Annotated in this window: 53 protein-coding genes (2 of these 53 only partly in view); 23 read left to right on the top strand and 30 right to left on the bottom strand. The window is 66.3% G+C overall.

Annotated elements, in window-relative coordinates; genetic code table 11:
• From ACQR0U_RS11055 to ACQR0U_RS11080, 6 genes are all read left to right on the top strand, one after another.
• Positions 1-334 carry the 3' portion of a M16 family metallopeptidase gene (locus tag ACQR0U_RS11055; protein ID WP_316187668.1) on the top strand. The gene continues 1,046 nt to the left of window position 1, outside the view, so only the last 334 of its 1,380 coding nucleotides appear in the window; the start codon falls outside the window, past its left edge; it ends in the stop codon at positions 332-334.
• A 1,179-nt stretch (positions 335-1,513) separates the two neighbouring features.
• Positions 1,514-1,933 carry an alternative ribosome rescue aminoacyl-tRNA hydrolase ArfB gene (gene arfB / locus ACQR0U_RS11060; RefSeq protein WP_315716703.1) on the top strand — a complete coding sequence of 140 codons (420 nt, stop codon included), beginning with the start codon at positions 1,514-1,516 and terminating at the stop codon, positions 1,931-1,933.
• A 221-nt stretch (positions 1,934-2,154) separates the two neighbouring features.
• Complete coding sequence (locus ACQR0U_RS11065; protein WP_315716717.1) at positions 2,155-2,472, top strand: c-type cytochrome; 318 nt, start codon at positions 2,155-2,157, stop codon at positions 2,470-2,472.
• A gap of 1 nt (position 2,473) precedes the next feature.
• Complete coding sequence (locus ACQR0U_RS11070; protein ID WP_315716702.1) at positions 2,474-2,869, top strand: VOC family protein; 396 nt, start codon at positions 2,474-2,476, stop codon at positions 2,867-2,869.
• Between the two features lie 49 nt (positions 2,870-2,918).
• Positions 2,919-3,467, top strand: a complete 549-nt coding sequence (locus tag ACQR0U_RS11075) for a gluconate 2-dehydrogenase subunit 3 family protein (RefSeq protein ID WP_315716701.1) — start codon at positions 2,919-2,921, stop codon at positions 3,465-3,467.
• 36 nt (positions 3,468-3,503) lie between these two features.
• Positions 3,504-5,072: a GMC family oxidoreductase gene (locus tag ACQR0U_RS11080; protein ID WP_315716700.1), complete on the top strand. Its 1,569-nt coding sequence runs from the start codon at positions 3,504-3,506 to the stop codon at positions 5,070-5,072.
• A 190-nt stretch (positions 5,073-5,262) separates the two neighbouring features.
• Here ACQR0U_RS11080 and ACQR0U_RS11085 read toward each other — a convergent pair whose 3' ends face one another.
• Positions 5,263-5,574: a ribbon-helix-helix domain-containing protein gene (locus tag ACQR0U_RS11085; RefSeq protein ID WP_434843204.1), complete on the bottom strand. Its 312-nt coding sequence runs from the start codon at positions 5,572-5,574 to the stop codon at positions 5,263-5,265.
• 197 nt (positions 5,575-5,771) lie between these two features.
• Between ACQR0U_RS11085 and mutL the strand changes: the two genes are divergently transcribed.
• Positions 5,772-7,625, top strand: coding sequence for a DNA mismatch repair endonuclease MutL (mutL, locus tag ACQR0U_RS11090; RefSeq protein WP_434843205.1), 1,854 nt, complete (start codon positions 5,772-5,774; stop codon positions 7,623-7,625).
• A gap of 35 nt (positions 7,626-7,660) precedes the next feature.
• Here the strand turns inward: mutL and rsmD are convergent, their stop codons facing one another.
• Positions 7,661-8,215 (bottom strand): 16S rRNA (guanine(966)-N(2))-methyltransferase RsmD, encoded by a 555-nt coding sequence (gene rsmD, locus ACQR0U_RS11095; RefSeq protein ID WP_315716697.1) that lies wholly within the window; start codon positions 8,213-8,215, stop codon positions 7,661-7,663.
• A 9-nt stretch (positions 8,216-8,224) separates the two neighbouring features.
• Entirely contained in the window at positions 8,225-10,405 is a 2,181-nt protein-coding gene (locus ACQR0U_RS11100) for a pseudouridine synthase (RefSeq protein WP_434843206.1), read from the bottom strand.
• A gap of 131 nt (positions 10,406-10,536) precedes the next feature.
• Between ACQR0U_RS11100 and ACQR0U_RS11105 the strand changes: the two genes are divergently transcribed.
• Positions 10,537-10,983, top strand: a complete 447-nt coding sequence (locus tag ACQR0U_RS11105; protein ID WP_434843207.1) for a nucleoside deaminase — start codon at positions 10,537-10,539, stop codon at positions 10,981-10,983.
• Positions 10,984-11,004: 21 nt separating this feature from the next.
• Here ACQR0U_RS11105 and ACQR0U_RS11110 read toward each other — a convergent pair whose 3' ends face one another.
• The 8 genes from ACQR0U_RS11110 to ACQR0U_RS11145 form a co-directional block, all read right to left on the bottom strand.
• Positions 11,005-12,297, bottom strand: coding sequence for a cytochrome P450 (locus ACQR0U_RS11110; protein ID WP_434843208.1), 1,293 nt, complete (start codon positions 12,295-12,297; stop codon positions 11,005-11,007).
• Entirely contained in the window at positions 12,297-13,016 is a 720-nt protein-coding gene (locus ACQR0U_RS11115) for a class I SAM-dependent methyltransferase (RefSeq protein WP_316171663.1), read from the bottom strand. The genes ACQR0U_RS11110 and ACQR0U_RS11115 overlap by 1 nt, the downstream gene beginning before the upstream one ends.
• A complete protein-coding gene (locus ACQR0U_RS11120; RefSeq protein WP_315716692.1) occupies positions 13,013-13,507 on the bottom strand; it encodes a hypothetical protein in 495 nt (164 codons plus the stop codon). The genes ACQR0U_RS11115 and ACQR0U_RS11120 overlap by 4 nt, the downstream gene beginning before the upstream one ends.
• A gap of 50 nt (positions 13,508-13,557) precedes the next feature.
• Positions 13,558-16,788, bottom strand: coding sequence for an AAA family ATPase (locus ACQR0U_RS11125; RefSeq protein ID WP_316226944.1), 3,231 nt, complete (start codon positions 16,786-16,788; stop codon positions 13,558-13,560).
• Between the two features lie 116 nt (positions 16,789-16,904).
• The gene (gene purD, locus ACQR0U_RS11130; RefSeq protein WP_434843209.1) at positions 16,905-18,188 is read right to left on the bottom strand and encodes a phosphoribosylamine--glycine ligase; all 1,284 of its coding nucleotides are present in this window, start codon (positions 18,186-18,188) and stop codon (positions 16,905-16,907) included.
• Between the two features lie 69 nt (positions 18,189-18,257).
• A complete protein-coding gene (locus tag ACQR0U_RS11135) occupies positions 18,258-18,572 on the bottom strand; it encodes a transcriptional regulator (protein ID WP_315716689.1) in 315 nt (104 codons plus the stop codon).
• 4 nt (positions 18,573-18,576) lie between these two features.
• Positions 18,577-19,125: a hypothetical protein gene (locus ACQR0U_RS11140; protein ID WP_434843210.1), complete on the bottom strand. Its 549-nt coding sequence runs from the start codon at positions 19,123-19,125 to the stop codon at positions 18,577-18,579.
• Between the two features lie 13 nt (positions 19,126-19,138).
• Entirely contained in the window at positions 19,139-20,065 is a 927-nt protein-coding gene (locus tag ACQR0U_RS11145) for an alpha/beta hydrolase (protein WP_434840711.1), read from the bottom strand.
• 194 nt (positions 20,066-20,259) lie between these two features.
• On the opposite strand from ACQR0U_RS11145, the gene xseA reads away from it, so the two are divergent.
• Positions 20,260-21,876, top strand: coding sequence for an exodeoxyribonuclease VII large subunit (gene xseA / locus ACQR0U_RS11150; RefSeq protein ID WP_434843211.1), 1,617 nt, complete (start codon positions 20,260-20,262; stop codon positions 21,874-21,876).
• A gap of 7 nt (positions 21,877-21,883) precedes the next feature.
• Here the strand turns inward: xseA and ACQR0U_RS11155 are convergent, their stop codons facing one another.
• Positions 21,884-22,714, bottom strand: a complete 831-nt coding sequence (locus ACQR0U_RS11155; protein ID WP_315716686.1) for a dienelactone hydrolase family protein — start codon at positions 22,712-22,714, stop codon at positions 21,884-21,886.
• Positions 22,715-22,915: 201 nt separating this feature from the next.
• On the opposite strand from ACQR0U_RS11155, the gene ACQR0U_RS11160 reads away from it, so the two are divergent.
• Positions 22,916-23,143 carry a DUF2093 domain-containing protein gene (locus tag ACQR0U_RS11160; protein ID WP_315716685.1) on the top strand — a complete coding sequence of 76 codons (228 nt, stop codon included), beginning with the start codon at positions 22,916-22,918 and terminating at the stop codon, positions 23,141-23,143.
• Here the strand turns inward: ACQR0U_RS11160 and lpxK are convergent.
• Genes lpxK through ACQR0U_RS11190 form a run of 6 tightly spaced genes read right to left on the bottom strand, consistent with a single transcriptional unit; the run spans position 23,113 to position 28,680 of the window.
• Positions 23,113-24,138 (bottom strand): tetraacyldisaccharide 4'-kinase, encoded by a 1,026-nt coding sequence (lpxK, locus tag ACQR0U_RS11165; protein WP_434843212.1) that lies wholly within the window; start codon positions 24,136-24,138, stop codon positions 23,113-23,115. The genes ACQR0U_RS11160 and lpxK overlap by 31 nt on opposite strands.
• Positions 24,131-25,495 (bottom strand): 3-deoxy-D-manno-octulosonic acid transferase, encoded by a 1,365-nt coding sequence (locus ACQR0U_RS11170; protein WP_410051907.1) that lies wholly within the window; start codon positions 25,493-25,495, stop codon positions 24,131-24,133. Before ACQR0U_RS11170 ends, lpxK begins: the two co-directional genes overlap by 8 nt.
• The gene (locus tag ACQR0U_RS11175) at positions 25,431-26,171 is read right to left on the bottom strand and encodes a lysophospholipid acyltransferase family protein (protein WP_316168032.1); all 741 of its coding nucleotides are present in this window, start codon (positions 26,169-26,171) and stop codon (positions 25,431-25,433) included. Before ACQR0U_RS11175 ends, ACQR0U_RS11170 begins: the two co-directional genes overlap by 65 nt.
• 17 nt (positions 26,172-26,188) lie before the next feature.
• The gene (locus tag ACQR0U_RS11180) at positions 26,189-26,428 is read right to left on the bottom strand and encodes a DUF4170 domain-containing protein (RefSeq protein WP_009031572.1); all 240 of its coding nucleotides are present in this window, start codon (positions 26,426-26,428) and stop codon (positions 26,189-26,191) included.
• Positions 26,429-26,486: 58 nt separating this feature from the next.
• Entirely contained in the window at positions 26,487-27,290 is an 804-nt protein-coding gene (locus ACQR0U_RS11185) for a 3'(2'),5'-bisphosphate nucleotidase CysQ (protein WP_315753464.1), read from the bottom strand.
• A 1-nt stretch (position 27,291) separates the two neighbouring features.
• Entirely contained in the window at positions 27,292-28,680 is a 1,389-nt protein-coding gene (locus ACQR0U_RS11190) for a TldD/PmbA family protein (protein ID WP_409998678.1), read from the bottom strand.
• Positions 28,681-28,964: 284 nt separating this feature from the next.
• Here ACQR0U_RS11190 and ACQR0U_RS11195 point away from each other — a divergent pair, with 284 nt between their 5' ends.
• Positions 28,965-29,489, top strand: a complete 525-nt coding sequence (locus ACQR0U_RS11195; RefSeq protein WP_315825394.1) for a DUF6101 family protein — start codon at positions 28,965-28,967, stop codon at positions 29,487-29,489.
• On the opposite strand, the gene ubiA is transcribed toward ACQR0U_RS11195, so the two are convergent.
• The 3 genes from ubiA to ACQR0U_RS11210 all read right to left on the bottom strand — a co-directional run bounded on the left by ubiA (position 29,490) and on the right by ACQR0U_RS11210 (position 31,797).
• Positions 29,490-30,422, bottom strand: coding sequence for a 4-hydroxybenzoate octaprenyltransferase (gene ubiA / locus ACQR0U_RS11200; protein ID WP_315825395.1), 933 nt, complete (start codon positions 30,420-30,422; stop codon positions 29,490-29,492).
• Positions 30,419-31,096, bottom strand: coding sequence for a hypothetical protein (locus tag ACQR0U_RS11205; RefSeq protein WP_409998679.1), 678 nt, complete (start codon positions 31,094-31,096; stop codon positions 30,419-30,421). Before ACQR0U_RS11205 ends, ubiA begins: the two co-directional genes overlap by 4 nt.
• A 266-nt stretch (positions 31,097-31,362) precedes the next feature.
• Positions 31,363-31,797 carry a hypothetical protein gene (locus tag ACQR0U_RS11210; RefSeq protein ID WP_315716677.1) on the bottom strand — a complete coding sequence of 145 codons (435 nt, stop codon included), beginning with the start codon at positions 31,795-31,797 and terminating at the stop codon, positions 31,363-31,365.
• Positions 31,798-32,005: 208 nt separating this feature from the next.
• Between ACQR0U_RS11210 and ACQR0U_RS11215 the strand changes: the two genes are divergently transcribed.
• From ACQR0U_RS11215 to ACQR0U_RS11240, 6 genes are all read left to right on the top strand, one after another.
• Positions 32,006-32,758: a 16S rRNA (uracil(1498)-N(3))-methyltransferase gene (locus ACQR0U_RS11215; RefSeq protein ID WP_315825396.1), complete on the top strand. Its 753-nt coding sequence runs from the start codon at positions 32,006-32,008 to the stop codon at positions 32,756-32,758.
• 119 nt (positions 32,759-32,877) lie between these two features.
• Positions 32,878-34,038, top strand: coding sequence for an ATP phosphoribosyltransferase regulatory subunit (locus ACQR0U_RS11220; RefSeq protein WP_434843213.1), 1,161 nt, complete (start codon positions 32,878-32,880; stop codon positions 34,036-34,038).
• Positions 34,035-35,012 carry an ATP phosphoribosyltransferase gene (gene hisG / locus ACQR0U_RS11225; RefSeq protein WP_316168036.1) on the top strand — a complete coding sequence of 326 codons (978 nt, stop codon included), beginning with the start codon at positions 34,035-34,037 and terminating at the stop codon, positions 35,010-35,012. The genes ACQR0U_RS11220 and hisG overlap by 4 nt, the downstream gene beginning before the upstream one ends.
• Before the next feature lie 70 nt (positions 35,013-35,082).
• A complete protein-coding gene (locus tag ACQR0U_RS11230) occupies positions 35,083-36,126 on the top strand; it encodes a glycosyltransferase family 2 protein (protein ID WP_315716673.1) in 1,044 nt (347 codons plus the stop codon).
• The gene (locus ACQR0U_RS11235; protein ID WP_316174938.1) at positions 36,123-36,965 is read left to right on the top strand and encodes a ChbG/HpnK family deacetylase; all 843 of its coding nucleotides are present in this window, start codon (positions 36,123-36,125) and stop codon (positions 36,963-36,965) included. Before ACQR0U_RS11230 ends, ACQR0U_RS11235 begins: the two co-directional genes overlap by 4 nt.
• A gap of 211 nt (positions 36,966-37,176) precedes the next feature.
• Entirely contained in the window at positions 37,177-37,980 is an 804-nt protein-coding gene (locus ACQR0U_RS11240) for a DUF2076 domain-containing protein (protein WP_315716671.1), read from the top strand.
• A gap of 88 nt (positions 37,981-38,068) precedes the next feature.
• Here ACQR0U_RS11240 and ACQR0U_RS11245 read toward each other — a convergent pair whose 3' ends face one another.
• Positions 38,069-38,860, bottom strand: coding sequence for a L,D-transpeptidase (locus ACQR0U_RS11245; RefSeq protein ID WP_315825398.1), 792 nt, complete (start codon positions 38,858-38,860; stop codon positions 38,069-38,071).
• 307 nt (positions 38,861-39,167) lie between these two features.
• Here ACQR0U_RS11245 and ACQR0U_RS11250 point away from each other — a divergent pair, with 307 nt between their 5' ends.
• Entirely contained in the window at positions 39,168-39,947 is a 780-nt protein-coding gene (locus tag ACQR0U_RS11250; protein ID WP_315716668.1) for a protein phosphatase CheZ, read from the top strand.
• Positions 39,948-40,059: 112 nt separating this feature from the next.
• Here the strand turns inward: ACQR0U_RS11250 and ACQR0U_RS11255 are convergent, their stop codons facing one another.
• Entirely contained in the window at positions 40,060-40,569 is a 510-nt protein-coding gene (locus ACQR0U_RS11255; RefSeq protein WP_315716667.1) for a hypothetical protein, read from the bottom strand.
• A 330-nt stretch (positions 40,570-40,899) separates the two neighbouring features.
• Here ACQR0U_RS11255 and groES point away from each other — a divergent pair, with 330 nt between their 5' ends.
• From groES to ACQR0U_RS11270, 3 genes are all read left to right on the top strand, one after another.
• On the top strand, positions 40,900-41,196 hold the full coding sequence (groES, locus tag ACQR0U_RS11260) for a co-chaperone GroES (RefSeq protein ID WP_008961387.1): 297 nt from the start codon (positions 40,900-40,902) through the stop codon (positions 41,194-41,196).
• 121 nt (positions 41,197-41,317) lie between these two features.
• Positions 41,318-42,961, top strand: a complete 1,644-nt coding sequence (gene groL / locus ACQR0U_RS11265; RefSeq protein WP_315716666.1) for a chaperonin GroEL — start codon at positions 41,318-41,320, stop codon at positions 42,959-42,961.
• A 140-nt stretch (positions 42,962-43,101) separates the two neighbouring features.
• Positions 43,102-44,292 (top strand): hypothetical protein, encoded by a 1,191-nt coding sequence (locus tag ACQR0U_RS11270; RefSeq protein ID WP_434843215.1) that lies wholly within the window; start codon positions 43,102-43,104, stop codon positions 44,290-44,292.
• Between the two features lie 337 nt (positions 44,293-44,629).
• Here ACQR0U_RS11270 and ACQR0U_RS11275 read toward each other — a convergent pair whose 3' ends face one another.
• Positions 44,630-45,037, bottom strand: a complete 408-nt coding sequence (locus ACQR0U_RS11275) for an META domain-containing protein (RefSeq protein WP_409977975.1) — start codon at positions 45,035-45,037, stop codon at positions 44,630-44,632.
• 150 nt (positions 45,038-45,187) lie between these two features.
• The gene (locus tag ACQR0U_RS11280; RefSeq protein ID WP_434843216.1) at positions 45,188-46,852 is read right to left on the bottom strand and encodes an L-lactate permease; all 1,665 of its coding nucleotides are present in this window, start codon (positions 46,850-46,852) and stop codon (positions 45,188-45,190) included.
• 322 nt (positions 46,853-47,174) lie between these two features.
• Here ACQR0U_RS11280 and ACQR0U_RS11285 point away from each other — a divergent pair, with 322 nt between their 5' ends.
• A complete protein-coding gene (locus ACQR0U_RS11285) occupies positions 47,175-48,935 on the top strand; it encodes an ABC transporter ATP-binding protein/permease (RefSeq protein WP_434843217.1) in 1,761 nt (586 codons plus the stop codon).
• A gap of 85 nt (positions 48,936-49,020) precedes the next feature.
• Here the strand turns inward: ACQR0U_RS11285 and ACQR0U_RS11290 are convergent, their stop codons facing one another.
• The 4 genes from ACQR0U_RS11290 to ACQR0U_RS11305 all read right to left on the bottom strand — a co-directional run bounded on the left by ACQR0U_RS11290 (position 49,021) and on the right by ACQR0U_RS11305 (position 53,593).
• Positions 49,021-50,016, bottom strand: a complete 996-nt coding sequence (locus tag ACQR0U_RS11290) for a TorF family putative porin (RefSeq protein WP_315716661.1) — start codon at positions 50,014-50,016, stop codon at positions 49,021-49,023.
• Between the two features lie 488 nt (positions 50,017-50,504).
• On the bottom strand, positions 50,505-50,960 hold the full coding sequence (locus ACQR0U_RS11295; RefSeq protein WP_434843218.1) for a hypothetical protein: 456 nt from the start codon (positions 50,958-50,960) through the stop codon (positions 50,505-50,507).
• A 75-nt stretch (positions 50,961-51,035) separates the two neighbouring features.
• Positions 51,036-52,358 carry a glycolate oxidase subunit GlcF gene (gene glcF / locus ACQR0U_RS11300; protein ID WP_315825404.1) on the bottom strand — a complete coding sequence of 441 codons (1,323 nt, stop codon included), beginning with the start codon at positions 52,356-52,358 and terminating at the stop codon, positions 51,036-51,038.
• On the bottom strand, positions 52,355-53,593 hold the full coding sequence (locus ACQR0U_RS11305) for an FAD-binding protein (RefSeq protein WP_434843219.1): 1,239 nt from the start codon (positions 53,591-53,593) through the stop codon (positions 52,355-52,357). Before ACQR0U_RS11305 ends, glcF begins: the two co-directional genes overlap by 4 nt.
• Positions 53,594-54,180: 587 nt before the next feature.
• Here ACQR0U_RS11305 and ACQR0U_RS11310 point away from each other — a divergent pair.
• The gene (locus tag ACQR0U_RS11310; RefSeq protein WP_434843220.1) at positions 54,181-54,519 is read left to right on the top strand and encodes a putative quinol monooxygenase; all 339 of its coding nucleotides are present in this window, start codon (positions 54,181-54,183) and stop codon (positions 54,517-54,519) included.
• A 1,100-nt stretch (positions 54,520-55,619) separates the two neighbouring features.
• Here the strand turns inward: ACQR0U_RS11310 and ACQR0U_RS11315 are convergent.
• On the bottom strand, positions 55,620-56,149 hold the 3' portion of the coding sequence (locus ACQR0U_RS11315; protein WP_434843221.1) for a hypothetical protein. It continues 196 nt past the right edge of the window; only the last 530 of its 726 coding nucleotides appear in the window; the start codon falls outside the window, past its right edge; its stop codon occupies positions 55,620-55,622.

Consider the following 56,149-nt stretch of genomic DNA (forward strand, 5'->3'; position numbering starts at 1 on the left):
CGAGCAGGAGATCCGCCGCATGGCCGAGGAAGGCCCGACCCAGCAGGAGCTCGACGAGGCCAAGTCCTACATCAACGGCTCGCAGATGCTGGCGCTCGACACCTCCTCCAAGCTGGCGCAGGCGATGCTGCAATATCAGCTCGACAAGATGCCGATCGACTACATCGAGAAGCGCAGCGAGATCGTCAACGCCGTCACCCTGGACGACGCGAAGAAGGCGGCGAAGCAGCTCTGGAGCCAGGGCCTGCTCACGGCCGTCGTCGGCCGCACCCCGCAGGCCGCCGCCGAACCGTCCCAGGCGCCGGCCACGGCCCCGGTGACCAAGACGAACTGAGCGGGGCGCGGAGCTTCTCTCCTACGAGCACGTTGTTAGTTGCTCGGCATGCCCGGGCTTGTCCCGGGCATCTACGTCGTTCCGAGGACGCTGGGCCACGTGGATGGCCGGGCCTTCGCTGCGCCGAAGCGGCTTCGGCCGCGCAGGCGGGACAAGCCCGGCCATGACGAACGATCGTGGCCAACCACCGCTGGCGCCACAAAAACAGTGTCGTCCCGGCCTTGAGCCGGGACCCATACCCCCAGGGCGATGTTTGAGGCAGCTTGGTCATTGGCATCTGCCGCCCCACCTCGGCTGCGGCGAATGGGTCCCGAGTCGGCGCCGTCAGCCAGGCTTCGCGTCGCTGACGGCTTGCCCGGGAGGAGCGCGGGAGGACCGCGCGATGACTTCCGATAAAAATAATATTCTTGCTATTTTTCGGAATTCATGATTTGATCCGCCCATCCCGTCTCACTGCGGAGGGGCGTTGCGCGCGATCGTCACGACACGCGAGGCGGGGAGCGGTGGCCGCGAGAGATCGCAGCGTCTTCTCACGAGGACGCGGACGAACGATGTCTTGCGGACGTGAAGTCGCAGCGTCCTGATACCCCGATGCTGGTATCACGCGCTGATGCGCAAGCATCATGCGCAATGGTGGCCAACACGCCCGGCGCACCAGGGAGACTGCGTATAAGCGTGAAGCCCATCGCGCGGGGAATGCCGGGATGCCTCGGCTGAACCTGTGGTACCTGCCGCCTGCATTTTTTTCGCAGGCGGGCCATGGGTGCGGCCAGCGCCCGGCATTCCCCGCGCCCTCTGCATGCTCGCGAGGGACGAACTGATCGCAGACCTCGGGCATCAGATGCCGCGAGAACGCGCTGACATGTCGTCACCTGCGGCCGCTGTTTGAACCGTGAATCCGCCTCGCACACCGCTGTCGTCCCGGACAAGCTGCGACGCGCGCCAGCGCGGCGCAGATCCGGCACCCATACGCCGCAGCCGACGTGAGGCGGGAGGTGTCAGCGGCCAGCCTGCCCCAAACTGCTCCCTGGGGTTATGGATCCCGGCGTTCGCCGCGATGACAGTGGAGATTCTGGCGGCGGTCTCGGGCCGCCAACCGCGCCTCGCCATGACGCCCCGCGCACACCTCCCCTAAACCCGCTATGGTGGGCGCGAAAACCTCGATTCCACTGGTGCCCCATGCTGCGGATCTCCCGCGACCTCGCCATCAACGAAGACGACATCGAGATCTCGTTCGTCCGCGCCTCCGGCCCCGGCGGCCAGAACGTCAACAAGCTGTCGACCTCGGCGCAGCTGCGCTTCGACACGACCCGGATCACCCTGCCCGAGGACGCCGCCGCACGGCTGGCGCGGCTCGCTGGACAGCGCATGACCAAGAACGGCGTCATCGTCATCCAGGCCGAACGCTTCCGCACCCAGGAGCGCAACAAGGCCGATGCGATCGAGCGTCTCGTCACGCTGTTGAAGGAGGCGATGATCCGGCCGAAGGTGCGGCGCCCGACCAAGCCGACCTTCGGCTCCAAGCAGCGCCGGCTCGAAGGCAAGAAGATCCGCAGCGACGTCAAGGCGGGACGCGGTGGGCGCCGCTTCGACGATTAGTCCGCAACGCTGACATATCCTGCGGCTGGACGAGTCCTGCGCACGCTTTGTTCCGGCCGAAACAGCCCGCTACTACCACGGCGCTCTCGCTGCGACCTAGTCTCATCAAAAATGATGAGAGAGGATCGATGTCGGGACGGCGTACGGCGCAAGAGCTGCTGCTTGTTTTAGGACTAGGATGGTGCGGCGCAGTCCTGAGCACCACGATCGCATCGGCGCAGATGGCCTTGCCGTCGCCCAAGCCTGCCGACGGCGCGACCTTGTTCAAGCAGCAATGCGGCGTCTGCCACACGCTGAGCAGCGCCGAGCCGATGCGCCAGGGGCCGCCGCTCTCGAAGGTCGTCGGCCGCCGCGCCGGCTCCGTCGAAGGCTTCCGCTATTCGGCCGGCTTCGCGAAAGCTGATTTCACCTGGGACGAGACCAAGCTCGATGCCTGGCTGACCAACCCGCAAGAGCTGATCCCCGGCGCCGTGATGGCGTATCGCCAGGCCAAGCCCGACGTGCGCGCCGCGATCATCAACTACCTGAAGGACAATTGAGATGGCCAAGCCCGTTCATTCCATGATCCGCGTGCTCGACGAGGCCAAGGCGCTCGACTTCTACAAGCGCGCCTTCGGCCTGGAGATATCAGACAATCTGCGATTCGACGGCTTCGCGCTGATCTATCTGCGCCATCCGTCGTCGCCCTTCGAGGTCGAGCTCACCGTCAACTACGACCGCAAGGAGCCGTATACGCTCGGTGACGGCTACGGCCATCTCGCTGTCGTGGTCGACGATCTCGATGCCGAGCATGCCCGTTTCGAGCGCGAGAACCTGGCACCAGGCCCGTTGCGCGATTTCAAGCACAATGGTGCGACACTCGCGCGCTTCTTCTTCGTCACCGATCCCGACGGCTACAAGATCGAGGTCATCCAGCGCGGCGGCCGCTTCGGATGAGCCGCTGACCACGAAAATACACCAAACAAAAACCCAACGGAGGATACCCATGAGAGAAGTCGATCGCCGCAACAAATACGACCGCCGCGTCTTTCTCAAGGGCGCGGCCTCGACCGTGCCGGCCGCAGCCGTGGCTTCCGCGACCGGCCTCGGCATTGCCGATGCCTGGGCGGAGGATGCCAAGGCGCTGACGCCGGCCACCCTGAAGACACTCGTGAAGGTCGCGCGCGACATCTATCCGCACGACTTCCTCGCCGACCGCTACTACATCACCGCGGTCAAGCCGTGGGACGGCAAGGCCGCGGAGGATGCCGCCGTGAAGGCAATGATCAATGACGGCGTCGCCCGGCTCGACCAGGACGCGCGTGACCGCCACAAGGTGCCTTACGCCCAGGTGCCGTGGGAGGCCGACCGCGTCGCGCTGCTCCAGGGCATCGAGCAGACGACCTTCTTCAAGACGCTCCGCGGCGACCTCGTGGTGTCGCTCTACAATCAGAAGGAGCTCTGGCCGAAGTTCGGCTACGAGGGCTCCTCCGCCGAGCATGGCGGCTACATCAACCGTGGCTTCTCCGACATCGACTGGCTGCCGAAAGCCTGACGCCGGCGAACAACAGAAAACACGGAGGAAACCACCATGGCAAAATTCGACCAGAACGATTCAAGCGTCGTCGTCATCATCGGCTCGGGAGCCGGCGGCGGCACCCTCGGCAACGAGCTCGCGCAGAAGGGCATCAAGGTCGTCATTCTCGAGGCGGGCAATCGCTACGAGATTCCCGACTTCATCAACGACGAGTGGGAGAGCTTCACCCAGCTCGCCTGGACCGACATGCGCACGACATCCGGGACCTGGCGCGTGGCGAAGGACTTCGCCAACCTGCCGGCCTGGATCGTGAAGGCGGTCGGCGGCTCGACCGTGCACTGGGCCGGCGCCTCGCTGCGCTTCGACGAGCACGAGTTCAAGGCCCGCACCACCTATGGCGCGCTGCCCGGCGCGAGCCTGTTGGACTGGCCGGTGACGCTCGCCGAAATGGAGCCGTGGTACGCCAAGGCCGAGTTCAAGATGGGCGTGACGCGGACCAACGACATTCCGGGCCTACCCGGCAACAACAATTTCAAGGTGCTCGAAGCCGGCGCCCGGAAGATCGGCTACAAGACCGTGCACACCGGCAACATGGCGATCAACTCGCAGCCGCGCGACGGCCGCGGCGCCTGCCAGCAGATCGGCTTCTGCTTCCAGGGCTGCAAGTCCGGTGCGAAATGGTCGACCCTGTACACCGAGATTCCGAAGGGCGAGGCCACCGGCAATCTCGAGGTGCGGCCCAACAGCATGGCGATCAAGATCGAGCATGACGCCTCGGGCAAGGTCACCGGCGTGGTCTATGCCGACGGCCAGGGCAAGATGCAGCTGCAGAAGGCACGTATCGTCGCCGTCGCCGGCAACTCGATCGAGAGCCCGCGGCTGCTGCTCAACAGCGCCTCGAACATGTTCCCGGATGGTCTTGCCAACTCCTCCGGCCAGGTCGGACGCAACTACATGCGGCACATGACCGGCAGCGTCTATGCGACGTTCGAGAACCCGGTGCACATGTATCGCGGCACCACGATGGCCGGCATCGTCCGCGACGAGGCGGCGTTCAATCCGAAACGCGGCTTCGTCGGCGGCTACGAGATGGAGACCTTGTCGCTCGGCCTGCCGTTCATGGCGGCGTTCCTCAATCCCGGCGCCTGGGGCCGCAGCTTCACCGCGGCGATGGAGACCTATCCGCGCATGGCCGGCATGTGGCTGGTCGGCGAGGACATGCCGCAGGAGACCAACCGCATCACGCTCGATCCGGTCGCCAAGGACAAGTTCGGCATGCCGGTCGCCTCAGTGCATTTCGACGATCATCCCAACGACGTCGCGATGCGCGCCCACGCCTACAAGCAGGGCTCGGCGATCTACGAGGCGGTCGGCGCAACCGTGACCTACCCGACCACGCCCTACCCCTCGACGCACAATCTCGGCACCAACCGGATGAGCGAGAAGGCCAAGGACGGCGTCGTCAACAAGTTTGGCCAGACCCACGACGTCAAGAACCTGTTCGTCTCAGACGGCAGCCAGTTCACTACGGGGGCTGCGTGCAATCCGACGCTGACGATCGTGGCGCTGGCCATCCGTCAGGCCGACTACATCGCCGGTGCGATGCAGAAGAAGGAGATCTGATGGGCAAGTCGTTGCTGTGTTGAGTACACGGCTTGCGACGATGACGGTCAGCGCCTCCCCCGCTCGCGGGGGAGGTCGCATCGAAGATGCGATGCGGGTGGGGGAACGCTCCGGCGGGACTACCCGTGTGGCGCCCCCACCCCGCCCTCCCCCGCAGGCGGGGGAGGGAGACGAGACAGCGGGGCCGCGGCTACTCAGCCGCGTCCATGATCGCCGCCTCGCGGAAGTCCGGCGTCGCAGCAGTGGCCTTTGCTCGATAGATCAGACAGGAGCAGCGCAGCAGCGACGCAAAATTATTCACCTCGCCGTGATGATCCAGCACCTCGGCGTACAGCGTGGTCACGAACTTCGCGAGGCTCATGCCTTCCTTGGCGGCGATCTCCTCGAGCGTGTCCCAGAACGCCATTTCGAGCCGGATCGACGTGCTATGGCCGCCGATCCGCAAGGAGCGGGTCTGCGACTCATAATCGCGCTGAGGCTGGTGTGCGAACAGATGGCACATGGGCTTCCTCCGGCTGATCGTTATTTTTGCGAAACGATATACTGGCCCCGCCCGCCTCACAATCCCGTTGGAGAAGGTTGCTTTTCTCTGCCGCAGCGCATGAAAAAAGCTATTCTCGCCGAGATTTGCAGCGTGACCGCCGCAGCGCCGCGCGCCTTCAAGATCCGAGCCAGCCAGCTTTCAAGTTCGTTCGCACCATGCCCGTCCGCCAGCTTCCCGAACAGATCGTCAACCGCATCGCCGCCGGCGAGGTGGTCGAGCGGCCGGCGAGCGTCGTCAAGGAGCTGGTCGAGAACGCGATCGATGCCGGCGCGAGCCGCATCGACATCTTCACCGACGGTGGCGGCCGGCGAAAGATCGCGATCACCGACGACGGTGGCGGCATGACGGCGGCCGATCTTGCGCTCGCGGTCGAGCGCCACGCGACATCGAAGCTCGACGACGAGGACCTGCTGCAAATCCGCACCCTCGGGTTCCGCGGCGAGGCGCTGCCCTCGATCGGCTCGGTGGCGCGGCTGTCGATCACGACGCGGCACAAGAGCGAGCCGCATGCCTGGGCGCTCGCGGTCGATTGCGGCGACAAGTCGCCGATCGTGCCGGCCGCGCTGAACCAGGGCACCCGCGTCGAGGTCGCCGATCTCTTCCACGCCACCCCGGCCCGGCTGAAGTTCCTCAAGACCGACCGCACCGAGGCCGAGGCGATCCGCGAGGTGGTGCGGCGGCTGGCAATGGCGCGGCCCGACATCGCCTTCACGCTCGCCGGCGAGGAGCGCGCGCCGGTGACCTGGGCCGCCGCGCTGCCCGGCGCGCCGGGCCAGCTGACGCGGCTCGGCGACATCCTCGGCGCCGACTTCCGCAGCCATGCGATCGCCGTGCGCAGCGAGCGCGATCATGTCGTGGTCGAAGGCTTCGCAGCGGCCCCGGCGCTGACGCGCGCCAATGCGCTTGGGCAGTATCTGTTCGTCAACGGCCGCCCGGTGCGCGACAAGCTGATCCTCGGCGCCGTGCGCGCAGCCTACGCCGACTATCTGCCGCGCGACCGCCATCCTGTCGTGGCGCTGTTCGTCACACTCGATCCGCGCGAGGTCGACGCCAACGTGCATCCGGCCAAGACCGAGGTACGCTTTCGCAATGCCGGCCTGGTCCGCGCGCTGATCATCCACGCGTTGAAGGAAGGTCTCGCCCGCGAAGGCCGCCGCACCGCGGCCAATGACGGCGGCGCGACCATCGCCGCGTTCCGCCCGGCCTTCGCGCCACCGCGGCCCAACCTCGGTCCGATGAATTGGGACTGGCAGCGCTCGCCGTCGGCGCCGGTGATGCCGCATTTCGGCGGCTCCGTCCCTGCGGCGGCGCCCTCACCAGATCTCGGGTCGTTCGGGCTTGCGGAATCCTCTCAAGCGGCCTTCGACGTCGGCACGCCCCGCGCCGATCTTCGACTGCACGAGCAGCCGGCCGCGCCCGACCTGCTCGACCGTCCGCTCGGCGCTGCGCGCACCCAGATCCACGACACCTACATCGTGGCGCAGACCCGCGACGGCCTCGTCATCGTCGACCAGCACGCCGCCCATGAGCGCATCGTCTATGAGCGGCTCAAGGCCTCGCTCGCGGCGCATGGTGTGCAGCGGCAGATCCTGTTGATCCCGGACATCGTCGAGCTCGATGAAGCCACCGTCGAGACGCTGCTCGCGCGGACTGATGAGCTTGCCTCATTCGGCCTCGCGATCGAATCGTTCGGTCCTGGCGCGGTCGCGGTGCGCGAGACGCCGTCGCTGCTCGGCAAGATCAATGCGGCGGGGCTGCTGCGCGATCTCGCCGAGCACATGGAGGAATGGGGCGAGGCGCTGCCGCTGGAACGCCGCCTGATGCACGTCGCCGCTACCATGGCCTGCCACGGCTCGGTGCGCGCCGGCCGCCGCCTCAAGCCGGAAGAGATGAATGCGCTGCTCCGCGAGATGGAGGAAACGCCCAACTCCGGCCAGTGCAATCACGGCCGCCCGACCTATGTCGAGCTCAAGCTCGCCGATGTCGAGAAGCTGTTCGGGAGGAGATAGCGCCGACGACTTCCGCAACGAGCCATTCGCAAGGATCAAGAGCCACGCAAGAACACGAACTCGGTGTCGTCATAGGCGCGGCGCTCGAGCTCTTCGAACCCCTCGGGCGCCTTGAACGCGGCGGCCTTGGACTCTTCCACCACGAGCAGCGCCGATGGCACCAGCCAGCCGCCGTCGCGCAACGAGGCCAACGCCTTCTCGGCCAGACCCTTGCCATAGGGCGGATCGAGAAACACCAGCGAGAACGGCTCGACCGGGCGCGCCGGACCCAGATTGGTGGCATCGCGGCGGTAGACCTTGGTGACACCGCCGAGGCCGAGCGCCTCGACATTGTTGCGCAGCAGCGCCCTTGCCTCGGCGCCGTTGTCGACGAACAGCGTGAACGCTGCGCCACGCGAGGCCGCCTCGATGCCGAGCGCACCGGTGCCGGCAAACAGGTCGAGGACGCGTGCGCCCTCGATCGGATCCTCGTAGGCGTGCACGAGGATGTTGAACAGCGCCTCGCGCAGCCGGTCCTGCGTCGGCCGTATGTCGCGCGAGGCGGGCGAGGCGATGTTGCGGCCCTTCAGCCGTCCACCGACGACACGCATCGCACCACCCTACTCGTCCTGCGGCGTGATATCGCGCTTGCCGTGATAGCCGCGCTTCGGCCGCCGCGGCGGCCCGGGAAAGCGCGCCTCGGCCTCGTGGCGCTCGCGTGCCTCCTCGCTGCCTGTGCGCTGAACCAGCACGCGCCGGCCCTTGCGGTCGGCGACGACCTCGCGCTTCGGCTTGGGCTTCGGATCCGGCAACGGCTCGCGATTACCCTTGCCAGCCGGACCGAGATCGGCGCCCGACTGCGCGATGACCTTCTCGCCGAGCTGCTCGCGCAGCACCCGCGTCTTGACCTCCTGCACCTCGCCCTCGGGCAGCTCCAGGAGCTGGAACGGACCGTAGGAGACGCGGATCAGGCGGTTCACCTCGAGGCCGAGATGGGCGAGCACGTTGCGCACCTCGCGGTTCTTCCCTTCGCGGATCGCAACGACCAGCCAGACATTGGCGCCCTGGTCGCGCTCCAGCGTCGCTTCGATCGGGCCGTATTTCACGCCGTCGACCTCGACGCCTGCGGTGAGCTGGTCGAGCTGCGCCTGCGTAATCTCGCCATGGGCGCGGACACGATAGCGGCGTGTCCAGCCGGTGTCCGGCAGTTCGAGCACGCGCGCCAACCCGCCGTCATTGGTGAGCAGCAGCAGCCCCTCGGTATTGAAATCGAGCCGGCCGATCGAGATCAGGCGCGGCAGCCCTTCCGGCAGATTGTCGAACACGGTCGGGCGCCCCTCGGGGTCGCTGTGCGTCGTCATCAGCCCGCGCGGCTTGTGGTACAAAAACAGCCGTGTGCGCTCACGCTCCGGCAACGGCGCGCCGTCGACCTGGATCACGTCGTTCTCGGTGACGTCGAGCGCCGGTGAGTTGATGATGCGGCCGTTCACGGTGACGCGGCCCTGCGTCACCATCTCCTCGGCATCACGGCGCGAGGCGAGGCCGGCACGCGCCAGCACCTTGGCGATGCGCTCGCCAGCCTTGCCGGGCTTCGGCGCCTCGTCGGGCACGACGCGCTTGGTACGCTTGTCGGTCTCAGGCTTGCGCTCGCGATACGCACCGCGGCCGCCGAACGCCGGACGCTTGGCGAAGACCCGGCTCTCGTCCTCATTGTCGCGGCGCGGCCGGTCGGCGAAATCACCACCCCGACCTTCGCCACGCGGATGCTCCTGCCACTCGCTGCGGCCTTCGGGGCGTTGACGCGGGCGATCGAACTTCCGGTCGTCGCCGCGATCGCGCGGCCGGTCGAATTTCGGACGGTCGGATGTGGGCCGGTCGAACTTGGGACGGTCCCCCCGTGGCCGATCGGAGGCGGAACGGTCGAACTTCGGACGATCGAATTTGGGGCGATCCTCGCGTGGGCGATCGGACTTGGGACGGTCGAACTTGGGACGGTCGAAGCTGCGCGCACCATCGCGGGGCGGGCGGGCGCTGCGCTCCGGACGATCGCCGCCCTCACGCTTCTGCCAGGGCTTGGACTCGCCGCGGGCCGGACGGTCGCCGAATTCCTTGCGCGGACCGCGCGGGCCGGCACCGAACTTGCGCTCGCCGCGATCGCCGTCAGCTCCGCGGGAAAATGTCTTCTCGCCGCCGAACTTCCGCTCCGGCCGATCGCCACGCGGCGGCCGGTCACCGAAGCTGCGCTCGGTGCGCGGACGGTCGCCGCGATCGCGGGCGCCCCCGCTGCGCGGCGTATAGGGGCGCTTCTCACCGTCACGCTCGCGTGGCGCGTAGGGCTTGCGTTCGCCGAACTTGCGCTCGGAGGATCGCGTCGCCGGACGGGCCTCGTCGCGATCGGCGCGCGGCGTGTAGGGACGCTTGCTGCCGCCACCCGCGTCACGGTCGAATTTCGGCCGGTCGCCGCGCGGCTTGAAGGCGCGCTTCTCGCCGTTCTCACCCCGCGGCGGACGCGCGGCAAACGGACGGTCGCCGCGCGGACGCTCATCGCGGTTGAAGCGCGGCTTTTCGCCAAAGGATTTGCGCGGCGCATCGCCGTCGTCGCGGCGGCGCGGTGCACGGCCCTCGTCGAACGAGCGCTTGCCCTTGGCCCCCGCCGCCTTGTCGCCGAAGCCGCGTTTGGCGAACTTCTTCTCCGGGCCCCGCGCGGCGCCCGAGCGTCCCTTAGTCCCTTCGGAACGCCCCCGCGGGGCGCCGCCGCGGCGGCCGCGGGAATCGTTGTCTTTGTCGGTGTCGCGGGGCATGAAAGTCTCACTTTGAGGTGCGGGACGTCGCGTGGTACGCGCGCTCTGAGCAGCGCCTGTCACGCGGGAAATCGAGGTCCGGTTTTGCTGAAGGGCGATGCAGTACCAGACTTATCCGGGCATTACGAGCCATGAACGCTCCTTCTTTCATGGATCTGGCGTTGAAAGCGGCCGAATCGGCCGCAATTTCCGGCGAGGTGCCGATCGGCTGCGTCGTGGTGCGGGACAATGTGGTCATCGCCACCGCCGCCAACCGCACTCTGACCGACCGCGACCCCACCGCCCATGCCGAGGTCCTGGCGCTGCGCCAGGCCGCGCAGGCGATCGGCAGCGAGCGGCTGGTCGATTGCGACCTCTACGTCACGCTGGAACCGTGCACGATGTGCACCGGCGCCATCTCCTTCGCCCGCGTCCGCCGGCTGTATTATGGGGCCGCCGATCCCAAGGGCGGCGCCGTCGAATCCGGCGTGCGGTTCTTCTGCCAGCCCACCTGCCACCACGCGCCGGAGGTCTATTCGGCCGTCGGCGAGCAACAGGCGTCGCAGATGCTGAAGGACTTCTTCAAGGCGCGGCGCTGACGAGGCCTCGCCCCGGCCGCATCATTCGCGAAAGCGGATGTGGATGGGAAGGCTGCTGACCCCGCTCATGAACGGCGACTCGACCCGGCGCACCCGTCCGGCGAGCGCGATATGCGCCGTGCGATGGAGCAGTTCCGCGAACATCGCGCGCATCTGCATCCGCGCCAGCTGCAGCCCCATGCAGACATGCGGACCGCGGCCGAAGGCGATATGCGGATTCGGACTGCGATCGATCCGGAACGTGCCGGCGTCGTCGAACATGGCTTCGTCGCGGTTGCCGGAATGGAAGAACAAGGCCAGCGCCTCGCCCTCGCGAATGACCTGGCCGGCGACCTCGGTGTCGCCGACCGCCGTCCGCATGAAATGGCGCACCGGCGTGGTCCAGCGCAGCATCTCCTCGATCGCCGGATCGAGCAGCTCCGGCTCGGCGCGCAACCGCTCGAGCTGGCCCGGGTCCGCGAGCAGCGCCTCGAGCCCGCCGGCCAAAGCGAGCGAGGTGGTGTCGTGGCCGGCCGTCACCAGCAGGATGAAATAGGAGATCAGCTCGTAATGCGGCATTGCGGCGCCATGCGGCGCGCTCTCTGCGATCAGGCTGGCGAGATCGTCGCGCGGGCTGGTGCGGCGGTCGGCGACCACGGCTTCGAAGTAGTCGCGCAGCGCCAGCATGGCCATGCGCATGGTGTCGCCGGGCGCCTCGGCAAAACGCCGCTGCGGATCCTCGGCGGCCACGAACGCCTGGGCGAGCCGGGCAAGCCGTGTGTCATCGGCTTCGGGCGTGCCCAGCATGCGACCGATGACGCGGAAGGTGAAAGGCAGCGCGACGTCGCGTGCGAAATCGCAAGCATCACCACGCACGGCAACCCGGTCGAGGATCTCGGCGGCCCATTGCGTCAGCCAGCTCTCCATCGCACGCAGAGCCGGCGGCGCGAAGGCGCCCTGGATGACCGCGCGATAGGCGGCGTGATCCGGGGCATCCATCTCGGTGAGGCTGCGGACGGCCTGCGGCTTGCCGGTGACCCGCTGCAGCACGGCCTCCGAGGCTTCGCTGGCAAGATAGGTGCGGGGTCCCGCAGCGAAATCCTTGCTCCGCGTCTCGATCGCGACGATGTCGGCGTGGCGCGTGACGGCCCAGAACGGACGCACGCCCGGGCGCTCGACCCAGTGCAGCGGCGCGTGCTGGCGCAACAGTGCGCAGGCCCGTTCAAGCCGCAAGGGGCTGGCGTGACCTTTCGAGGAGATCAGCACATCCACCGCGCGCGCGATCGCGGCAGCGTGTCGACCGGGCTTGGATGAGAGCAACGGAGCTGCGGACATCAGTGCGACGGATCGCCGTCCGAGACGGCCGCCTCGGGTCTGCGGCGCACCAGCAGGGTGAACTCCTTCATGCCGTAACCGCCGATGACCTCGACCGGCGCGGCAAACTCGCGCTCACAATGGGCCACCCAGATCTCGGGCGTGGTCCGGTACAGCCGCGCCGTCGCGGCATCGGAGGCCTCGTCGTCATCGTCACCGTGGGCCCGCATGAAGTTGACGCCGAAGCCGCGGCGGCTGGTGGCGAACATCTGCCCCAACAGGCCCTTGATGTAACTCTCCCAGGCCTGGCGCGGATAGCCGACATTGACGTTCATGATGCCGGACGCGACCGAGTAGTCGGCGATGCGCGGGCTCTCCGCGGCAACGACGAAACGCCGCTGCGGGCCAGCAAAGCGCCGACGGGCGCGGCTGATCATGGCGCGCGACAGATCGATGCCGAGATAGTCGATCTCGCAGGTCGGATAGCGCGCGGCCAGAAAGGGCACCAGCGCGCCATAGCCACAGCCGATGTCGTTGAGGCTGAACGGCGCCGACGCATCGCACAGCTTCATCAGCTGCACGAAGCGCAGGCCCTGCGTCGCCTCGCATGACCAGTCGACGCCCCGCGGCGTCGCGCCATGACGCGCGACGCATGCGGTGTAGTAGGCATCGACGTCGGAGCAAATGGCCTGAATAGAAGGAGCCTTTTGTCCGGCGCCGTCGCCTGCGGTCAGGCTCATTTTTTGCCGCGCTTCTGAACACGCCTGGTGCGAGCAACTTCGGCCAGGTTCTGACGCGCCTCTCGTCCGGGAGTGGTCGGTATCGAAACGATCACATGCGTTTCGAGCGAGAACACGACCGGACGGCCTTGCGTAACCGTCACCCGAGGATCGTCCGCTGCCGAATGGCAGACAATCGAAACAGGAAGCGGCTTCTCGGATTCCAGGTCGTCCTTGAACGCCCGGATGACACGGTCGTGACCATTCACGCCATCAAGATCGGAGGGATAGGTCCTGAGGTGTTCCAAGAAACGGTACCACCGGCGACGCTCAGTCCAATCCTGCGGCACGATCCCCAGCAAAGCGAACGATTGCTGCAAGCCATGCTGCAATGAAAAAACTCCAAACTCGCGCTGCAGCTCGACCATTTCCGGCAAAGCTTCAGCCTCGAAACGCCTATTCAACTGCACGAGAATATCGAGCGTCGTACTGTCTTTAATCATCATCCCCATGTGCCCAGCCTCCTAATAATGCTTCATGGAAAGCGGGCATACTGCACGGGTCATCTAGTACCTTCAAGGGAGGATCGGCACGCTATCAACATGGGTTTGTAGACCTCGGCACCCGAGACTTCCAGCAGGCGCTCGGCGTCGAGCAGCGATCCGACAGCTTCTGCGTCGTTCCGAAAATCGGAGTCGGACGAACTGATCAAACATCGCAGCAGCACCGCGTGGAGTTCACCGATCCTATCCGTCCTGCGTCGGGCGATGACGCTGGCTTCCTCAGCAACGTCGAGTGCACCACGGAGGTCTCCTGCGCGATAAAGGACGTCAGCCAGATCGCTCATCATGCGCGCTTCGAACTCGAGGCCTGCCCTGGCGCGCCTCGAGTACTCGATCGCTTCCCTGAGATCATACGCGGCGTGAGTGAAATCGCCTGCAGCCGCCCGAGCAAGACCAGCCCCTGCCAACGCCTGCACCCGAATGTACGGCATGCCCGACGCTTCAGCGATCTGAAGCAGCTCGGCCGAGTGCAGAGCCGCGGCCTCAGCACGACCTTGCCATCGAGCAAATTCAACAGCGGCAAAGTGCGGGATAAAACGGACCACCGGAGCCAACTGTTCGGGAGGGGTATTCAACAATTCGAAAAGCTGAATTTCGAGCTCAGCGAAACAGCCGAGCTGGACCAGGATTCGCGTCCTGAGGCACTTGATCCAATATTCAACATCGAATCCCAGGATCTGATTTGGCGTCAGCCCCAGGGTTACACTACTGTCAAAACCACCTTGGTTAGCGATCGTCGCCTGCGCCGTGTTCGCCGCTGCTAGCGCGTCTCGTGCTCTCCCCGACAGCAGAAGCGCCTGCGCCAGCATGGCGTTGACGGTCGCATAGCGGCCGACATCGCCCTCCTCCGAGGTCAGCTTGACCGCATTCTGCACGAGGTTGACGTAGTCGTCGGCTGCGCCGGTCGAGGCGAGGACGCGGCCGTAAGCGCCGAGCAGGATCGGCTCGTGCATCTTGTCCGAGGAGCGCGCATAGCGCAGCGCCTCCTCGGCGAAAGGCCTCACCTCCTCGGCCGAGATGCCCTCCCGCCATCCGCAATTGAGGATCTGGCCGCTGGCAAGCGCCCTGAGGCGATCGACGTGCTCGGATGGCGGCACCGTCTGCAGCATGGAGCGGATCTTTTTCCAAAGCCGCAGTGCCTCGGCCGTATTGGTGCGGCCGATCCAGCGCGCCGCGCGCTGCAGATGCTCGACGGCCTGCATGGTCTGGCCGGCGAATTCGTAGTGCGAGGCGATCAGGGCGGCGAACTCGTCCTGCGTGCCCCAATCCAGCGCCTCGATCGCCTTGGCCACGGCCACGTGCACGCCGCTCAGGCGCGAGCGCAGCTGCATGGCATAGGCCACCTCCTGGATCAGCGGATGGCGGAAGGCGAGCACGCCCATGTCGAACGGCGGCATATCATAGAGAAGATCGGCATGCCTCAGTTGTGCGAGCGCGTCGAACAGGTCCGCCTCGCTGAGCCCCACGACAGGCTTGAGCACGGCGAGCGCGACCGAGCGGCCGATCACAGCCGCTGTTTCCAGGACGCTCTTGGCGGTCTCGCTCAGACGGTCGATGCGGGCCGCTACCACGGCATGCACCGTCGGCGGCAGCGGAATCGGGCCGATCCCGCCCTTCAGCCGATAGGCGCCGCGCTCACCCTCGAACCCGCCGCTCTCGGAGACCGCGCTCGCCAGCTCCTCGAGGAAGAAGGGATTGCCCTGCGCGCGCTCGATGATGTCGCCGACCAGCGCCTCGAGCGATGCGTCGTCGCCGAAGACGCCGCGCAGCAGTTTGCGCGCCTCGGCGGATGCGAGCGGCACGATGTGCAGCTCGTGAAACGGAGCCCGCTGCATGAAGGACGCGGCAAAACCAGGCCTGTAGTTCACGACCAGCAGCGTCTTGGTGCCGATCGAGGCCTCCGCGAGCGCCTCGACGAACTCCTCGCTGGCCTCGTCGAGCCAATGCAGGTCCTCGATCATGATCACCACGGCGCCATCCGCCGGCGCCGAGCGGAACAACGTCTTGAACACGTTGAGGAGACGCGTCTTGAACACGCCCGGATCGAGCCGAAGCGCAGGACGAGACGGATCGGCAAGGCTCATGAAGTCCAGCAGCAGCACCAGCGCCGTATCGGGAATGCCGAGGGCCTCGAGTCTGTCGACCACGCGCTGTCGCGACACCTCGACGGGCTCCTTCGCCCGGATGCCGAAGAAGTCGCGCAACAATTCGAGCACCGGCTGGAACGGGGTGGCGCGGCCATGTGCCAGCACGCGCGCCTCGTAGACGCGAATGCCCTGGCGGCGACAGTGCTCGGCGAACTCGAAGCACAGCCGGCTCTTGCCGATGCCGGCCTCGCCGACGATGCCGACCACAGCGCCACGCGCCGCCAGGACGTCGTCGAGCTCGCGTTCGAGCACCGCAAGCTGAGCGTTGCGCCCGATCAGCGGCAACAGGCGTTGGCCGCTGCGGAAGACGTCGCTCGCCGGCGCGTTCAGGCGGCCGATCAGCTTGTAGATCGACACCGGCGAGGCAATGCCGCGCAGCGTGCGGGTGCCGAGCGGCTCGGCTTCGACGAACTGCCTGGCGCCGGTGTAGGTCTCCTTGCTGATGAGGATGGTCCCTGGCTCGGCCATGTGCTCCAGACGATTGGCCAGATGCACGTTGGCGCCGGCCGCATCGTAGGTCTGGTACATGCTGTTCTCGACGACCTGGACGATCACCTCGCCGGTGTGCAGTCCGACGCGGACCTGCAGATGCGGATCCGCCAGGCGGGCGATCGAGTCCTGCATCGCGAGCGCGCCGAGACAGCCGCGCACGGCGTGATCCTCGTGCGGCACCGGCGCGCCGAACAGGGCCATGACGCCGTCGCCCTGTGTCTTGTTGACGACGCCGTCATAGCGGTGGACGGCCTCTTTCATGAGGTTGAGGACCGGATCGAGCCGTTGCATCGCGAGTTCGGGATCGCCGAGACTATCGATCAGCTGGGTCGAGTCACGAATGTCGGCAAACAGGATGGTGAGTCGCTTGCGCTCACCGCCCTTGCTGCTCAGGGTCCGTAGCACCCGCTGGGCGTTCTGATCCGGCTGAGCCAGCCGGCCCGGCAACGGCGCGCCGCATTGGCCGCAGAAGCGATTCGACAGGCTGTTGGTCTGGTTGCACGCCTCACATCTGAGGCTGAGCGGCTCGCCGCACCGGTCGCACGAGGCTCTCCCGGGCTGATTCTGCCTGCCGCACCGCGCGCATTCCATGGCCCCTCCGTTCCACGGCGGAACTGATTCATCCCATCACGGCATGAGTCTATGGAACTGCCACAATTCTCGCGGGAAAAATAGCCTTGCGTGGCCGAGTGCGGCGATCACGATGCTCAGCCCCGGCCGCTTTCCTGCGCCACCGCCTGCCAGGCAATGTCGCGCCGGCAGAAGCCGTCAGCCCATTTGATGCGGTCGACGGCCTGATAGGCCCGCGCCTGAGCCTCGGCGACGCTCTTTCCCGACGCGCAGACATTGAGGACGCGCCCACCATTGGCGAGAATGGCGCCGTCCTTCGCGACCGTGCCGGCGTGGAAGATCTCCACGCCCTCGATCCTCGCGGCATCGTCGAGTCCCTCGATGACACCGCCCTTCGCGTAATCGCCGGGATAGCCCTTCGCGGCCATGACCACGGTGACGGCGGCGTCGGGAAACCAGCGCAGGTCGAAATTCTTCAACTGCCCATCGCAGGCGGCCAGCATGGCGGGCACGAGATCCGACATCATCCGCAGCATCAGCACCTGACATTCCGGATCGCCGAAGCGCACGTTGTATTCGAACAGCTTCGGCCCCTGAGCCGTCAGCATCAGGCCGGCATAGAGAATGCCCCTGAAGGGTGTGCCCCGGGCGCTCATCCCGGCAATGGTCGGCTGAATGATCCGATTCATGATCTCGTCATGAATCTCCTGCGTCACGAACGGCGTCGGTGAATACGCTCCCATGCCGCCGGTGTTCGGTCCCTGGTCGTGATCGAACACCCGCTTGTGGTCCTGGGCGGAGGCCAGCGGTATCGCGGTCTCACCGTCGCACAGCGCGAAGAACGACACCTCCCGCCCTTCGAGAAACTCCTCGATGACGACCTCGGCGCCAGCGACGCCAAAGCCGCCCTCGAACATCATCTTGATGGCGTCCTCGGCCTCGGCAACCGTCTTGGCCACGACGACACCCTTGCCGGCCGCGAGCCCGTCTGCCTTGACGACGATCGGAGCGCCATGCTCGCGGACATAAGCGAGCGCCTCGGGGGCGTTGTCGAAGCGGCAGTAGGCGCCGGTCGGGATGTCGTATTCGGCGCAGAGATCCTTGGTGTATCCCTTGGAGCCCTCGAGCTTGGCGGCGAGCCTGGATGGGCCGAACGCCTTGATGCCGGCAGCCTCGAGATCATCGACGATGCCGGCGGCGAGCGGCGTCTCGGGGCCGACCACCACCAGATCCACCTTGTTCGCCCGGCAGAAGGCGATCACCGCCGCATGATCGGCGACGTCGAGCGCGACACATTCGGCCTCCTTGGCGATCCCGGCATTGCCGGGCGCGCACCACAGCTTGGTGAGCAGCGGCGAGCCGGCAATCTTCCAGGCGAGCGCGTGCTCGCGGCCGCCGGAACCAAGGAGCAGAATGTTCATCGTCGATGCCGTCGCAGGGGTGGGCCAATTTGGACGCCCCAATTGCCCGGCCCTCGCAACGGAGTCAAATCATGGCTCCGGCGGCTTCGCGGCAGCGCCGGCAATGATGCCCTGCAGGTTCGCGACATAACGGGCGAACGCCGCACGGCCGGCCGCGGTCGCCGTGACCGTGGTCTGCGGCTTCTTGCCGACGAAGGCCTTGTCCACGGCGACGTAGCCGGCGCGCGCCAGCGTGTCGATATGCGCGCCGAGATTGCCGTCGGTGGCGCCGGTCAGCTTCTTCAGCCGGACGAATTCCAGCCCGGCCACGGCAGGCAGGGCATTCAGCGCCGCCATGATCTTCAGCCGCAGCGGTTGGTGGATGATCTCGTCGAGCTCCGCCAAACCGTCAGCTCCGCCGCATCCACAAGCCGCCGAGAACCAGGCCGCCGCCATTGACGAACGCCATCCACAACGGGAAAGCCTTGCCGATGAAGAGGTAGCCGACCAGGGTCAATGCGGTGACGCAAAGGCCGAACACCGTGAACGCCGCGCCGAACCACAAGCCGGCGAGGCCGTAGAACAGCATGAAATAGATCGGCCAGAATGCGCCCATCTCGCGCGGTCCGAAATGGCCGATCGCTTCGACGAAGAAGCCGAACGCAAAGAACATGACGAAGGCGAGCAGCGCCCGGAGATCGAAGCTGCGTACGCCGGAACGCGCCTTCTCCGTCGCGCCCAACGCCAGCGACCCGGCCAGACCGAGGACATAGACCGATAGCCAGGCCTTGTCGGCGTATTTGGGCGCGAGATAGGTCACGAGATTGCCGGCGAAGACGAGAACGCCCCAGAGGATCATCAGCAGGCTCGACAGCCGATAGATCTGCGACTGCCGCACGCGCTTCGTCACATCCTCGATGTCGCTGAGCGCCCGCGCGGCTTCCAGGCTGTCGATCATGCGGTTTGGACCTCTAGTGCGTCGCCACGTCCTCGGCGATCGCGCTCACCGCCTGCGGTGCCGACACGATCTCCATGTGATTGACGCCGGCGATCAGCTTCACGTCAACGCCCGGCACGACGGCGTGCACCGCATCTGCATATTTGTCGGCGCGCATCAGCTCGTCATCGGCGCCGGCGATGACGGTCACCGGGTGCTTCGCCGCAGTGAAATCGGCCTTGTAGCCACGGGTCGCGAAATTGCGGAACAGCCGGTAGCTGTAGGTCGGCGCCAGGAATTTCTCCGAGTTCGGCCTGACAGCAAAGGCCAGCACAGGCAGTGCCTCGCAACACGGCATGCCGATGCGCCTGAGCACGCCGAGCGCCAGGATGCGCGGAATGTCGGGACCGGCCCAGCCGCCCGAATTCTCCCGGTTGGTCGGCGCGTCGTAACCCAGATAGGGCGCGAGCAGCACGGTGCGCGTGAACAGATCCTGGATCGGGGCGCTCGCCGCGCGCAGCGCGAAGCCGCCGCCAGCCGAATGGCCGAGCAACACGATCGGCTGGGCCGGAATCGACCTCCTGACCTCGGCGACGAGGTCGGCGAGATCGTCTTCGAGCTGTCCGAGATGGCCGATGTCGCCGCGGGTGCCGGAGCCGCCATGGCCGCGAATGTCGGGCGCGAAGGTATCGATGCCGCGCGCCGCCAACGCATCGGCAAGGGCATGCACGGCGACGCTGGAGCCGGAGGAGCCGTGGACCACGATCGCGACCTTGCCGACAGCCGTTCCGCGCGCCGGGTAGTGGCGATAGGCGAGCTCGGTGCCATCGCGGGCGCTGAAGCGCTGCAGGCCGGGCATGGTGCTGCGGTCGACCTGGCCGGCCGTCTCCGAGATCGACTTGAGCTCGGGCGGGCGCACCAGTGGCGTCGCGATCATCGCAGCCAGGGCCAAAGCGAGCATGCCCAGGAGGCAGAGCCCCCATCCTAGGACCCGAAACAGGAACTTCGCGCCGCGTCGCACGCTGTCCTCCAGCTTTTCTGCATTTTACAGAGTACTCTGTATTATAGAGTTATCGAAATGGCAACGGCTTGATTGGCGGCGGACGCGGAAAGCCCCTACCTTGGCTGCTGCTCCCCGAACCGAATCAAACAGCGATGCCGCCTGCGGAAGCCTTGCCCAACGCGCCCGAATTCACCGTCACCGAGCTGTCCTCGGCGCTGAAGCGCACGGTCGAGGACCAGTTCGGCCATGTCCGGGTGCGCGGCGAGATCACCGGCTTTCGCGGGCCGCATTCCTCGGGGCATTGCTATTTCGCGCTCAAGGACGAGAGCGCCAAGATCGAGGCGGTGATCTGGAAGGGCGTGCATGGCCGCATGCGCTTCAAGCCCCAGGAGGGGCTCGAGGTGATCGCCACCGGCAAGCTCACCACCTATCCGAACTCGTCGAAATACCAGATCGTCATCGAGGCGCTGGAGCCGGCGGGGATCGGCGCGCTGATGGCGCTGATGGAGCAGCGCAAGCGGAAGCTCGGGGCCGAAGGACTGTTCGATCCCGCACGCAAGCAACTGCTGCCATGGCTGCCCGAGGTGATCGGCGTCGTCACCTCGCCGACCGGGGCCGTCATCCGCGACATCCTGCACCGGCTCGAGGACCGCTTTCCTCGCCGCGTGCTGGTCTGGCCCGTGAAGGTGCAGGGCGAAGGCTCGGCCGAGCAGGTTGCCGCCGCGATCCGCGGCTTCAACGATTTGCCGCAGGCAGGCCCGATCCCGCGGCCCGACGTGCTGATCGTCGCGCGCGGCGGCGGCTCGCTGGAGGACCTGTGGTCGTTCAACGAGGAGATCGTGGTCCGCGCCGCGGCCGAGAGCATGATCCCGCTGATCTCGGCGGTCGGCCACGAGACCGACGTGACCTTGATCGATTTCGCCGCCGACAAACGTGCGCCAACGCCGACCGCAGCCGCGGAAATGGCGGTGCCGGTGCGCAGCGAGCTGATGCAGGAGGTCGCAAGCCTCGCGCGCCGTGTCGGCGTCTGCTGGCAGCGCAGCCAGGAGAGCCGCCGCAACGAGCTGCGCGCCGCCGCGCGCGCCCTGCCCGGCCCTAGCGATCTGCTCGCCATTCCCAGGCAGCGGCTGGATTCGGCGGCCGCCGGCCTGCCACGCGCGCTGAAGACCAACACGCATGTACACTTTCGCCAATTCGCGGCGGCGAGCGCCAAGCTCACTCTGCGCGTGCTGCACGCGCAGATCGCGCAATCACGCCATCGTCTCATCGCGTCGTCCGAGCGGCTGTCGCTGTCGTCGCGCGGCCAGTTGCACCGGCGGCGCGAGCGATTCGAGGCGCTCGACGCCCGCTTCAAGGCCTCGCGCCAAGCCTACGCCCAGGCCAAGCGCCAAGCCATCGGTCGCGAGCGCGACCGAACCGAACGTCTTGCCGAGCGGGCCCGGCGCGCGTTGCTGACCCAGCTTCAGCGCCTGTCGGCCCGCGTCGGCCAGAACGAGAAGCTCCTCACCGCGCTGTCCTATCGCAGCGTGCTGGCCCGTGGATTTGCCCTGGTGCGTGACGAGGCCGGCCACCCGCTGCACCATGCCGCGAGCATCGGTCCGGGCGCCGCGCTCTCGATCGAATTTGCGGACGGCAAGGTCGCGGCCACGGCGGGCGCGGACCGCCCGCTTCCGCCGGCAGCGCCGTCATCGCCGAAACCTGCGCGCGAGGCCAAGCCTTCGGCACCGAAGCGCACGCCCGATCCCGCCGACCAAGGCAGCCTGTTCTGAGTAGCCTTCAGCGCGCCAGCCAATCGGCCACGAGCTTCTGCGCATCGGCGCGCGCCTCGGGATCCGAGCCGACATGGCCGCGCTCGGGCGCCCCGGCGTCGGATCCCGCGACCTGATGCAGCGGCAGGTTCACACGATCGAAATCGTGATAGGCGCCGGGATAGATGACGATGCGGGTCAGCGCGCTGCGGCCGCGCGCGCCATCGATCATCTGCCGGCACGCGGGCGGCGAATAGACGTCGTCCAGGCCGCCGATCAGCACCAATGTCGGAACGCGCGTGCTCCAGCCGAGGCCGGACGAGGCGCGGCAATCCGGATAGAACGCCACCGCCGAGCGAAAATCCGGCGAGACATGCTCGGGCAATTGCGGGCGCACCGCCCACAACAGCGCGCTCGCGCCGGCCGCCCAGCCGACCAGGCTGACCCGGTCGGGCATCGCCCAGGCTTGCTCGGCCAACCATTTCTGCGCGATCACGATGTCGGCGACACGCTCGCGCCGGCCGCTGATACGACGCTCCTTGACGCGGCATTGCGGGCCCAACCCGCGCGAGCCGTAGCTGTCCGGCAGCAGGACGGCCTTGCCGTCCCTGACGAGTTCCTCGGCCCAGTCGCGATAGCGCGGCAGCACCGGCTCCGAGCGGCCGGAAAGCCCGCCGCAGCCGTGGAGCGCGACGACGACCGGAAATGGGCCGGCCCCCTTCGGCCGGTAGAGCTGGGCGTGCAGCACATAGCTTCCCGAGGGGATCTCGACCGCGACGGGCGCTGGCAACGGCTCTGCCAAGGCTGGAAACGCCGTGGCGCAGAGCAGTGAGACGACGATGGCGACGAGGGAGCGCATCAAACCAGCCGGGCGGGACAAGCGGCGGATATCGCAATCTAGCTAGCACGGAGTTTCGAGCAGAAGCATCACAAATCAGTGGGTTTGCGCGGGGGGACAGCGTCCCCCATCTATGCTAGGAAATCGTCGAAATTCGGCCTGTCGTGTGCGCGCGGCGCCCACGTAGGGAGACTTCACGTCAAGGAATTGGAGATCGCGGACGTGCTCAACAAGTTTGGTCCCTCGGGCCAGGGCGAGGCGCAGGTGCAGTATCTGGATGGCGATTTCCGGGTGATCTCACCGGGTAGCTATGTGCGCTGCGCGGTCACCGATGTGCGGATTCCGCTGGACGAGCTGAAGTATTGGAGTGTCGATCTGCAGGAAGCCTACGCCCTGCCGAGCGCCGTGCTGCAGCGGCATTATCCGGGCGCATTGAAGGCCAACGGCTGATCTTTGCGCTTCGCTGACAGCCGCTGCACAACCAGCGCGCGCAACGCGGCGAGATCGTCGAACTGCAGTGTCACCGGGAATGCCGTGACATCGGGCGCGGCCTCGTGGCCGCGGAACCGCACGAGATCCTTTTCCGTGGTCACCAGGGCAAATCCATCACGTCTGGCTTCATTGGCGAGGGCTACGACGTCGCCCGCCGTGAACGGGTGGTGATCCGGAAAGGTACGCTCGCGCCTGACGTCGAGACCAGCGCCGCGAAGGGTGCGGAAGAAGCGGGCGGGGTCGCCGATCCCGGCAAACGCCAGCAGCGGCCTGCCCCGCAGCGCCGCAACGATCTGCGGATCTGGCTGCAACGCGGCTGAAAACACCGGCTTGCCGGCCGACAACACATGTGAGGCGACCGCCTCGCTGGCTCGGCCGCTGCCGATCACGACCAATGCGTCGGTGCGCGCCAGTTGCGGCGGCAGCGGCGCGCGCAATGGTCCGGCGGGAAACACCTCGGCATTGCCGAGGCCGCGCGCGCCGTCGATCACGATCAGCGCGAGATCCTTCGCGATTGACGGATTCTGGAAGCCATCGTCCATCAGGATGACGGAGGCGCCTTGCGCCTTGACGAGACCGATGCCGTCGGCGCGGTTGCGCGCCACGACGACCGGCACCCGCGCGGCCATCATCAGCGGCTCGTCGCCGACATCGGCAGCCTCATGGACCGCAGGATCGACGACGACGGGACCGCCCAGCCGGCCGCCATAGCCACGGCTCAGCACCACCGGCCGCTCGCCGAGGTCACGCAGAATATCGGTCAGCGCCAGCACGGTCGGCGTCTTGCCGGCTCCGCCGACATGGAAATTGCCGACGCAGATCACCGGCAGGCCGGCATCGACGCCGCCTTGCGCCATCCGGCGTGCGGCAACGGCGCCGTAGAGTGTCGAGAGCGGAGACAGCAGACGCGATTGCCAGGAGGCCGGCCGATGCCAGAAGGCCGGCTCACGCATCGCCGGCGGCCCCCATCTCGAGCCTGACCTGCAACAGATACGGCTCGAGCGCTGACAGCGTCCGCTCCAGCGCGCCACCGAGCTGATCGACCACCCGCGTTCCTGCCGCAACCAGGCTGTTGCCGGCTGCGGGATCAGCGAGCAGTTGCCGGAGTTGGCGGATCAGCGCCTCCTGATCGTGGGCGAGCCTGGCTCCCCCGGCTTTGTCCAGCGACTCATAGACGTCGGTGAAGTTGAACACGTGCGGCCCGTGCACGATGGCCGCACCCAGCTTGACGGCCTCGATCGGATTCTGGCCGCCATGCTCGACCAGCGAGCCGCCCATGAACACGACCGGCGCCAGCCGGTAGAACAGGCCGAGCTCACCCATCGTGTCGGCGACGTAGATGTCGGTGCCGGCGAGCGGCTGGTCCTCCCGCGACCGCAAGGCGCCCCGCAGGCCGGCACTTGCGACGAGCTCGGCGACCGCCGGGCCACGATGCGGATGGCGCGGCACGATCACGGTGAGCAGCGACGGATAGGACACCGACAAGGCCCTGTGGGCCGCAATCAGGATCTCGTCCTCGCCGGGATGCGTGGAGGCGGCGACGACGACCGGACGGCCGCGCGTCATCGCCGTGAGCCGATCGAGCTTCGCCGGATCGGCGGGCGGCGCCGGCACGTCGAGCTTGAGATTGCCGGTGGTGATGACGTTGCGCGCGCCGAGCGCGGCGAACCGGTCGGCATCCGCCTGCGACTGCGTCAGGAAGAGATCAAAGCGTCCGAGCAAGGCGGAGATGGTGCCGGACATGCGGCGCCAGCGCGGGAACGAGCGCGGCGACATGCGGCCGTTGATCACCACCATCGGCACCCGCCGCGAGGCGCCGGCGAGGATGAGATTCGGCCAGAGGTCCGACTCGATGAACAGCCCGAGCGAGGGACGCCAATGATCGAGAAACCGCTCCACGAAGCGCGGCGTGTCATAGGGCACGTATTGGTGGATCACGTCGGGCGGGAAGCGCTTGGCCACGATGGCGGCCGACGTCACGGTGCCGGACGTGATGAGGATGCGGATATTGAGCTCACGCAGCCGCTCGATCAGCGCCGCCGCCGCCAGCACCTCGCCGACGCTGGCACCGTGAATCCAGACCAGCGGACCCAGCGGGCGCGTGTCATGGCTCAGGCCGCGCCGCTCGTCGGTCCGCTCGGGATCCTCCTTGCCGTGCTTGAGCCGCTGTCTGATCAGTGCCGGCGCAAGCGGCACCGCCGCCGAGGACAACCCGCGGTAGACACGCAGGGCCATCGGCAGGGGGCTAGGCACTCGATGCTCCCGACGCGACCGGCCGAGGACAGGCCTCGGGACGGCCGACGATCTCATAGGCGCGGCGCATGCATTCGTTCAGCGTCGCCTCGAGGTCGAGACGTGCCTCTTCCATCATCGCGGCGTCGGCATCGCGCGGCACGTTGATTTCCTTGATTCCCACCAATGCGCCGCGGCCGAATGGCAAATTGATGGTGGTGCTGTCCCAGTTCTTCAGGCGGATGAAGCGGCTCGTGACCATTGCGAACGGCATGATCGGACGTCCTGATTCGCGCGCGAGCATGATGATGCCGAGACCCGCAATCCGCGCCCGCTTCGGCACATCGGCGGTCGATGCAACATTATAGTTGTCTTCGAGCGCCCGCACCATCTCCTTGAACGCCCCCACCCCGCCTTTCCGGTGGAAGGAGGAGCCATGATCGCCGGAGCCGCGGATGGTTCCGATGCCGAGCCGCTCGGCGGCGATCGCGTTGAACTCGCCGTCGCGATGCCGGGAGATCAGCACCTTGGCGCGATAGCTCGGCTTGTTCTTGATGAAGGGGGTCAGCAGATGCTGGCCGTGCCAGAACGCGAAGATCGCCGGCATCTGCGGCTCGACGATGTCGTAGACCTCCGGCGGCTCATAGGTGAAGCGGTTGGTCAGCCACACCAGCCGCAGGTACTCGGCCGCGAGAAACCCGACGGCGCGCTGGAACCAGCCGCTACGCAGCGTATTACGGATCAGATGTTTCAAGTCGCGAGCTTTGCGTCTTACTTCGCATCCTGACCGGGATCGAGCAGCCGGTGCAGGTGAACGATGAAATAGCGCATGTGGGCGTTGTCGACCGTCATCTGCGCCTTGGCTCGCCAGGCGGCGTGGGCCGCCGCGTAGTTCGGATAGACGCCGACGATATCGACCTTGTCGAGATCCTTGAATTCGTTCTTGTCGAGATTGATGAGCTCGCCGCCGATCACGAGGTGAAGGAGCTGCTGCGAGGCGCTATCTGTCATCGGTATCGTTTCCTAGTCAACGCCTTGCAGGCGACGTGGAGGGTGCGATCCAGGGCGATCAGTCCGGCGGTAACCTGCGATACTGCGCGACGATGTCGGCATGTCGGTCGCGGCCCGCTGCCACCAGCACCCCGTGCACCACCTCCGGACGATTATAGAGGATCGCCTCGCCGGACAACGCGGTCATTTTACCCCCCGCTTCCTGCACGATCAAATGAGCCGCCGCAAGATCCCAATCGCGGCTTTGCCCGCCTGCAAAAGCGGCATCGAGCCCGCCATGCGCGACACGGCACAGGCGCAGCGCCAATGATCCGATTCGCGGATGGAGTTCAATCCGCGCAGAATCCGGAGCCAGCCGCTCAACCAACGGTTTTGGACCGGCCACGCGCGAGAATTCGAGCTCTCGTCCGGGCGCCACCCGAACCGGCTGTTCGTTCAACGTGGTGCCACTACCGCGGGCGGCGAAGAAGAACTCCTCGCTGACCGGGACATGCACGGCAGCGAGTATCGGCGCACCGTGCTCGACCAGCGCAACGCTCACGCACCAGTCGTTGCGGCCGCCGAGATAGGACCGCGTGCCGTCGATCGGATCGACGATCCAGACCCGCGACCGGCCGAGTCTTTCCCGATCATCCGCGCTCTCCTCGGACAGCCAACCGTAATCCGGCGTTGCGGATCGCAGCCTGCGTTCGAGCAGTGCATTGACCGCCATGTCGGCTTCGGAGACGGGCGACGACGCCCCCTTGGTCCATTTGCGCAGCTCCGTTCCGAACATCGAACGTGCGAGCTCGCCGGCTTCGCGGACCGCCTCCTTCAGGAGCCTGGCGTCTGCCGCGAGGCTGGTCTCGTTCGGTTTCTCGATCTCATCGTCCGCCAAGCGTCAATCCTTCGATGCGCACCGTCGGCGCATTGACGCCATAGCGGAATTCCAGATCGCTGGCGGGCGTCATCGACTTGAAGATCTCGAACAGATGCCCGGCGATCGTCACCTCGCTCACGGCATAGCCGATCTCGCCATTCTCGATCCAGAAGCCGGACGCGCCGCGGCTGTAGTCCCCGGTGACGCCGTTGACGCCCGAGCCGATCAGGTCGGTGACGTAGAAGCCCTGCTTGATGTCCGAGATCAGCTCCTTGGCTGTCACGACGCCGGCTTCGAGATGCAGATTGAACGGACCGGGCGAAGGCGACGACGACACGCCGCGATGGGCGTGGCCGGTCGTCACCATGCCGAGCTCGCGCGCGGTGCCCGAGTCCAGCAGCCACGTCGTCAGCACGCCATCGTCGACCAGCGCGGTCTGCTTCACCTTCACGCCCTCGGCGTCGAACGGCTGCGACCGCAGTCCGCGCTTGCGCAGCGGGTCATCGATGATGCGGATGCCCTTGGCGAAGAGCTGCGCGCCGAGCTTGTCCTTGAGGAAGCTGGTCTTGCGCGCGATCGAGGCGCCGTTGATGGCGCCGACCAGATGTCCGACCAGCGAGCCGGACACGCGGGGATCGAACACCACCGGCACCTGGCACGTCGCAACCTTGCGCGGATTGGCGCGCGCCACCGCGCGTTCGCCAGCGCTGCGCCCGACGGCCGCGGGCGCCAGCAGGTCGGCGCCGTGCGGAGCCGCCGTGTAGTCGTAGTCGCGCTCCATCCCGGTGCCTTCGCCGGAAATGGCGGTCGTCGAGATGCTCTGGCTCGAGCGCAGATAGGCGCCGTGAAAACCGTCGCTCGTGACCAGCACCATGCCGCCGATGCCGGTCGAGGCCGACGCACCACCGGACTTCGTCACGCCCTTCACGCCGAGCGCGGCGGCCTCCGCCTCCTGGGCACGGCGCTCCAGCTCTGCGGTCGAGGGAATCTGCGGATCGAGCAGGTCGAGCTCGGGAATATCGCGCGCCAGCAGCGCCGGATCGGCGAGGCCGACATATTGGTCGTCAGGCGCCACCCGCGCCATCGCCACGGCCCGCTCGGCCAGCCGCGCCACGCCGTCGCCGCTGACGTCGTTGGTCGACACCACGGCCTGGCGCTTGCCGACGAGAACGCGCAGGCCGACATCGTCGCCTTCCGAGCGCTCGGATTCCTCGACGCGCCCGTCACGGACCTCGACGCCTTGCGAGATGCCGCGCACCGCGATGGCATCGGCGGCATCGGCGCCGGCCTTCCTCGCGGCTTCCACCAGCCGCTCGGCGAGCGTTCGCAGGGCGGACTGGTCGAGCAGATCTGATTGGGCTGATGTCGACGATGAGGCTGGGGAAGAGGTCACGAACACGATCCGATCGATGTCAGGTGGGCGGCGAAGACGGCTCAATCCAAACGAAATGTGGCCTGTTCACGCCGACTTCAAGCAGGACGGCAGACGGCACATCGGATTGTCGGCAAATCGGCAAGGTCTCGTCAATCATGCGGGGCAAGCGCTTGTCAATCATGACGGTAGGAGGATCATGCGTGAGATCTGATTAACCAGGCTTGTTAAGCCGATACGGGCGATCCGCGTGGCAAGGTCACACGCATCGACCGGGAGCATAATCCCGGCGGGGAGACCAAGCCGTGAGGCGTCAAACAGCAACAGGCGGAAGCAATTCCGCTGGGTCGGGCCGCGTCCTGCGGCTCGACCCTCTTTCCCTGCCCGTCTCGTACAGCGCGCACGATACCCGTGCTGATGGCGGGATCCGGCAGATCGAATTGCACCGGGAGCGCGTGGTCCTGCGTCGTGCCGTCAGCGGCATGCGCATGGCCCTGAACCTCCGCGTCAGCGACTTCCTCGGCATCGGCGTGCGCGAAATCGACGCCACGCAGGTGATGCTGGTGCTCGTCCACCGCGACCCCTCCCTGACCATCCCGCTCTGCGTCAGCGACGACCAGAACGAGATCGTTGCTGCGTGGGCGATGTGGAGCGAGACGTTCGCGCTGCCGCAGTTGCAGGACGCGCGCCGCGAGGCCACGCCGCGCCGCCGCCGCCGCAACGCGATCCGCTCGCGCCGCCCGCGCTTCCTGATGCGCCGCCGTGTCGGCTGCCAGCTCAATCCGGCCTCGGTCCATCGCGGCGAGCGCGAGATCATCGCGCGCAACTGATCAGGTTGCGCGCAGCACGGCATCGACCAGCAGCCCTGCGAACATCAGCAGCCCAGCATCGCGGTTCGACTTGAACACCCGCAGGCACAGCGCCGGATCGGCGATATCCAGACGCCAGATCTGCCAGCCGAGATGCGCGGCAAAGCCCGCGAGCCCGAGCCACGCCGCGACATGCACATGGGCGGTCGCGAAGGCGGCCCCTATCAGCATGACGGCCAAACCGTAGAAGACGACCAGCGCCAGATGGGTGCGCTCGGCAAACAGGCGCGCGGTCGACTTGATGCCGATCAGCGCGTCATCCTCGGCGTCCTGATGTGCGTAGATCGTGTCATAGGCGATCACCCACGAGATCGACCCGGCGTAGAGCAGCAGCGCGGTTGCATCGATGCGGCCGAACGCAACCGCAAATCCCATCAGCGCGCCCCACGAGAAGGCGAGACCCAGCACGACCTGCGGCCACCAGGTGACACGCTTCATGAACGGATAGATCGCGACGATCAGCAACGAGGCGATGCCGGTGGCGATTGCGAACCGGTTGAACTGTAGCAGCACAACCAAGCCGATCAGGGCCTGCGCCACCAGGAAGGCGAGCGCCTGCTTCACGCCGACCTGCCCGGCCGGAATCGGTCGCGAACGGGTGCGCTCCACCTTGGCGTCGAGATCGCGGTCAGTGATGTCGTTCCAGGTGCAGCCGGCGCCACGCATGACGAACGCGCCGACGAAATAGAGCCCGATCCACGCAGGCAGCATGGACAGATCCCCGCCGATCCCGGCCGCCAGAGCGGCCGACCACCAGCACGGCATCAGCAGCAGCCAGGATCCGATCGGGCGATCGAAGCGGGCGAGCCGCAGGTAAGGCCGGCTCCACACCGGCGCCAGCGTGTCGACCCAGTTGCCGGTCGCGTCAGCAACGCGGACGGCGGTCGTGCTCATCGGGTGAGAACGTTGCCAGTCATGGTGTCGAAGGCGGAACCGCCCTTCTTCGTCGTGTTGGCCTCAGGCAGCGCAGCCGACGAGCCCAGCACGTCGCTCAGGCTCGGAGCCGCGGGCCTTCCGGCCCCCGACTGCATCTGCGCCGCCACGGCACAGACCTTCTTTTCCAGCGCGTCGGTGTTCTTGTGACCGGCCTTCAGCTGATCGGAGATCTGCTGGGGGATGCCGCAGCTCGCCGCATGCGCCTCGACATATTTGATCATCTTCACTTCGGCCTTGCCGAAATTGGCGATCAGCTTGCAGGCCTCGTCAGGCGAGGCCTTGCGGTCGCTCGCGGCCTTGATCAGCTTGCCGCGACGCTCGGCTTCCTCGCGCAGCGGCATGAACTCCTTCATGCAGCTCTCCGGCGGGCCACCCTGCGGCGCGGCTCCCATCGGGGCCGGCTGGAAGCCGCCACCGCCACCGCCGCCGAACGCCGAGGCGCCTGGACTGGGGAACGGACTTGCCGGGGCTGCGGCCCGGGTCGGCGCCGCACCGTTGATGGGTGGAAACGGCGAATTGCTGGTCTGGGCCTGGCCAGGCATCGGCGCGGGAAACGAGCTCTGCGCGAAGACCTGCCCTGTGGAGAGCACCAGCGCGGCAATGGCGAGCGGCATGAAAGACTGGCGGACGATCAAGGCTGGTTCTCCGGCAAGACCAAGAATCCTCAACACTTCCGGATGAAAGCACGATCCGATCCGGGGCTTTTACGATTCTCGCCCGTCCAGCACAACCGCGGATTTGATCACATCCGCGGCGCAGAGACGCAGCCGGGTTCCAACCGGCGCGGAGGCCCAAAACGAGGCCCTTCCCGAACGTCGGAGCCCAAAAATCCGTTCACTCCGCGCCCTCGCCCACCTGGTCAAGCCGGAGTCGCCAGTTCAGCGGCCGGCGGGACGGTTCACGTCGCCGTGCACACCTTGCGCATCACGGCCAGGGTGTTTTCGTGATTCGCCTTCAACTGATCGGTGATCTTGGCGGGGATTCCACATAGCGAGGCATGCGCGACGGCGTAGTCGATCATCTTGGTCTGGGCGAGCTCGTAGTCATGCACCAGCTGACAGGCCTCGCCGGGCGCAAAGCGCCGCTCGGTCGCCGCCTTGAGCAGCTTGGCCCGGCGGGCGGTCTCGTCCCGCAGCGGGGTAAACTCCTTCAGGCAGGTCTCGGGCGGGCGGAAGCCAGCCACGCCGGCACCGCCCGGAACCGCGGGGGCCGCCCGTTGCGGCGGCGCGGCGACCGCCTTGTCATCGGCCCGGGACGGCGCGGCGACCATCACCGCGATGATCGCGACCAGCGCCCAGATCGCAAGCGCCGAAGTCGAATGTCTCAAGATCAAGGCCGTTCTCCGCATCGAGGCTTACGGAATCGTCGGATGTCCGTCCCGGGGGACGACCGGCGGGATCGAAACGGTAAAATCTGTCGACAGCACGGCCGAAAGGCGCCATCGCCGATATCCGATACAACCCCACGTGACGGCTCTTCCGGCTTTGCGGCTGGCGCGTGGGTCCGGTAAGCAACGTCCATCATCGGCTCCGCTTCGCTCCATGCCCGCATACGACTTCAACGCCCCGCGCCTGTTCGTCGACGCGCCCCTGCAGGAGGGAGGCTCGGTCGCGCTCGACCGCAACCAGGGAAATTATCTCGGCAACGTCCTGCGCCTTGGCGCCGGCGATCACGTGCTGGCCTTCAACGGCCGCGACGGCGAATGGCGGGCCGTGATCGAGGGCCGCAAGCGGCCGGATGGCCTGACGATCCAGCAGCAGAGCCGGCCGCAGGATCAGCTGCCGGACATCGCCTACGTCTTCGCACCGCTCAAGCACGCGCGGCTGGACTACATGGTGCAGAAGGCGGTCGAGATGGGCGCCGCGCGGCTGGAGCCGGTGATCACCCGTCGCACCCAGGTGTCGCGCGTGAATGGCGAGCGCATGCGCGCCAACGTGGTCGAGGCCGCCGAGCAATGCGGCATCCTCAGCCTCGCCGACGTCAAGGACCCGGTGCCGCTGGAGCGCTTCCTCGCGCAGCGGCAACCCGAGCGGCTGCTGGTGTTCTGCGACGAGGCGGCCGAACTGGCCGATCCGCTGCAGGCCCTGCGCGGCGGCCAGAATGCGGCCGGCATCGACCTGCTGATCGGACCGGAGGGCGGTTTCGCCGACGATGAACGGACGCTGCTGCTGCGCCAGCCGCATGTGATCAGGTTGCCCCTGGGCCCACGCATCCTGCGCGCGGATACGGCCGGCGTTGCCGCCCTCGCCGTAATTCAGGCGACGCTCGGAGACTGGGCCGGAGCCCGCGGTTAAGGCATCCGACCAATTGTGGCGCGCCGCGGCCATTCCCAGTCGAAACCGTCAAACGGCCATGCTAAGGGGCAGCCGCCGCTTCCAGCGGGCGCCCAAGCCATTTTGGAACTCGAATCGACATGACCGGACCCGCTCCGACCGGACCCGCCGCGTGGGCGGACACGCTGCTGCAATCCTTCGCCCAGGCCGGCTATGAGCGGGCCGAGCCGGCGATCCTGCAGCCGGCCGAGCCGTTCCTCGACCTCTCCGGGGAGGACATCCGCAAGAGCCTCTATCTGACCAGCGACGCCGCTGGCGAAGAGCTGTGCCTGCGCCCCGACCTGACCATTCCCGTCGCCCGTGACTACCTCGCCTCGGCCCGCGCCGGGCAGCCGGCCGGCTTCAGCTACCTTGGTCCAGTATTTCGCTACCGCGAGGGCCGCCCGAGCGAGTTCCTGCAGGCCGGGATCGAATCGTTCGGCCGCCAGGACCGGCCCGCTGCCGATGCCGAGATGCTGGCGCTGGCGATCGAGGCGACCGCCGCCGCCGGCCTTGCCGCGGTGGAGATCCGCACCGGCGACGTCGCGCTGTTCACGGCCTTGATCGACGCCCTCGATCTCTATCCGGTCTGGCGGCGGCGGCTGATCAAGGACTTCAACCGCAAGCGCACCCTGGCGCAGGACCTCGAGCGGCTGGCGATCGCCTCGGTGGCGCCGCGCAACGAGTATGAGGGCGTGCTCGCCGCTCTGGCCGGCTCCGACCGCAAGGCGGCGCTCGCTTTGGTCACCGACCTGATGTCGATTGCCGGCGCAACCGCCGTCGGCGGCCGCACGGTGGCGGAGATCGCCGACCGCTTCCTCGAGCAGTCCACCCTCAAGAGCGGGGCGCTGCCGCGTGACGCGCTGGACCGCATCAAGCGCTTCCTGGCCATCAGCGGCAGCCCGACCGAAGCCGTCCAGCAGCTTCGCGCCCTCGCCGCCGATGCCAAGCTCGACATCTCGGCCGCGATCGACGCGCTGGAGGCCCGCGCCCGCTTCATGGCCCAGCGCGGCATCGACATCGCCAAGGTGCGCTTCGCCACGTCGTTCGGCCGCGGCCTCGACTACTACACCGGTTTCGAGTTCGAGCTGCATCATCCTGACAATGGCGACGAGCCGCTGGTCGCCGGCGGCCGTTATGACGGCCTGCTGAGCCAGCTCGGCGCCGCCGAGTCGATTCCGGCCGTCGGCTTCTCGATCTGGATCGAGCGCCTGGCCCAGAGCAGCGCCGTGGGCAAGTCCCCGGTCGGGAGAGCATCATGAGCGGCCCCCTCGTCCTCGCCGTTCCCTCCAAGGGACGTCTGCAGGAGAATGCCGAAGCCTTCTTCGGCCGCGCCGGGCTGAACCTGTCCAAGCCCGGCGGCGCGCGCGACTATCGCGGCACCATCGCAGGTCTCGACAATGTCGAGATCGCCTATCTCTCTGCGAGTGAGATCGCTTCGCAACTGGCGCGCGGCAGCGTGCATCTCGGCGTCACCGGCGAGGATCTCGTGCGCGAGAGCATCACCGATGCCGACAAGCGCGTGCTGCTGATCGATACGCTCGGCTTCGGCGGCGCCAACGTCGTCGTCGCGGTGCCGCAGGCCTGGATCGACGTCCGGACCATGGCTGATCTCGATGACGTCACCACCGGTTTTCGTGCCCAGCACAATCGCCGGATGCGCGTCGCCACCAAGTACATCAACCTGACGCGCAGCTTCTTCGCCGCCCACGGCATCGTCGATTACCGCATCGTCGAGAGCGCCGGCGCCACCGAGGGCGCGCCCGCGGTCGGCACGGCCGAGCTGATCGTCGACATCACCAGCACCGGCTCGACGCTCGCCGCCAACGGGCTGAAGGTGCTGGACGACGGCGTGATCCTGCGCAGCCAGGCCAACCTGGTCGCCTCGCGCGACGCCGAGTGGTCGGAGGGTCCGCGCGAGAGCGCCCGGATCATTCTCGACCACATCCATGCCCGCGCCCGCGCCAGCAAATACCGCGAGGTCCGCACCCGCTTCAAAGGGTGCGACGCAGCAATGCTGACCGAGGCGCATAACCGTTTCGGCGTCGTGGCGCCGTTCGGCGGCCCGACCTCGTCCGGCATGCTCACCCTGCACTGCCCGCCAGCGCAGATCTACGCGCTCGGCAGCTTTCTGCGCGCGCATGGTGCCGAGACCGTCTCGGTCGCCTCGCTCGACTACGTGCTCGACCGCGAGAATCCGCTGTTTGCCCGCCTCGAGGCCTTCCTGCGATCATAAATCGCCGTTCATCGTAGCGACAGGTGAGCGCGACTACCATATGTTGGTAGGAGAACGAGGACTCTGAGCGATGCTGGGAACTGACGTGTCCGACCTGACCACGACCGCGGCCGACGCCGCGTCGCAGGGACTGTCGATCGTTATCCCCGTCTATAACGAGGGCGCGGGACTGACGGCGCTGCACGAGCGGCTGAATAATCTCGCACGCACCCTGCGTCAGCGCTTCGGTCTCGCCTGTGAGCTCGTTTATGTCGACGATGGCAGCCGCGACAACACACTCGCGATTGCCCGGACCCTGCAGGCCGATGCGCTCGATGTGCAGGTCGTGTCGCTGTCGCGCAATTTCGGCAAGGAGGCCGCGCTGATGGCCGGCCTCGATCATGCCCGGCGCGGCGCGGTGCTGTTCATGGACGGCGACGGCCAGCATCCGCCGGCCCTGGTCGAGCAACTCGTCACGCACTGGATCAAGGACGGCTACGACGTCGTCTATACCGCCAAGGCGCATCGCGACAACGAGCCGTTCCTGCGCCGGGTCGCCGTTCACGGCTTCTACGCGCTCATCAACTGGGGGGCGCGGCAGAAGATTCCGGAGGATGCCGGCGACTTCCGCCTGCTCTCGCCGCGCGCGGTGGCCGCGCTACGGCAGCTGCCCGAGCGCAACCGCTTCTTCAAGGGCCTGGCGAGCTGGATCGGCTTCCGTCAGATCCGCGTCGACTATGAGCCAGCGGCCCGCGCCCATGGCGTCACGACCTTCAACCTGACCGGCCTGCTAGGCCTGTCGATCGAAGGTCTCACCTCGTTCTCGGTCGCGCCCTTGCGCTTCGCCAGTCTGCTCGGAATCCTGCTGGCCTCGGCCGCGTTCCTGTTCGGCCTCTCGATCCTCTGGGAGACCTTCACAACCGGCAAATCGGTGCCTGGCTATCCCTCGCTGATGGTCGGCCTGATGACGATCGGCGGCGTGCAGCTGATCATGATCGGCATCATGGGCGAGTATATCGGCAAGATCCTGTCCGAGCTGAAGGCGCGTCCGATCTACTTCGTCGCCGAGCACAGCGAGAAGCGTGCAGCGCTCGATGCACGGAGCGACGGCGCCGAGAGGAACGCCGCCGAATGAACGCGACGCCGCACCGGCGCATCTGGCTGTGCGCCGATGACTATGGCATCAGCCCCGGGGTCAACAGCGCCATCCGCGACCTGATCGCGCGCGGTCGGCTGAACGCCACCTCGGTGATGACCGTGGGCGCCGCGATCGGGCGCGACGAGGTGACGGAGTTGACCAAGGTCGCGTCCGACAGCCCGCGCTGCGCCATCGGCCTGCATGTCACGCTGACCGCGCCGTTCCGGCCCCTCACCATGCACTTCCGCCCGTCGGAGGGCGGCATGTTCCTGCCCTTTCCCAAGCTGCTGCGCGCCGGAATGTCCCGCCGGCTCGATCCCGAGCTGATCCGCGCCGAGGTGCTGGTGCAGCTTGCGGCGTTCGGCGAGCTGTTCGGCCGCGCCCCGGATTTCGTCGACGGCCATCAGCACGCCCAGCTCTATCCGCAGGTGCGCGAGGGCTTCCTCGCCGCGGTCAAGGAAGCCGCGCCGGCGGCCTGGGTGCGTCAGGGGGGGCGGAACGTGCCGCTGATGCAGCGGCTGACGGCACCGAAGGCGCTGCTGCTGGACGTCCTGAGCGCCCAATTCCGCCGTCATGCCAAGCGGGCCGAGATCGCCTTCAATCCTGCCTTCGCCGGCGCCTACGACTTCAGCAAGACCTCGGATTTCGCCACGTTGATGGACGGCTTCCTGGAGGAGCTGCCCGAGGACGGGCTGGTGATGTGCCACCCCGGCTTCGTCGACGACGTCCTGATCGAGCTCGATCCCTTGACCGTCCAGCGCGAGCACGAGCACGCCTATCTCGCCGGCGAGCATTTTCCAGCGCTGCTCGACCGCCGGCGGATGACGCTGGCCTGAACGGATCTTGCGGGTCTGCGACGAACAAAAGGCCGCCCGGCTGCGTTCCTCCTGTAGTGCGGGCAACATCGAGGTCCAAAACGCTGCGCAAGCCCGAGAGACGCTGTGTCGCATACGGAAATTTAATCCGCGCCCCGGCTGGCCGGGCCACAAAGTCCCCCTAAATCTTGGCCGCGCTTGGCCGGAACAAGGCAAGCGGCAGGAGAACGACATGACACCGCAAGAACGCCAACTCATCGACGATCTGTTCGACCGGCTTGCCAAGTTGGAGAGTGCACCGCGTGATCCGGAGGCCGCCGCCGCCATCGCCCAGGCGCTGCAGCGGGCTCCCAATGCCGTCTACGCGCTGGTGCAGACGGTGCTGGTGCAGGACGAAGCCTTGAAGCGCGCCAATGCCCGCATCGAGGAGCTGCAGCACGCCCAGGCCCCGCAGCAGGCCCAGTCCGGCGGCTTCCTCGATTCGATGCGCGACAGCATCTTCGGCTCGGGCAGCCGCGGTTCGGTCCCCAACGTGCCGCCGCCGTCGCAGAGCCGACCGGTCTGGAACAGCGGTCAGGCGATGCCCCCGGGCTACCAGGGCCAGCCCGGCTATCCCGGTCAGCCCGGCCCTTACGATCAGGGCGGCTTCGGCCAGCCGCGTGGCGGCATGTTCGGCGGTGGAGGCGGCTCGTTCCTCGGAACGGCGGCGGCCGCTGCGGCGGGCATGGTCGGCGGCTCGCTGCTGCTCGGCGGCATCCGCTCGATGATGGGCGGCGGGTCGCATCAGGCGTTCGGTGACACCACGATCATCGAGGAGCGCGGCGGTGGTGCCGGCCCGTGGAGCGGCGACCAGTCCAGCGGCTCGCTGGCGCGCGACGCCGGTCTCGACGACATCGGCCGTTCGGGCGGCGACGGTGGCCGTGCCGGCCTGTTCGACCAGGCGAACTATGACGACAGCGGCAATGACAACGACGCGGCCGACTTCGACGCTGATGACGGCTATGGCGACGACGACGGTGGCAGCGACTACGCTTGATGCTCCCAGGTCGCAGCGAACTGAAGAATGCGAAAGGCCGCCCCACGGGCGGCCTTTTTCAGTTGCGGATGTCGTGCAGCGGCGGTCGTCAGAGCACGATGACCCGAGCACCGACGTTCACGCGGCCATAGAGGTCGATGACATCCTCGTTGCGCATCCGGATACAGCCTGACGAAACGTTGGTGCCGATCGTCCATGGCTCGTTCGAACCGTGGATCCGATACAGCGACGAGCCGAGATACATCGCGCGTGCGCCGAGCGGGTTCTGCGGTCCGCCCTCCATGTGCCGCGGCAGGTCGGGCCGGCGCGCGAGCATTTCCGGCGGCGGCGTCCAGTCCGGCCATTCGCGCTTGGCCGAGATCGTCTTCACGCCCGACCAGGTGAAGCCGGGGCGGCCGACGCCGATGCCATAGCGGAGCGCCCTGCCCTCGCCCTGAACCAGATAGAGGAACTTGTTCGGCGTATCGATGACGATCGTGCCCGGCCGTTCTTTGCCGTCGTAGTCAACGATCTGTTTCTCGTATTTCGGATCGAGCGGCCGCTGCGTCTGCTCATAGGCCTCCTCATCCGGTACTCCCTGCTGCGGGACCATGCCCGGCGCCAGCCGCTGCGGCTCGTAGTAGGACGGCTGCTGCTGGTACATCGGCTGTCCCGGCGGAGGCGCGCCGCGGCCGCCTTGCGGATCCCCGAACAGGAATTCGATGAAGCCGCCACCCATGCGCGAGCGTTCGACATAGGCGGTGCGCACCGGCGCGGACTGCTGCGGCGGCCCGCTGTAAATCACGGTCGGCTGCTGAAATCCCTGGGCCGCAGCCCGATCCAGACCTGAATGGAATGCGCATGCGCCGGCCAGCAGCGCTGTGGAGAATGATTTGAACATCGACGTACTCTGTACTGTTTCGTCTGGAGACTGTTCGTCGCGCGAGGCGGCAACGCCGCCGCGTATCGTCAATAAAGAGCAAAACCCGATCGCTTTGGTAAACGCGGGAGGCGCCGGGATTCACCATCGCTGCATACGTCGGCGGTTTTGATCGCTAGCGTTTATTTTGCGTGAAGGCCGGCGGAGCGTGGTTAATAGTTGACGCACGATGCACGCCAGCGTTGCCCAACGGCGGTTCCTGGCGTGAACGCGATGTTAAATAGCCTCTGCGTAGAACTGATCCGAGCAAAAGGTCAGGGATACTATCATGGCTGTTCGCAAGCGTTTCCGTATCGAAGAAGCAATCGTCGGCCATATGCCGGAGCCTGAATTCGTGGGCGGCGAGATCGGCCCCAACCACAAGGAAATCATGGACGAGCTGCGCGCGATCCGCTCCCAGATGGCCAATGCGATCCGCAGCGGCGGCAGCAACACGGCAAACGCCGCCATCGAAGAGTCCGCCGCACGCGAGGTCGCCGAAGCGCGCGCGCTGCTCGAGACCTATCGCGCCCAGATCGAGCAGTGCGAAAAGCTCAAGGTCGAGCTCGACCTGATCCACGACGCGATCAACCGCACCAAGGGCGAGATCGCGACCCTCCATGCCAAGAGCTTCAACGGCGAGGAGATGGCCAAGGTCAACGGCGAGCTCGGCGCGGTCGTCGGCGGCACCGAGCAGGCGACGCAGCAGATCCTGGAAGCCGCGGAGGCGATCGACCAGGCCGCCAGCGCGCTGTCCAAGGTGGACTCGGCCGACCAGCAGAAGATCCTGAGCGAAGAGATCCAGGAGCGCGTGGTCTCGATCTTCGAGGCCTGCAACTTCCAGGACCTGACCGGTCAGCGCATCAACAAGGTCATGACCACGATGAAGTTCATCGAGCACCACATCGTGGTGATGATGGACATCTGGGGCGGCGTCGACGCCATCAAGGCGCATACGCCGCCGATCGTCGACCACCGCGAGGGCGACGCCCGGCTGCTGAACGGCCCGAAGGCGGAAGGCGACGTCGGCCACGCTTCGCAGGACGACATCGACGCGATGTTCAACTGACCTCGGCCAGTCCCAGCGACCGCTCCAGGCAACGTCACCATACAGGAACGCCGGCGCTATCGCCGGCGTTTTTCGTTCGACTCTCGACCTTTGCGGGATGTTCGCCCGGATCTCAGGCGCGCGGTCCGCAGCGGACGTAGACCATCGTCTGGTAACGGGTCGCCGCATCCTTGTCGACGAAGCGGGTGATCAGCACACGGCCGTCGAAGGAGACGACCTCGCGGTCCTGCTCGCCGCCGGGCGGTCCGGCCGGGCCGATGTAGTTCTTGCCGCTGGCCGATCCCTTCAAGCGCAGTTCCTGGGGAGTCGCCTGGTCGGCCAGGTGCATCACGACACCACCGGACGTGCCTGCCCCGATGACGTAGGGCTGTTTGCACTGCGCCAAAGCCATCTTTTCGGTGCGCGGGCGGTCATTCGGGTTGTTGTAGGCGGCAAGCCCCCATTTGCCCACGAGATCCTCGGCGCGAATCGTGGCCGGCACCTCGGGCTCGACCGGCGCCTCGGTCTGCTGCATGGGGGTCGACGGCGACAGGCTGAAGCCCGTGCACGCTCCCAGAAGCATCGTGAGCGCTGACGCGATCGCGAGATTGGCAACCGGCCGCGCGCACCGTGAACTCGTCATGGCATCCCCTTAGGAACAAGATCATGGCTGCCCCGTCCGGCAACCAAGCGCAAAACGCTCGTCAGAGCAATGACGTCGGATGACGACGCCGCTCCACTAACATGTCTGGCCCGGGACAACATCCCCTAACAGCCTCAAGAACGGCTTAACGGCTGGCCGTTGCTTGACAGGAACAGCCGCAAGCCATATTTCCCCGAGCGGTCTTTAGCACTCGGAGGGCGGGATTGCTAAGGCTGCGAGCCAGTTGGCGCCAAGTGGGCGTTCAATGTGGCCGCATTCAGATTTCCTCCGACAGCAACACTTATCCAAGCACCCCAAAAGGGATCCGTCATGGCCAAATCGAAGTTTCGTCCCCTGCACGACCGCGTCGTGGTTAAGCGCATCGACGCCGAAGAGAAGACCAAGGGCGGCATCATCATTCCCGACAGCGCCAAGGAAAAGCCCTCGCAGGGCGAAGTCGTCGCCGTCGGCCCGGGCGGCCGCGACGAGAGCGGCAAGCTGATCCCGATCGACGTCAAGGTCGGCGACCGCGTGCTGTTCGGCAAGTGGTCCGGCACCGAGGTCAAGCTGGACGGCGAGGAACTCCTGATCATGAAGGAGTCCGACATCATGGGCGTCGTCGCCTGATCCCGACCTGTCGGGGGCGGCGATCAGCCGCCCCGGGCGAAAATGCTCTGCAACCTCGTTCCGGCGACAGACGGGCGATCACGCCCCTCGCCGTCGAGGTCTACTCCAGGAGAATTCTGAAATGGCAGCCAAGGACGTCAAATTCGCCGGCGACGCACGCGACCGCATGCTGCGCGGCGTCGACATTCTCGCCAACGCCGTCAAGGTGACGCTCGGCCCGAAGGGCCGCAATGTCGTCATCGAGAAGAGCTTCGGCGCTCCGCGCATCACCAAGGACGGCGTCACCGTCGCCAAGGAGATCGAGCTGGAGGACAAGTTCGAGAACATGGGCGCGCAGATGCTGCGCGAGGTCGCCTCCAAGACCAACGACACCGCCGGTGACGGCACCACCACCGCGACCGTGCTGGCCCAGGCCATCGTGCGCGAGGGCGCCAAGGCGGTTGCCGCCGGCATGAACCCGATGGACCTCAAGCGCGGCATCGACATCGCGGTGGCCGCCGTGATCAAGGACATCGAGAAGCGCGCCAAGCCGGTCGCCTCGTCCTCCGAGGTCGCCCAGGTCGGCACCATCTCCGCCAACGGCGACGCCGCGATCGGCAAGATGATCGCCCAGGCGATGCAGAAGGTCGGCAACGAGGGCGTCATCACGGTCGAGGAGAACAAGTCGCTCGATACCGAGGTCGACATCGTCGAAGGCATGAAGTTCGACCGGGGCTATCTCTCGCCCTACTTCGTCACCAATGCCGAGAAGATGACCGCCGAGCTGGACGACGTCTACGTGCTCCTGCACGAGAAGAAGCTGTCGGGCCTGCAGGCCATGCTGCCGGTGCTCGAAGCCGTGGTGCAGTCGGGCCGCCCGCTGCTGATCATCGCCGAGGACGTCGAGGGCGAAGCGCTGGCGACGCTGGTCGTCAACCGCCTGCGCGGCGGCCTCAAGGTCGCCGCCGTCAAGGCGCCGGGCTTCGGTGATCGCCGCAAGGCCATGCTCGAGGACATCGCGATCCTGACCGGTGGTCAGCTGATCTCGGAAGATCTCGGCATGAAGCTCGAGAACGTCACGATCAAGATGCTCGGCCGCGCCAAGAAGGTCGTGATCGACAAGGAGAACACCACGATCGTCAACGGCGCCGGCAAGAAGGCCGACATCGAGTCGCGCGTCGGCCAGATCAAGGCGCAGATCGAGGAGACCACCTCGGACTACGACCGTGAGAAGCTGCAGGAGCGTCTGGCCAAGCTCGCCGGCGGCGTCGCGGTGATCCGCGTCGGCGGCGCGACCGAGATCGAGGTCAAGGAGAAGAAGGACCGCGTCGAGGACGCCCTCAACGCGACCCGCGCTGCGGTGCAGGAAGGCATCGTCCCTGGTGGCGGCGTGGCGCTGCTGCGCGCCAAGAAGGCCGTCGGCCGCATCACCAACGCCAATTCGGACGTTCAGGCCGGCATCAACATCGTGCTGAAGGCGCTCGAGGCTCCGATTCGCCAGATCTCCGAGAACGCCGGCGTCGAAGGTTCGATCGTGGTCGGCAAGATCCTGGACGAGAAGTCCGAGACGTTCGGCTTCGACGCGCAGACCGAGGATTATGTCGATATGGTCGCCAAGGGCATCATCGACCCGGCCAAGGTGGTCCGCACCGCGCTGCAGGACGCCTCGTCGGTCGCAGGCCTCCTGGTCACCACCGAGGCCATGGTCGCCGAGCTGCCGAAGGATGCTGCTCCGGCGATGCCGGCCGGCGGCGGCATGGGTGGCATGGGCGGCATGGGCTTCTGAGCCCTGCTTTCGACATCTCACATTCAGGAAGGCCGCCTCCGGGCGGCCTTCTTTTTGGCCGAGTGTCCGCACCGGGGGTGCAGCGACCGCAAATCGGCGCTACAGCTTAAAGCCGATTCTGCTCCCACAAGGATTTTCAGATGCGCGCGATTTTGCTTGCGCTGGCCGTGATTGCAGCGGCCGCGCCGGAACTCGGTTGGGCCCAGAGCAAGAGCGGGACCAAGGCCCCCGCCAACGAGACTCGGTATTTTACCGCGATCGACGGCCTGATGGACGGCAATGCCGACGTGATCCTGAAGGAGACGCGCCAGGGCAAGACCGTCACCGCCGCCACGCTCGACGTCTGCTATCCCGTCGCAAAGAATTCGGATCGCAAGGACCGCTTCGTGGTCAGCCTCACCGTCAATGGCCAGACCTTGACCGGTGCGACCCAGAGCAACGGCGCCAAGGAGCCGGTCACGGTGAAGCTGAATCGCAAGCCGACCGGCGACACGTTCGAGTTCCGCGGACAGATCGCGATCGGCAAGACCGTCACCGAGGTGGCGTCGACCGACAATTCCGACGTCAGCGAGAAAGAGTTCCAGGAGAGCCAGTCGAGCGACGACGGCATCAGCGCCCAGCCGAAGGACTTCACTGACGTCTCGCCCGAGGCGATCTCGGTCCGGCTCAAGCTCGACGCGGTGACCGATTTCCTCAAGAGCCTGAAGGGCGAGAACGTCGAAGTTTCGCTGTCGAGCCTCATCGTGAGCTGCGACGCACTGCGCGCGGGCGAGCAGACCATCAGCATGACCGTCGACCCCGAACGAGCCGGCGCGCTGATCGCGAAGGCGCGGACCATGAACGGCGTCGTCACCGCCGGCTGGACCGCCGGCACGGTCGAGATGGACCGCACCATCCGCTTTGCGGCGGCCGACTGGCGCGACGGTGACAAGATCAACAAGGACAAGCTGGCGGGCGCCATCTCCGACGTGCTGGCCAAGACCTACAATGCCAAGCCGACGAGTGCGGCGTGGAATCCGGTCAGCGGCAAGCTGAAGCTGACGTTGAAGCGGCCGAGCCAGCTGATGCCGGTGCTCGAGCTGACCGACGTCATCGAGGTCACCGGCCTCGTCTCGGCGGACAAGCCGGGCGGCGCCGACGCGCTGATGCTGTGGATCAGCAGCCCGACGACGACCACCATCGATGAGGCCTCGAGCGCCAAGCTGATCCTGTCGGACGAATCCTCGGGCGACGAGGAAGGCGACACGCGGGATGATGGCGGCGCCATCGACGAGCTGGCGAAGGCCTTCAAGGCCAAGCGCTGGGATGCGGACAACTCGGTCTGGAAGTAAGGCGAGCCATGACGGCATGGCGCCGCGATCTCAGATGCCACCCTCCCCTGGAGGGGGAGGGTCGATCGCGCGCGAAGCGGGCGAGCGGGGTGGGGTGACGCCGCGGGCACCGGGGCACGTGGAGAGATCACCCCACCCCGCCTCCCATTCGCTGCGCTCATGAGAGGCGACCCTCCCCCTCCAGGGGAGGGTGACAGCGGGGCTGAGCTCAAAGCTGCGTGCTGCGGAATCGCGAACGTGCATGAAGCGGGACCAGGAGCCGGACCATGACAGCGATATCCACATGCCGATATATCGATGTGACCAAGACTAGGACTTTCGATACGGCCGTCTCGGCTCAATTGGTGTTGAGCCGGAAGCGCAGCGTCTTCGGTCCGATGAAGATGATCAGGTCGCCCTGACGCTTCCAGTTCGTCACCGCGCTCAGCGCCGCGATCAGTTCGTCGTCGGCCTGCGCGCGCGCCGCCGGGCAGTTGCGGTCCTCGATCTTGCCGGCGATGAACACGATGGTGTTGCCGGCGACCGAGAACTGCCCCTTGCCGCCCTTGCACCACAGCTCGAGCACAGCATCACCGTTGTCGCCGATGTCGAGATCCGGCACCCGCTTCGAGCCCGGCTGCGGCAGCGCATCCAGCGTCATCTCCATGCCGAAGGGAAATTCCTCCGCCGAGGCGGCGGCAAGGGGCACAGCCGACATCAACAGGGCCGCAGCCAGTTTGGCGCAAGCTCGCTTCACTACTCGCATCGTTCCTCTCGACACATCATCACGTGCAGGGCTCGCCTCTTAAGCGATCGGCCCGGCGACCGCCAGCACGGCTCCCGCACAAATGTGTTCCAAACATAGCAAGCCCCGCGCCGCAGCTACGGCGCGGGGCTTTTGTCGCTGCCGGTGTTGCTACTTCAGCACCATCGCCGTGAACGGATAGACATAGGCCTGCAAGGTGACGAACAGGCCGACCAGACAGGCCAGCACGATCGAATGCAGGAAGACGTAGCGCAGGATCGAGCTCTCGTGGCCGTACCAGTTGGTGGCGGTCGAGGCGACGACGATCGACTGCGCATCGATCATCTTGCCCATGACACCGCCGGAGGAGTTGGCGGCCGCCATCAGGACAGGGGACAGGCCGAGCTGCTCGGAGGTGATCTTCTGCAGGTTTCCGAACAGCACGTTCGAGGCCGTATCCGATCCCGTCAGCGCCACGCCCAACCAGCCGAGCAAGGTGCCGAAGAACGGATAGAGCACGCCTGTCGCAGCGAAGGCCAAGCCGAGCGTGGCATCGACGCCGGACAGCCGGGTCAGCGTGCCGATCGCGAGCATCGCCGAGATCGTGATCAGCGAGATCGCGCAGAGACGGATGGTGCGGCCGTATTCCGCGATCAGCTTGCCCGGTCCGACACCCATCAGGAAGCCGGAGATGATCGCGGCGATCAGCATGCCGGTGCCGGTGAAGGTCAGGTAGGTGAACGAGAACACCGCGCCTTCCGGCGTCGGCTTCGCAGCCACCGGCGGCATCTTGTTGATCAGCTTGTCGAGCTCGGGCACCGGATAGTTCCAGGTGAAGATCGAGTTCGCCCAGGCCTTGAAGGCGCCGTTGCCCCAGATCAGCATGATGACGCAGACGATGATCCAGGGCAGCAGCGCGCCCCAGAGCTCGGCTTGCGTCAGCGGCGTGCGGTCCAGCGGCTTCGCCGCCGTCATCGTGGCGGCCGATTCGTCACGCCCGCGCAACGCTGGCGACAGCCACAGCTGCCTTGGCTGCCAGACCTTCAGGAACAGGATCAGCGCGCCCATCGAGATCAGCGAGGCGCCGATGTCGACGATCCACGGATTGATGTAGTTCGAGATCAGGAATTGCGGCACCGCGAAGGAGACGCCGGTGACCAGGATCGCCGGCCAGATGTCCTTCATGCCCTTCCAGCCCGCGAACGCCCAGATCACCCAGAACGGCACGATCAGCGAGAACACCGGCAGCTGCCGGCCGACCATCGCGCCGAGGATGTAAGGGTCGAGACCGGTGACCGAGGCGAGGCCCTGGATCGGCGTGCCAAGCGCGCCATAGGCGACCGGGGCGGTGTTGGCGATCAGCGACAGGCCGGAGGCCGCGAGCGGCGAGAAGCCGAGACCGATCAGCACGGCACCGGTGATCGCCACCGGGGTGCCGAAGCCGGACGCGCCCTCGAAGAACGCGCCGAAGGAGAAGGCGACCAGCAACAGTTGCAGCCGCCGGTCCTCCGTGACGCCACCGATGGCGCGCTTCAGAAGCTCGAACCGTCCGGTGGAAACCGTGACCTGGTAGAGGAAGATGACGTTCAGGACGATCCAGCCGATCGGAAAGAACCCGGTGATGACGCCCAGAAACGTCGCGCGCAGCGACATGTTGGCCGGCATCGTAAAGACGAAGATCGTGATCAGGTTGGTCAGGATCACGGCGATGATCGCCGCGATGTGTGCCTTGACCTTGCCGCTGGCGATCAGCACCAGCAGCGTCACCACCGGGACGGCGGCGGCCAGCGTCGACAGCGCCGGGCTCCCCAACGGGTCGTAGATTTGATTCCACATCGTGACTTCTCCCCCCACGTTCTTGTTGTTGGACCTGAGGCCGGCGGGACGGATCAGGTCTGCTCGCCCGGGCCCCCAAGCCTGGCACAGGTCGGAAAAGCAGATCACAAAACCGGCAACGCCCAACTCTGCTCAAATTCTCGCGAAATCTGGCGGCGGTCGCAGTCCCTCTCCCCTGCCCCATGCTACGGTTTGTCACACGCGACCGACAAGCCGGCGGCCACCCGCCAGATTACGACTTTAGTCTAGGCAGGCGGCGACACCAGCGATTTTCTCGTTTTTCGCCAGCCTGTTAAGACCTTTTCTCAGGAGCAGCCCCTCTGTGAACAATCTGCGCTCGACCGTCGCCACCGTCTGGCGGATCGCCATTCCCTACTTCCGCTCCGAGGACAAGGTCGCCGGCCGCGTCCTGCTCGCCGCCGTCATCGCTATCGAACTGGCGCGGGTCGCGATCGACGTGATGGTGAACCAGTGGCAGAACCGGTTCTACAACGCGTTGCAGGAATACAATTGGGAGAGCTTCATCTGGGAGATCGGCGTCTTCGTGGTGCTCGCCACGAGCTTCATCGTCCTGTCGATCTATCAGCTTTATCTCAACCAGTGGCTGCAGATCCGTTGGCGGCAGTGGATGACCGAGACCTATCTCCGCCGCTGGCTCAGCGGCGCCAATCACTACCGCATGCAGCTCAAGGGCGACGCCGCAGACAATCCCGACCAGCGCATCGCCGAGGACGTCAAGCAGTTCATCGAGCAGACGCTCGCCATCACCGTCGGACTATTGAGCTCGGTCGTGACGCTGGCCTCGTTCGTGGTCATTCTCTGGGGCCTGTCCGAAGCGGCCCCGCTCACGCTGTTCGGCATCGAATATCCGGTTCCCGGCTATCTGGTCTGGGCCGCCCTGCTCTATGCGACCCTCGGCACTGTGCTGACGCACTGGATCGGCTCGCCGCTCGTCAATCTCAATTTCGAACAGCAGCGCTTCGAAGCCGATTTCCGTTTCAGCCTAGTCCGGGTTCGAGAGAACTCCGAGCAGATCGCAGTGCTGCGCGGTGAAGGCGCCGAGCAGAGCCTGCTGTTGAACCGGTTCGGCAGCGTGGTCGGCAACTGGTATCAAATCATGAGCCGGACAAAACGGCTGACGGCGTTCACGAGCAGCTATTCGCAGGCCGCCGTGATCTTTCCCTATCTCCTGGTCGCACCGGCCTATTTCAGCAAGAAGGTCCAGCTGGGCAGCCTGATGCAGACGGCCTCGGCCTTCTCGAGCGTGCAAGGTGCACTATCGTTCTTCGTCACGGCCTATCGGACGCTCGCCGACTGGCGCTCGACGGTTGCCCGGCTCGACGGATTCGACATGTCGATCGACAGTGCAACGTCGCTCTCGGCCGAGCCGCAGACGATCGACGTCGTCAGCCATGCCGGCGACAGCATCGATCTCGCCCAGCTGCTCCTGAAGCTGCCGAACGGCCTGCCGCTGATCGCGGCCGATGGCTTCAGCATCAAGAGCAGCGAGCGCACGCTGCTGACCGGGCCCTCCGGCGCCGGCAAATCGACCTTGTTCCGCGCCATCGCCGGCGTCTGGCCGTTCGGCAGCGGCGCCATCAGCGTGCCCTCGCATGCCAAGCTGATGATGCTGCCGCAGCGGCCCTACTTCCCGATCGGCGCGCTCAAGGCGGCGATCGTCTATCCCGCGGCGGCGGACGCTTTCAGCGTCGAGCAGGTCAGGGAGGCGCTGGTGGCCGTCGGTCTGCCGCAACTGGCGGACCGCCTGGACGAGGACTCGCACTGGAACCGGATGCTGTCGCTCGGCGAGCAGCAGCGGCTCGGAATTGCCCGCGCGCTGCTGCACGCGCCCCAATATCTCTTCCTCGATGAGGCCACGGCCTCGCTCGACGAGCCGAGCGAAGCCAGGCTCTATCGGGTCATCGCCGAACGGCTGCCGCAGACCACCGTCGTCTCGATCGGCCACCGCTCGACCCTGCACGAGTTTCACGATCGGAAGGTCGAGCTGATTCGGGATGGCGACCGGTTCTCGCTGCGGCCGGCCGGACAGGCGGCCGACGCGACCGCGGATGGAGGCAGCTGACGCGAGCGCCGCTGCGCTAGCAAAGCAGAAGGGCGGCAGATTGCTCTGCCGCCCTTCGTGATGAGTTCGATCCGCCTTGCGGTGATTACTTCAGGTTGGTCATCGCCGTCAGGTCGACCGAGAGCTTGGCGATGCCGGTCGCGCCGCACCACTTCGAGCCGACGCCGGTCGGGTTGATCGCGGTCACGTTGGTCGTGCCGCTGCCGGTGAAGTCGCTGGTGAAGGCGTTGCAATCACCCTTGGAGAGGTTGGTGTCGGAGTAGCGCAGGTCCAGCGTGAACACCTTGTAGGTGAAGCCGACACCGATGTTCCAGGTGTTGTAGTCGGCATACTTGATACCATTCGGGAAGGCGGCCGTGCCGTAGAACGAGTCGGAGGTGCCGAACCACTGGCGGCCGAACTCACCCGACACATACATGCCGACGCCGCTGGAGCCGAAGGTGGTGCTGGGCGCGGTCCACTTGCCGGTGACCGATGCGTAGTTGCCCCAGGCGCCGGTGTTCAGGAAGCTCGGCGAGTAGAACTCGGTGATGCCGAACGTCCAGTTATCGTTCACCGTGTAGTTCATCTTGCCGTAGACTTCGAAGAACGAGACGTCCTTCTTCATCACGTTGAGGTTGGTCAGGGTGTTGGCCTGACACTCGGCGCTCAGGGCGCGGCCGGCGAAGTCCGTCGTGGCGCCACCGCCGTAATAGCAGGTCCCGCCCGGATACAGATAGCCCCAGACGCCGATGTCGAAGGCGAAGGCGCCGAAGGTCGGGCGGACACCGCCGTAGATGTCGATCTCGGCAGCAGCGCGGTTCGGGAAGGAAATGCTCTCGCCGGCGACGCCGACGTAGAACTGCAGGTCCTTGTTGACGTTGAAGCGCGGCTCGAAATAGGCGGCCACCGACGGCTTGTGGTTCGACTGGGTGACGCCACGGAAGACGTAGTCGTTCATGATCGCCGCGCCGAACGCGATATCCCAGGGATCGAACGCGACCGGAGGCGGAGCCTTGTAGGCCTTGACCGCCATGTCCGCCGCCGAAGCCGATCCCGAAACCATTGCCAGCGCCGTTGCCAGCAAAGCCCACTTCTTCATGACGATCCCCATTACCTATTTCGAAAAGCCTGCCCCACCTTGGCCCCCCAGGGCGCAAACAAGACCGGCTGCGTCATCCAGACACAATTTGTGCCAGGGTCTCGCCGCACGTGAAGCAAAAAAGCGCGGCATCTGCCGCCTTTTTGGGCGTTTTGACAATTCTACGGCAGGTAGTCAGCGCGTGTTGCATTTGAACAACAAATCCCCGTGTCCGAACGCACGCCAGGACGCACATTCGGTTGGGCCGACGCGCTGGAATCGTGGTGTCCCAAGCAAAACGACACGGCGTAGCGAGGTCGGATTCGCCCGGCCGTAGATCTGCGGGGCGACGGCTCCGACGAACAGATCCATCGGCAATTAGGACAGCCGACGCAGACGACAGAAGCCAGACGACAGGCGCCGGCAACAAACGAGAAGGCCGCAGCGTTGCCGCCGCGGCCTCCCGATGTGAATTCGTCTGGTGGTGAGAACGATCCGGACCGGAAAGATCAGTTTCCGGGGGCGGTCCCCTCGCCGTCTTCGTGCTCCTCGGGTGCCGCGCTCGGCATCGCCCAGCTGGTCTCGGCAGCCGATTCGGTCTCGTTTACCGCCGGGGTCTCGACCAGCGGAGCCATCTTGGGAGCCCGCTTCTTGGCGGCCTTCTTCTTCGGCGCGGCGGGAGCCTTTGCGGCCGACGTCTTGGCCTTCTTGGCGGGAGCCTTCTTCGCAGCAGCCTTCTTGGCAGGCGCCTTGGCCGCCTTCTTCGCCGCGGCCTTCACGGTCTTCTTCGCCTTCTTGGCGGGCGCCTTGGCAGCCTTCTTGGCGGCCTTTTTCGCGGACTTCGGTGCAGACTTCTTCGCAGCCTTCTTGGCGGACTTCTTCGTCGCCTTCTTCGCTGACTTGGCCTGCGCCATCAGCTTCTTCTTTTCTTTCTTGTCCTTCTTCGCCTTCTTGTCCTTCGCCATCAGAAACCCTCCAGTTGCCGCCGTTCGATCAGCTCGTCCGGCGGGACGGGCCGGCAGTCAGCACGCGCCCATCCGTCAAATCATTCCTGGCCGCGGACCGCCCGTCGCCCAGTCGAGAAGCTCAACGGTGTGCACGACGGGGACAGAGGTGCCGCTGGCAATCTGCATCATGCAGCCGATATTGCCCGCCGCGATCACATTCGGCTTGACGGTCGCGATGTTGGCGACCTTGCGATCGCGCAGCTTCATCGCGATGTCAGGCTGGAGAATGTTGTAGGTCCCCGCCGAACCGCAACACAAATGACTCTCCGGTATATCTTTCACCACGAATCCGGACTTGGAAAGCAATTCTTTCGGAATGCTCGTGATTTTCTGCCCATGTTGCAGTGAGCAGGCCGAGTGATAGGCGACGACGATGTCGTCGCGCCGAGAGGCGGAGGCCAGTTCGAGACCGGCGAGATACTCGGTGATGTCCTTCGCCATCGCCGACACGGCGGCCGCGGCCGCCGCATATTGCGGGTCTTCGCGCAGCATGTGTCCGTAGTCCTTGATGACGGTGCCGCAGCCCGAGGTCGTCACCAGGATGGCGTCGAGACCGCCGCGTTTCATCTCCGCGGTCCACGCGTCGACATTGGCGCGCGCCCGCGCCAGCGCGTCGGCATCCTGCCCCATGTGGTGGGTCAGCGCACCGCAGCATTGCTCGTCCCTGACCAGCACGACCTCGACGCCGTGCCGCGTCAGGACGCTGATCGCGGCCTGGTTGATGCGCGGCGCCAGCGCCGCTTGCGCACAGCCCTGCAGCAGCGCCACGCGGCCGCGCCGCGCGCCCTGCGCCGCGAACACGCTGCCGCCCGCCGGCCCCGGCGGCGGCAGCGCCGCGGCAGGCGCCAGGTCGAGCATCGCCCTGACGCGCCGCAGCAGACCCGGCGCAGGTGTTCGCGACGCGGAGGACGCCGGCAGCAGCGCCTTCAACGGCCGGCCGAGCCGCGCCAGGGTCATCGCCAGCCGAAACTCGCGCGGCCGCGGCAGCACATAGGCGAGCACGGCGCGGAGCCACCGGTCGGTCAGCGGGCGCTGGTAGCGCTGCTCGATTCGCACCCGCGCCTGATCGACCAGATGCATGTAGTGGACGCCCGACGGGCAGGTCGTCATGCAGGACAGGCACGACAGGCAGCGGTCGATGTGCTTGACCACGTCGGCGGTCGGGGCCTGATCCTTCTCGAGCATCTGCTTGATCAGGTAGATGCGCCCGCGCGGGCTGTCGAGCTCGTCACCGAGCAGCACGTAGGTCGGACAGGTCGCGGTGCAGAAGCCGCAATGCACGCAGGCGCGCAGGATCTTGTCGGCGACCGCGATGTCGGGATCGGCGAGCTGCGCCAAAGTGAACTCGGTCTTCATGGCGCAACGCTCCGCCGGATACGGCCGCGGTTGAGAATGGTCTTGGGATCGAAGGAGACGCGCACCCGCTCCTCCAGCGCGGCGACACCCGGCGGCTGCGGGTGGAAGACGTCGACCGCCAGACGCATCTCGTCCCAGGCGCGCAGCAGGGTGGCGTGGCCGCCGACGGCCTCGGCCTGCTTGCGCACCAGCCCCGCGGACGCATCGGGCTGCGGCGGCAGCGCGGCCCAGATCAGCCCCCCGCCCCAGTCATAGATCACCTCGCCGCCGGTCTGGCGCGTCAGGGCCTGCCCGATGGCGCCGCCCGACACCGGCGGGCAGACGATCCGCCACACCGTCCAGGCCCCGAGCGGCCCGTCGGCCGCGAACGGCAGCACGTCGCGGACGGCGCTCCAGACATCGGCGGAGGCGTCGTCCGCGATGATCTCGGCCGCACCGAAGGCCGCGAGCTGCCTGGCGAGCGACGCCGCCCGATGCGCCGCGGAGGCCGTGATGCCCTCCAGCCTGATCACCGTGACCGCCTCGCGCGGCGAGCCGGTCGGGCTCAGCCCGGCGACCTCCGGCCGCAACGTCGAGGCCGGCAGATGCGCGGCTCCGGACACATCGAACGGCGAGCCGAGCGCCGCCGTCATGGCCCGGTTGGCCTTGAGGTCGTCGAGCCCGCGCAGCACCAGGCTGCGCTCCGCCTCCGGCCGCGGCATCACCTTCAGGGTCGCCTCGGTCATGACCGCCAGCGTGCCCCAGGAGCCCGCCAGCAGCTTGCAGAGATCATAGCCGGTGACGTTCTTCACCACCTTGCCGCCGGTCTTGAAGCTCTCGCCGAAGCCGGAGACGGCATGCGCCCCGAGCAGGTGGTCGCGCACCCCGCCGGCGCGGATGCGTCGCGGACCGGCCAGCCCCGCCGCGATCATCCCGCCCAGCGTGCCTCTGCCCGTCGTCCCGAGCAGCGGCCCCGTGTCCATCGGCTCGAACGCGAATTGCTGGCTCTTCGAATCGATCAGCGACAGGAGGTCGGCGAGCGGCGCGCCCGCCTGCGCGGTGATGATCAGCTCGTTCGGCTCGTAGGCGACGACCGCGCTCAGCGCCGAGAGGTCGAGCACGGCGTTGGTCGCGGTGACCTGCCCGATCCCACGCTTCGAGCCATGGCCGATCACGTCGAGCGGCTGCTCATTGGCGATGGCCGAGCGGACCACCTCCTCCACGTCGGCTGCGTTGCGTACTTTCAGGGCGTCCACCACTGCTCGCCTTGCTCGTTGATGATGACCGGCGGCCCAGCGCAACGCGCGGCCACCAGCGTTGCAGCCCTTCTAAAGCGTTGCGGGCCGGACACAAGGGCGGCCACGACGGAACGTTCACGCGCGATCTGCATGGCCCCGCCGTCGTGCTCTGCGGCATCGAGACCTCGCTGCCCTGCAGGACCATCGCATATGACGCCGTCAGAGTCCGGCCGAGCTGTTTCAACGTCGTCATGGCCGGGCTTGTCCCGGCCTGCGCGGCCGAAGCCGCTTCGGCGCGGCGAAGGCCCGGCCATCCACGTCGTCGAACCCGGAGAAGGAAAGACGTCGATGCCGGGCCTTCGCCCCGCGAGGCGCCGGGCCGCGCAGGTGGAACAAGCCCGGGCATCGCGTGCTCCCCAGCCCGTAGGGCGGGTAAGCGAAGCGTAACCCGCCGCCCTTCCGAGACATATGGCGGATGACGCCTTCGGCCAATCCGCCCTACGCCCCTCATGTGCACATCCATCCTTCGGCCGCCATCGAAGGATTTGGTGCAGGAACTGCGGTATCGTTGCCCTTGCAGCACTTCAACGAAAGGACCGATCACGATGACCGGATATGCAATCGAGACGAAAACCGTGAGCGAGGCCGTCAGCGGCGGCGGCCTGCTGGTGGTGGCGCAATGGGAGGCCAAGGACGGCGAAGCCGACCGCGTCGCCGAGATCCTGTCGCGCTTCCTCCCCGAGGCGCAGCGCGAGCCCGGCGCCGAGTTGTTCCTGATCTCCCGCGCCAAGGACAACCCGGCGCAGTTCCTGTTCTACGAGCTGTTCCGCGACGAGGCGGCGTTCAAGGCCCACCAGGAGAGCGACCACTTTAAGACCTACATCGCGGGACAGGCCCTGCCGCTGCTGGCACGGCGAGAGAGGATGCAGTACGGGCTGATTTAGGTCGTGACCCGTCGAGATCGGATTGGGTGGATAGCGGTCTGTCCGTTTCCTGCTATTGAAGGGACAGGCCGCGTCAGAGGACGCCATTCAGCGGAAAGGTCCGGCGCTGCGCTTCGCCTTGAGTTAAGTGCACTGGACGTCGCAGCAATTGCACTATTTTCGTTTGAACTGCCACCGCTGGATCGGGAATGGTTTAGAAGCCGCCGTACCGTCAATTGTCAGAACGAGCGCTCGCGCTCCGCACTCACCGTCTGGCGCGGAAAGTGTGAACTGCACAGTTGGCTGAGCGTACCTCTCCACCATCAAGGCCTCCCACATTTCGGGACCGAGTGCATACTGGAATCGGATTCGATCGAGGCTGACATCGTTACCCACCACTCGAATCCTGGCCTTCTCGAAGTCTGTTCTGAATGGAGCCACCCAGATCGCGCCACTCTGAAAAGAGAGCCGTTGAATTGGCTGAAATGCAATCGACCCCACCTCCATTCTTGCTTTCGGCGGGAGTGGATCTGCCTCAACCCCCCATTCGCTGTCAGATCTCATCAGGTTTGCGTAAAGCTGAGGCGCACTACATTTCTGCTCGTCCGCCTGAGTGGGCTCGCTATAGAGACCACCCAAAACGAGTAGGATAAAAAGCCTCATATGGCCCAAAGCGCGTAAGCTCATTTTAGCTTCCAGAACCAGATTTCTTTCGCCAAGTAATATCCAGAGCATTACGGAGGAAGTGCACTTGTAGATGTCGGTAGGGCGAATGCCTCAGAACTTTTTGAATTGAATGCACTGTCACCGCAATATCAAGGACCGAAGAAACGGGCGCGGTTCAAGTCCGACGGCGAGAGAAGATGATCGGCTGCATTTTGGCAGCGTAGGCTGCCAAAACAAATCTCTGCGTCCACTTGACGAACGGCCGGCTAATGGGTGTCACCGTAGTCCGGGAACCCGTCAAGATCAAAACTAGGTGGAGAGCGGCCCGTCCCTTTCCCGCGATGAAAGGGGTGGGCGCCTTCAGAGGCCGCCTTTTCAGTGGCAACGCCCGCTGAACCATTTAATAAAATGCACCGTCACCGTAATTCCCGGATATTTAATACCTCTACTTGCCTCTAGGCACCCTCTGAGAGGGGTTTGCGCTTGTACCCCTGCACAAGCTCTGTCCCGACCTCCTGGAAGAAACGGACGAGTTGCGGATCTGCATTGGAAAATTGATTGGCATACATAACCGCCGTAGGACCGAGCCGCAGCACCATTTCTTCCAGCCACGCAATCAGAAACTTTCCATCGACGAACGGCCCGAGCTCCGCAAATTGACCGCGGCTCGTTAAGCGGAAACCTCCGTAGTTTGCATGAGACGCCAATTCAGAAAGCTTGTTGTATTCCTCCGCTCGCTTCTTCGTCGTGTCGCCGTCGCGCGCATCTAGCGAAATCCTGATTTTTACGGGATCGAATTTCTCCCTGCGCTCTTTCCTGTCCGCCCTCTTCCACACCCCGCGTTCCGCCGGTGATGTGCGGAAATAGTCCATAAGGTAGCCAACTTCTAGGATGTCGCGCGTCTGATGAAATGCAGTCTGGTAGTAGCCGGAAAGAGCAAGCTTGATACCAGACGCCGCTGCATTGAACAGCCGTACGCCCAACA

Source organism: Bradyrhizobium sp. HKCCYLRH3097 (assembly GCF_051167875.1).
GTDB lineage: Bacteria > Pseudomonadota > Alphaproteobacteria > Rhizobiales > Xanthobacteraceae > Bradyrhizobium.

What these genes read in the sequence shown, in the direction of transcription:
- ACQR0U_RS11270 (WP_434843215.1), top strand. Translation starts at nt 43,102, where the DNA reads ATGCGCGCGATTTTGCTTGCGCTGGCCGTGATTGCAGCGGCCGCGCCG.
- groL (WP_315716666.1), top strand. Translation starts at nt 41,318, where the DNA reads ATGGCAGCCAAGGACGTCAAATTCGCCGGCGACGCACGCGACCGCATG.
- ACQR0U_RS11125 (WP_316226944.1), bottom strand. Translation starts at nt 16,788, where the DNA reads ATGGAATGCGCGCGGTGCGGCAGGCAGAATCAGCCCGGGAGAGCCTCG.
- ACQR0U_RS11230 (WP_315716673.1), top strand. Translation starts at nt 35,083, where the DNA reads ATGCTGGGAACTGACGTGTCCGACCTGACCACGACCGCGGCCGACGCC.
- ACQR0U_RS11170 (WP_410051907.1), bottom strand. Translation starts at nt 25,495, where the DNA reads ATGAGATCGTCGGCCGTCCCGAGGCCTGTCCTCGGCCGGTCGCGTCGG.
- ACQR0U_RS11215 (WP_315825396.1), top strand. Translation starts at nt 32,006, where the DNA reads ATGCCCGCATACGACTTCAACGCCCCGCGCCTGTTCGTCGACGCGCCC.
- ACQR0U_RS11310 (WP_434843220.1), top strand. Translation starts at nt 54,181, where the DNA reads ATGACCGGATATGCAATCGAGACGAAAACCGTGAGCGAGGCCGTCAGC.
- ACQR0U_RS11105 (WP_434843207.1), top strand. Translation starts at nt 10,537, where the DNA reads ATGAACGCTCCTTCTTTCATGGATCTGGCGTTGAAAGCGGCCGAATCG.
- ACQR0U_RS11115 (WP_316171663.1), bottom strand. Translation starts at nt 13,016, where the DNA reads ATGAGCCTGACCGCAGGCGACGGCGCCGGACAAAAGGCTCCTTCTATT.
- ACQR0U_RS11250 (WP_315716668.1), top strand. Translation starts at nt 39,168, where the DNA reads ATGGCTGTTCGCAAGCGTTTCCGTATCGAAGAAGCAATCGTCGGCCAT.
- ACQR0U_RS11180 (WP_009031572.1), bottom strand. Translation starts at nt 26,428, where the DNA reads ATGACAGATAGCGCCTCGCAGCAGCTCCTTCACCTCGTGATCGGCGGC.
- ACQR0U_RS11295 (WP_434843218.1), bottom strand. Translation starts at nt 50,960, where the DNA reads ATGGCGAAGGACAAGAAGGCGAAGAAGGACAAGAAAGAAAAGAAGAAG.
- ACQR0U_RS11255 (WP_315716667.1), bottom strand. Translation starts at nt 40,569, where the DNA reads ATGACGAGTTCACGGTGCGCGCGGCCGGTTGCCAATCTCGCGATCGCG.
- ACQR0U_RS11110 (WP_434843208.1), bottom strand. Translation starts at nt 12,297, where the DNA reads ATGTCCGCAGCTCCGTTGCTCTCATCCAAGCCCGGTCGACACGCTGCC.
- ACQR0U_RS11290 (WP_315716661.1), bottom strand. Translation starts at nt 50,016, where the DNA reads ATGAAGAAGTGGGCTTTGCTGGCAACGGCGCTGGCAATGGTTTCGGGA.
- rsmD (WP_315716697.1), bottom strand. Translation starts at nt 8,215, where the DNA reads ATGCGTGTCGTCGGTGGACGGCTGAAGGGCCGCAACATCGCCTCGCCC.
- ACQR0U_RS11155 (WP_315716686.1), bottom strand. Translation starts at nt 22,714, where the DNA reads ATGCGCTCCCTCGTCGCCATCGTCGTCTCACTGCTCTGCGCCACGGCG.
- ACQR0U_RS11220 (WP_434843213.1), top strand. Translation starts at nt 32,878, where the DNA reads ATGACCGGACCCGCTCCGACCGGACCCGCCGCGTGGGCGGACACGCTG.
- ACQR0U_RS11275 (WP_409977975.1), bottom strand. Translation starts at nt 45,037, where the DNA reads ATGCGAGTAGTGAAGCGAGCTTGCGCCAAACTGGCTGCGGCCCTGTTG.
- ACQR0U_RS11080 (WP_315716700.1), top strand. Translation starts at nt 3,504, where the DNA reads ATGGCAAAATTCGACCAGAACGATTCAAGCGTCGTCGTCATCATCGGC.
- ACQR0U_RS11235 (WP_316174938.1), top strand. Translation starts at nt 36,123, where the DNA reads ATGAACGCGACGCCGCACCGGCGCATCTGGCTGTGCGCCGATGACTAT.
- ACQR0U_RS11120 (WP_315716692.1), bottom strand. Translation starts at nt 13,507, where the DNA reads ATGGGGATGATGATTAAAGACAGTACGACGCTCGATATTCTCGTGCAG.
- purD (WP_434843209.1), bottom strand. Translation starts at nt 18,188, where the DNA reads ATGAACATTCTGCTCCTTGGTTCCGGCGGCCGCGAGCACGCGCTCGCC.
- glcF (WP_315825404.1), bottom strand. Translation starts at nt 52,358, where the DNA reads ATGAAGACCGAGTTCACTTTGGCGCAGCTCGCCGATCCCGACATCGCG.
- ACQR0U_RS11075 (WP_315716701.1), top strand. Translation starts at nt 2,919, where the DNA reads ATGAGAGAAGTCGATCGCCGCAACAAATACGACCGCCGCGTCTTTCTC.
- ubiA (WP_315825395.1), bottom strand. Translation starts at nt 30,422, where the DNA reads ATGAGCACGACCGCCGTCCGCGTTGCTGACGCGACCGGCAACTGGGTC.
- ACQR0U_RS11140 (WP_434843210.1), bottom strand. Translation starts at nt 19,125, where the DNA reads ATGATCGACAGCCTGGAAGCCGCGCGGGCGCTCAGCGACATCGAGGAT.
- arfB (WP_315716703.1), top strand. Translation starts at nt 1,514, where the DNA reads ATGCTGCGGATCTCCCGCGACCTCGCCATCAACGAAGACGACATCGAG.
- ACQR0U_RS11100 (WP_434843206.1), bottom strand. Translation starts at nt 10,405, where the DNA reads ATGCCCCGCGACACCGACAAAGACAACGATTCCCGCGGCCGCCGCGGC.
- ACQR0U_RS11145 (WP_434840711.1), bottom strand. Translation starts at nt 20,065, where the DNA reads ATGCTCGCTTTGGCCCTGGCTGCGATGATCGCGACGCCACTGGTGCGC.
- ACQR0U_RS11065 (WP_315716717.1), top strand. Translation starts at nt 2,155, where the DNA reads ATGGCCTTGCCGTCGCCCAAGCCTGCCGACGGCGCGACCTTGTTCAAG.
- mutL (WP_434843205.1), top strand. Translation starts at nt 5,772, where the DNA reads ATGCCCGTCCGCCAGCTTCCCGAACAGATCGTCAACCGCATCGCCGCC.
- lpxK (WP_434843212.1), bottom strand. Translation starts at nt 24,138, where the DNA reads ATGCGTGAGCCGGCCTTCTGGCATCGGCCGGCCTCCTGGCAATCGCGT.
- ACQR0U_RS11245 (WP_315825398.1), bottom strand. Translation starts at nt 38,860, where the DNA reads ATGTTCAAATCATTCTCCACAGCGCTGCTGGCCGGCGCATGCGCATTC.
- groES (WP_008961387.1), top strand. Translation starts at nt 40,900, where the DNA reads ATGGCCAAATCGAAGTTTCGTCCCCTGCACGACCGCGTCGTGGTTAAG.
- ACQR0U_RS11280 (WP_434843216.1), bottom strand. Translation starts at nt 46,852, where the DNA reads ATGTGGAATCAAATCTACGACCCGTTGGGGAGCCCGGCGCTGTCGACG.
- hisG (WP_316168036.1), top strand. Translation starts at nt 34,035, where the DNA reads ATGAGCGGCCCCCTCGTCCTCGCCGTTCCCTCCAAGGGACGTCTGCAG.
- ACQR0U_RS11070 (WP_315716702.1), top strand. Translation starts at nt 2,474, where the DNA reads ATGGCCAAGCCCGTTCATTCCATGATCCGCGTGCTCGACGAGGCCAAG.
- xseA (WP_434843211.1), top strand. Translation starts at nt 20,260, where the DNA reads ATGCCGCCTGCGGAAGCCTTGCCCAACGCGCCCGAATTCACCGTCACC.
- ACQR0U_RS11085 (WP_434843204.1), bottom strand. Translation starts at nt 5,574, where the DNA reads ATGTGCCATCTGTTCGCACACCAGCCTCAGCGCGATTATGAGTCGCAG.
- ACQR0U_RS11240 (WP_315716671.1), top strand. Translation starts at nt 37,177, where the DNA reads ATGACACCGCAAGAACGCCAACTCATCGACGATCTGTTCGACCGGCTT.